Origin of the sequence: Klebsiella sp. 1SOBk5mer, from assembly GCF_046603115.1 — a bacterium.
In the GTDB taxonomy this organism is placed as follows: Bacteria; Pseudomonadota; Gammaproteobacteria; order Enterobacterales; family Enterobacteriaceae; genus Klebsiella; species Klebsiella quasipneumoniae.
On sequence record NZ_JBKIUU010000012.1, the window covers coordinates 56,825 to 114,495 of the forward strand.

Here is a 57,671-nt window from a genome sequence, read left to right on the forward strand (position 1 = left end):
CGATTGCCACTAAGGAGGATCTGTGGCGTCGTTAATGGAAGTCCGCGATATGCTGGCCCTGCAGGGCCGCATGGAGGCGAAACAGCTCAGCGCCCGCCTGCAGACGCCTCAGCCGCTGATTGACGCCATGCTCGAACGCATGGAAGCCATGGGTAAGGTGGTACGGATCAGCGAAACCAGCGAGGGCTGTCTCTCCGGCAGCTGTAAAAGCTGTCCTGAAGGGAAAGCGGCGTGCCAGCAGGAGTGGTGGGCGCTGCGATGAAGGGAGTAAGGCCTGCCAGCGCCACGGGATAAAACGAGTGCGACAGCAGGGAAAAACGGGCCAGCAGGCCCGTTTTTATGACTGGATTATTTATACACGTCAGCGTTAGCGTGAACGGTTTTTTCGTTTTTCTGCCCGGCAATCACCACAAAGTATTTTCCACCCAGCTCATCGGCTTTTTTCGACAGATCGCGTCGGGCGTCCATCGGCGAGGTCGTCCTTGAGGTCGTGATGCTGCCGACCTTGGTCAGATTCATCTTCGCCACGTCCTCTTTTTGGATCTCTTTCGCTGCGAATGCGCCAAAAGACAGACAGCCAATCACCAGAGATGCAACCATTCCTGTAACAAGTTTCATAGCCTCTACTCTCCATTAGGTTGTTATTTTAGATCACGGTGGCGGAATGAAATAATCAACCACCGTAACAACCTAAGTATTGCTGTGAATGGCCCTTTTACCATGGCGCGGCAAAAAAAATTACCCCAGCCGTTTTTTCAACGCCAGCAGCGGCTCGCAGAAGGCCGCGGGATGGGAAACAAACGGCGCATGCGCTGCCTTGTCAAAGAGAATGGACTCACTATCCGGCCATAGCTTATCCAGCAGCGGGACAATCTTACGCGGCACCAGCCCGTCCAGCCGACCGTACAGCCGCAGAAACGGCATCGGCAGTCCGACCAGCGCCTGACGCAGATCGACGGTTCTGAGGATCTCCAGACCGCCGTTCAGCGCCTCAGCGGAAGGCATCGGCAGCGAGAGCACCGCCTGCTTTAACGCCCGCGCATCCTGACGAGCGCTCTCCGTTCCCATGGTTTGCAGGGCGAGGAACCGCTCGACGGTACGCTGGAAATCCTCGCTCAGCTGCTGCTGAAATCCGGCCAGCACCTCCGGCTTGATGCCCGACCAGTCCTCATGGGCCGCGAAACAGGGGGAAGAGGCGACCGTTACCAGCGCCTGCACCCGTTGCGGGCACCTTATCGCTATCTGGCTGGCCACCAGCCCGCCCAGGCTCCAGCCCAGCCACACCGCCTGAGGCGGAGCCTGCTCCAGCACCCGCTGCGCCATCGCCTCCAGCGACATCGCCCCAAACCCGCCGCTACGGCCATAGCCCGGCAGGTCCACCAGGTGAAGGGTAAAATGCGAAGCCAGCTGCGGCGTGATGCAATCCCAGACCTGAGCGTTCAGCCCCCAGCCGTGCAGCAGCACAAGATGACAATCACCTTCGCCGATTGTTTGCCACCAGATGTCGTTCATCCGTTACCGTTCTCTTTTTTACTGGACAGAAGGCCAAATATGCTAACAGCACACAGCTTATGCTGGCTATGCCAAATGCCGCTGGCGGTCGCCCGCTGGGGGATCTGCTCTCGCTGCAGCCGCGCCCTGCTCGCCTGCCCCCCGCTCTGCCCGCAATGCGGCCTGCCGTCGGCAATGTCCCGGCATCCCTGCGGCCGCTGCCTGCAAAAGCCGCCTCCCTGGCATCGGATGGTGGCGGTCAATGACTATCGTCCGCCGCTGAGCGATCTGGTGCGGCAGCTGAAGTTTCACCATCGTCCGGAACTGGGCCCCGCCCTGGCGCGCCTGCTGCTGCTGCGCCTTAAACAGCGTGACGATTTGCCGCCGGTAGACGCGCTGGTCGGCGTGCCGCTGGGGCATCGCCGCCGCTGGCGCCGGGGTTATAATCAGTGCGATGAGCTGTGCCGACCGTTAGCCCGCTGGCGTGGGTGCGTCTGGCGTCGCGACGGCCTGACGCGCCAGCGAGCGGGCGCCGTGCAGCATTCGCTTAATGCCCGCCTGCGCAGGCAGAACCTGAAAAATGCCTTTCAGCTTGAATTTGCCGTGCAGGGACTCCATATCGCTCTGGTGGATGATGTCGTCACGACCGGCAGCACCGTCGCCGAGATATCCCGCCTGCTTTTGCGAAACGGCGCCGCGACGGTTCAGGTATGGTGTGTATGCCGTACCTTGTAGACCCCCGCTGATGGGCGTATTATAACCCAGTAAAATAGTCAACTATTAGGCCAACGCTATGATCCGTATTTCCGATGCTGCACAAGCGCACTTTGCCAAACTGCTGGCAAATCAGGAAGAAGGGACGCAAATTCGCGTATTTGTGATTAATCCCGGCACCCCAAACGCTGAGTGCGGCGTATCCTACTGCCCACCGGATGCGGTGGAAGACACCGACACGGCGCTGAAATTTGAACAGCTGACCGCCTATGTCGATGAGCTCAGCGCGCCCTATCTGGAAGACGCTGAAATTGATTTCGTCACCGACCAGCTTGGCTCGCAGCTGACCCTGAAAGCGCCGAACGCCAAAATGCGCAAAGTCGCTGACGATGCCCCGCTGATGGAGCGCGTCGAGTACCTGCTGCAGTCGCAGATTAACCCGCAGCTGGCCGGGCACGGCGGCCGCGTGTCGCTGATGGAGATCACCGACGACGGTCTGGCTATCCTGCAGTTCGGCGGCGGATGCAACGGCTGCTCGATGGTCGACGTGACCCTGAAAGAAGGTATTGAAAAACAGCTGCTGAACGAGTTTCCGGAGTTGAAAGGGGTTCGCGATCTGACCGAGCACCAGCGCGGCGAGCACTCCTACTACTAAGCCTTCCCTCCGGCGGCAGCCTGTCGCCGGCTCTCCTTTCTCCTTTCTGTGTTACCGCGCAACATCTCCCGCTAAACGACCGGCAAAAACCGGGGAAAGAGTATGACTTAAGTCTCATATTTAACATTTTCCCCCGCCAGGTGATTCTCAACCCTCACATGTTACCCGTATCATCCCCTTCAGGCGCCACCGGCAAAAAAATAGCCAGCTATCCTTTCTCTGGGTAAGGATAATGCAAGCGTTTACGGTGCCAGACTATTTTGCTCCCTGACGGAGCGAATGTTGTAAAGGTTGAAACTTTGACGTTACCCATAACAAATTAAGGCCAGGTAAATCATGCCATTAATCATCGTTGCTATCGGGGTTGCCCTGTTATTGCTGTTAATGATCCGTTTCAAAATGAACGGCTTCATTGCGCTGGTTCTGGTGGCGCTCGCCGTCGGATTAATGCAGGGTATGCCGCTGGATAAAGTGATCGTCTCCATCAAGAACGGCGTCGGCGGTACCCTTGGCAGCCTCGCGCTGATCATGGGCTTCGGCGCTATGCTCGGTAAGCTGCTGGCAGACTGCGGCGGCGCTCAGCGTATCGCCACCACGCTTATCAATAAATTCGGTAAGAAGCATATTCAATGGGCCGTGGTCCTGACCGGCTTCACCGTCGGTTTCGCCCTGTTCTATGAGGTGGGCTTCGTGCTGATGCTGCCGCTGGTGTTTACCATCGCCGCCTCGGCCCGTATTCCGCTGCTGTACGTCGGCGTACCGATGGCCGCCGCGCTCTCCGTCACCCATGGCTTCCTGCCGCCGCACCCGGGTCCGACCGCGATCGCCACCATCTTCCACGCCGATATGGGTAAAACGCTGCTCTACGGCACCATTCTGGCTATCCCGACGGTTATTCTCGCCGGCCCGGTTTTCGCCCGTTTCCTGAAAGGCATTGATAAGCCGATCCCGGAAGGCCTGCATAACCCGAAAGTGTTCACTGAAGAAGAGATGCCTGGCTTTGGCGTCAGCGTCTGGACCTCGCTGGTTCCGGTGATCCTGATGGCGATGCGCGCCGTTGCCGAGATGATCCTGCCGAAGGGCCACGCCTTCCTGCCGATTGCCGAGTTCTTCGGCGACCCGGTCATGGCCACCCTGATTGCGGTACTGATCGCCCTGTTCACCTTCGGTTTGAACCGCGGCCGCTCCATGGAGCAGATCAACGATACCCTGACCTCTTCGATTAAAATCATCGCCATGATGCTGTTGATCATCGGCGGCGGCGGCGCCTTCAAACAGGTGCTGGTGGATAGCGGCATGGATAAATATATCGCTTCTATCATGCATGAATCGAATATGTCTCCGCTGTTTATGGCCTGGTCCATCGCCGCGGTGCTGCGTATCGCGCTGGGTTCGGCGACCGTTGCCGCCATCACCGCGGGCGGGATCGCCGCGCCGCTGATCGCCACCACCGGCGTCAGCCCGGAGCTGATGGTTATCGCGGTCGGCTCCGGCAGCGTTATCTTCTCCCACGTGAACGATCCGGGCTTCTGGCTGTTCAAAGAGTACTTTAACTTGACCATCGGCGAGACCATCAGGTCCTGGTCGGTGCTGGAAACCATTATCTCGGTCTGCGGCCTGGTAGGCTGTCTGCTGCTGGGGATGGTGGTGTAAGGTTACTCCCGCCATAGAAAAAGGCCGGTCCGCATCATGCGGACCGGCCTTTTTTATCGGACATACTCTTCGCCGCGCTGAGGTGCGCGCGGCGGGGAGTCATCAGGAGGCGGCTTTTTTGCTCGCCGCTTTGCGCCGTTTATCCAGATCCTTAATCAGCTTATTGACCTGTTCATCGGCAAACATCTGCTCAAGGGTGACGGACAGCTTCCGGCGCCAGTTCGGGTACTCAGTGCTGGTGCCCGGAATATTGACCGGCGACGCCATCTCCAGCCAGTCTTCCGGCTGCAGGCCCAGCAGGGCGCTGTTGCTGTCGGCAATATAACGTTGCATCCCCCGGTTGAGGATCCCCGTCATGCTCATCAGGGAGGCCTTATGGCCGGCACGCTTGGGCAGACAGCCGTACTTATGCAGCGCATCCAGCAGCCCTTGCTTCGCCAGCTCACGGTCCTGGTACAGCCCGCGCAGCACCACCTCATCAGGATAGAGACCCAGCGCTTTGCCTAACGTCAGATCGCCGCTTTCCCAGTAGCCGCGGAGGGTGGGCAGGTCGTGCGTCGTCGCCACAGCCATTGATTGCTCCGGGTACAGCGCCGGCGCGCGGAACGTTTTCTCTGCATCACTCTCAAAATAGAGCACCTTATAGGAATAGACGCCGCTGTTGCGTAACTTGCTGACGATCTCCACCGGTACCGTGCCCAGATCTTCGCCGATCACCATGCAGCGATGGCGCTGGCTTTCCAGCGCCAGAAGCGACAGCAGATCGTCGACGGGATACTGAACGTAAGCGCCATGATCGGCGGTTTCACCATAGGGGATCCACCACAGACGCAGCACCGACATCACGTGATCGATACGCAGCGCGCCGCAGTTCTGCATATTGGCGCGCAGCAGGTCGATAAACGGCTCATAGGCGCGAGCGGCAATAATATGCGGATCCATCGGCGGCAGGCCCCAGTTCTGGCCCAGCGGACCCAGAATATCCGGCGGCGCGCCCACGGACGCTTTCAGACAGTACAGCTCACGGTCGCACCAGGTCTCCGACCCGCCTTCAGCGACGCCCACCGCCAGATCGCGGTAGAGGCCGATCGGCATCCCGTCGCGCTGGCTGGTTTCCCAGCAGGCGGCAAACTGGCTCCAGGCCAGCCACTGCAGCCAGAGATAGAAACTGACGTCGTCCTCATGCTCGACGCAGAAGGCTTTCACCTCCGGGCTGTCGATATCCTGAAAGGCCTTCGGCCAGGCCGGCCAGCCCCAGCGCAGCGGGTCCTGTTGAACCTGCCAGGCGTGCAGCGCATCGAAAGCGGCCTGCCAGTAGAGGCTTTCCCCTTCGCGCAGAACAAACTCGCGGAACGCCGTCATCTGTTCATCTTCACGACGGGAGAATCGTTTCCACGCCATACGCAGCGCGGTCATTTTCAGCGTGGTGACAGCGGTGTAATCCACATCATCCGTTTGCCGCGCCGCCTGCAAGGCCTGCTGGGTCGCAGCGGACTGCCACCACGCCTGCGCCTCTTCGCTACGCTGGAAATCTTCAACCGCGTTGACGTCGATGTAGATGACGTTCAGCCAGCGCCGTGAAGACGGGCTATACGGACTGGCGCTCTCCGGGTTCGCCGGATAGAGGGCATGGATCGGGTTGAGGCCAATAAACGACCCGCCGCGGCGGGCGATTTCCGGGAGCATGGCGCGCAGATCGCCAAAATCGCCGATCCCCCAGTTTTTCTCCGAACGCAGGGTATACAGCTGCACGCAGGTGCCCCACAGCTTTTTCCCCTCTTTCAGCGGCTGCGGCTCATAGCAGCGGGCCGGGGCGACGATGGTCCGGCAGTGCCAGCGCTCCCCCTCCTGGGTGAGCGTCAGGGAGTGATACCCCTCCGGCAGTCTGGCCGGCAGCGGCAGCGTCTCGCCGCCGCGGGTTTTACCCTGATACTGCTTACCGTCCTCAGTGGTCAGGATCCACTGATACTCACCGCGTCCTGCCACCGGCAGCGACATTTTTTTGCCGTGGGTGAAGATCTTCACGTTCGGCAGCGGGTTAACCGCCACTTTCGTGGCGGCGGTTGAGCGATGCATCGCATCCAGCAGACGCTGTTTGGTGACAGCCGCGATAGACTGCGGCTTGCCGTGCGCGTTGATATAGCTGGGGCTGATGCCCGCCGCCAGCGCGGCATTATCGAGGCGTTTACTCTCCATAGGCCTTCCTTTAGCGTTTCGCCTGCCAGATACGTTGCTGATAATCGCGGATCGAGCGGTCGGAGCTGAACATGCCGCAGCGCGCGGTGTTGAGGATTGTCGCGCGGGTCCAGGCCTCCTGGTCGCGATACAGCTCATCTACCCGTTTTTGCGCCGCCACGTAGGCTTCGAAATCGGCCAGCACCAGATACGGGTCGCCGCCCTGCAGCAGACTATGCAGCATCTGGTCGAAGGCATGCTTATCGCCGTTGCTATAGGTGCCGTTCTCCAGCTCCTTAAGCACTGCATCGAGCAGTTTGTCTTTTTTACGCCATTTCAGCGGATCGTAGCCTTTCGCTTTCAGGGCTTTCACTTCTTCTACCGTGTGGCCGAAGATAAAGATGTTCTCTTCACCGACCTGCTCGGCGATTTCCACGTTGGCGCCATCCAGCGTCCCGACGGTCAGCGCGCCGTTCAGCGCCAGCTTCATGTTGCCGGTGCCAGAGGCTTCTTTGCCCGCGGTGGAGATCTGCTCGGAGATATCCGCCGCCGGGATCAGTTTTTCCGCAGCCGATACACAATAGTCCGGCAGGAAGACCACTTTCAGCTTATCGCCGACTTTCGGGTCGTTGTTAATCGCTTCCGCTACCTTGTTGATGGCAAAAATAATGTTTTTCGCCAGATAGTACCCCGGCGCCGCTTTCGCGCCGAACAGGAAGACGCGCGGAACGCGGTCGGCCTGCGGGTTTTCGCGGATCTCTTTGTACAGCGCAAGGATATGCAGCAGGTTGAGGTGCTGACGCTTGTACTCGTGCAGACGTTTGATCTGAATGTCGAAAATCGCCTGCGGGTTGATCTCAATCCCGGTACGTTGCTTCACAAACTCAGCCAGATGAACTTTGTTGGCCTGCTTGATATCGCGATAAGTCTGACGGAATGCCGCATCGTCAGCGTATTTTTCCAGATTGATCAGCTGGTCGAGGTCATTGGCCCACTCTTTTTTCAGCGTCTCATCCAGCAGCGTGGCCAGCGCCGGGTTGCACTGCTTGATCCAGCGGCGCGGCGTGATGCCGTTGGTCACGTTATGGAATTTGTTCGGCCACAGCTGGTTATATTCCGGGAACAGATCTTTCACCACCAGGTCCGAGTGCAGCGCCGCCACGCCGTTGACGGCAAAACCGCCCACCACGCACATGTTGGCCATCCGTACCTGCTTGTCATGCACCACCGCCAGTTTCGCCCAGACCTGCTTATCGCCCGGCCAGGTTTTGTCCACCAGCAGTTTAAATTTGTCGTTAATCGCGTTGATGATCTGCATATGGCGCGGCAGCAGCGCTTTCACCAGCTTCTCATCCCAGCACTCCAGCGCTTCCGGCATCAGGGTATGGTTGGTGTAAGCAAAGGTTTTGCTGGTGATCGCCCAGGCGTCGTCCCAGCTCAGCTGGTGTTCGTCGATCAGCACGCGCAGCAGTTCCGGGATGGCGATGGTCGGGTGCGTATCGTTCAGCTGGATCACTTCGTAATCCGCCAGCTCGGCCAGCTTGCGGCCTGCCAGATGATGACGACGCAGGATATCGGCCACTGAGCAGGCGCACTGGAAGTACTGCTGCATCAGGCGCAGTTTTTTACCGGCCTGATGGTTGTCGTTCGGGTACAGCACCTTAGTCAGTTTTTCCGCGTCGATACCCTGCTGCTCGGCGCGCAGGAAATCGCCGTCGTTGAATTTGGTCAGGTTAAACGGATGGGCGTGTTTGGCCTGCCACAGACGCAGCGGCTGGGCGACGTTGTTGCGATAGCCGAGCACCGGCAGATCCCAGGCTTCGCCGGTAATGACGAACGCCGGCTGCCATTCGCCGTTTTTGCTGGCCTTGCCGCCGATGCCGACCTGAACATCCAGCGCCTCGTTATGGCGGAACCACGGGTAGCTGCTGCGACCCCAGTCGTCCGGGGCTTCCTTCTGCTGGCCATCGTCAAAGGATTGGCGGAACAGACCATACTGGTAATTGAGGCCGTAGCCGGTCGCCGACTGCCCCACGGTCGCCATGGAGTCGAGGAAGCAGGCTGCCAGACGGCCCAGGCCGCCGTTACCCAGCGCCGGGTCGGTCTCTTCTTCCAGCAGATCGGTGAGGTTGACGTCATAGCCTTTCAGCGCGTCGCTCACGCCCTCGTACCAGCCCAGGTTGAGCAGGTTGTTGCCGGTCAGGCGACCAATCAGAAACTCCATCGAGATGTAGTTAACGTGACGTTGTCCTTGCGCTGGTTTTGCCACCGGCTGCGCCGACAGAAGTTCCGCCAGCGCTCCGCTGACGGCGCGCCACCATTGACGCTGCGTCATCTCGGAAGCGGACTGTAAACCAAAACGCTGCCACTGACGCGTCAGTGCAGCCTGAAACTGAGCTTTGTTAAATGAAGTCTGTGACATAATGAGATCCGGGTCCTTTACTAAAACGATGGCGCTAGTGTGCCGACCTCCCGATTCATCGTCCTCATCCCGACGGGGATTAGACAGGGAGGAGTACCGGGGATGAGCGAAAAGTGTGATCCTGGCCACTATAGTGTGGGTGAGAAGGCCAAAATATGCTGTAAAAATCACCGCTGTATGACAGTCGAGATGTCACCTGTGCAGGGTAAAAATTTGTTACAGGCCACTACGCGGCAAAAACGCTTCCCGCCTTTCGCCTGGTTATTAAAAAAATAAATTGCGACCTCCGGGAAAATAAGCACATTTCATCACATTACTCCGCAAAAAAGATTACTTCTAAGAAATCACTGACAATAATTTAATAAAAACAAACAACTACTCCCGATATAAAATAAATCTCTCCCCGCTCCGCCAGCTGCCGGCTAAAAACCGCTGAGGACGAGTTCTGCCTGCGATTTTCCCCCATTCGCAACCAATGTCGAAATTTGTGACATAGAGCAAATTCAAGAGCATAAACTTCGGACATAACTTGCAATAAATTTCATAATCACCGACCTTATTAGATATTAATTACGAAGCGCAAAAAAAATCGCAACCTCTCTCTTGCACAGCGAAATGTAGAACTATGTTGATTCCGTCCAAATTAAGTCGTCCGGTCCGCCTTGAACACACCGTGGTTCGTGAGCGTTTACTGGCGAAACTTTCCGGCGCGAACAATTATCGTCTCGTGCTGATCACCAGTCCTGCCGGGTACGGTAAAACAACGCTCATTTCTCAGTGGGCCGCAGGTAAAAACGATCTTGGGTGGTTTTCGCTGGACGAAGGCGACAACCAGCAGGAGCGTTTTGCCAGCTATCTGATCGCGGCGATCCAGCAGGCCACCGGCAACCACTGCGCGGCCAGTGAAGCGATGGTGCAAAAGCGCCAGTACGCCAGCCTCTCCTCTCTTTTTGCGCAGCTGTTTATTGAACTCGCCGACTGGCAGCGCCCGCTGTACCTCGTCATTGATGATTATCACCTGATCAATAATCCGGTGATCCATGACGCGATGCGCTTTTTCCTGCGCCATCAGCCGGAGAATATGACCCTCGTGGTCCTGTCGCGGAACCTGCCGCAGCTGGGCATTGCCAACCTGCGCGTCCGCGATCAGCTGCTGGAGATTGGCAGCCAGCAGCTGGCCTTTACCCACCAGGAAGCGAAACAATTTTTCGACTGTCGTCTGACGTCGCCTATCGAAGCCGACGACAGCAGTCGGCTGTGCGACGACGTCGCCGGGTGGGCCACCGCGCTGCAGCTCATCGCCCTCTCCGCCCGCCAGAATAACTCCTCCGCCCAACACTCCGCCCGTCGCCTCGCCGGGATTAACGCCAGCCATCTGTCGGATTATCTGGTGGATGAAGTGCTGGATAACGTCGACGCCCGCACGCGTAACTTTTTGCTGAAGAGCTCTCTGCTGCGCTCAATGAACGACGCGTTAATCGTGCGCGTCACCGGCGAAGAGAATGGCCAGATGCAGCTGGAGGAGATCGAACGTCAGGGGCTGTTCCTGCAGCGGATGGATGATTCCGGCGAATGGTTCCGCTATCACCCGCTGTTTGGCAGTTTCCTGCGCCAGCGCTGTCAGTGGGAGCTGGCGGTTGAACTGCCGGAGATCCACCGCGCCGCGGCGGAGAGCTGGATGGCGCAAGGCTTCCCCAGCGAGGCCATCCACCATGCGCTGGCGGCCGGCGATGCCAAAATGCTGCGCGATATCTTGCTCAATCACGCCTGGGGCATGTTCAACCATAGCGAACTGGGTCTGCTGGAGCAGTCGCTGTCGGCGCTGCCCTGGTCAAATCTGCTGGAAAATCCGCGCCTGATCCTGCTGCAGGCCTGGCTGATGCAGAGCCAGCATCGCTACAGCGAAGTCAACACCCTGCTGGCGCGCGCCGAGCAGGAGATGAGCGTCGAAATGGATACCGCGATGCATGGCGACTTCAACGCCCTGCGCGCGCAGGTGGCGATTAACGACGGCGACCAGGACGAAGCGGAACGTCTGTCGATGGTGGCGCTGGAAGAGCTGCCGCTGGCCAACTATTACAGCCGCATCGTCGCCACCTCGGTACATGGCGAAGTCCTCCACTGTAAGGGGAAACTGACCAAATCTCTCGCCGTGATGCAGCAGACCGAACAGATGGCCCGCCGTCACGACGTCTGGCATTACGCCCTGTGGAGCATCATTCAGCAAAGCGAAATTCTGTTCGCCCAGGGCTTCCTGCAGGCCGCCTGGGAGAGCCAGGAGAAAGCCTTCCATCTGGTACGCGAACAGCATCTTGAGCAGCTGCCAATGCATGAGTTCCTGCTGCGCATCCGCTCTCAGCTGCTGTGGGCATGGGCGCGCCTCGACGAGGCTGAAGCCTGCGCCCGCCAGGGGATGGCGGTTCTCTCAACTTATCAACCGCAGCAGCAGCTGCAGTGCCTGGCGCTGATGGTGCAATGCTCGCTGGCGCGCGGCGATCTGGATAATGCCCGTAGCCACCTGAACCGGCTGGAAAACCTGCTCGGTAACGGTCACTACCACAGCGACTGGGTCTCCAACGCCGACAAGGTGCGGGTGATCTACTGGCAGATGACCGGCGATAAAACCGCGGCGGCCAACTGGCTGCGCCAGACGCCGAAGCCGGAATTCGCCAATAACCACTTCCTGCAGAGCCAGTGGCGCAATATTGCCCGCGCGCAGATCCTGCTGGGCGATTTCGAACCGGCGGAAATGGTGCTGGAAGAGCTGAACGAAAATGCGCGCTCACTGCGTTTGATGAGCGATCTCAACCGCAACCTGCTGCTGCTCAACCAGCTGTACTGGCAGGCAGGACGCAAGAGCGAAGCGCAGAAAGCCCTGCTGGAAGCCCTGACGCTCGCCAACCGCACCGGCTTTATCAACCACTTTGTGATTGAAGGCGAGGCGATGGCCCAGCAGCTGCGCCAGCTGATCCAGCTGAACACCCTGCCGGAGCTGGAGCAGCATCGCGCCCAGCGTATTCTGCGCGACATCAACCAGCATCATCGCCACAAATTCGCCCACTTTGACGAAGGGTTCGTCGAGCGGCTGCTGAATCACCCCGAGGTGCCGGAGCTTATCCGCACCAGCCCGCTGACCCAGCGCGAATGGCAGGTGCTTGGCTTAATCTATTCCGGCTACAGCAACGAGCAGATTGCCGGCGAGCTTGACGTGGCGGCCACCACCATCAAGACCCATATTCGCAACCTGTATCAGAAACTGGGCGTCGCCCACCGTCAGGACGCGGTGCAGCATGCCCAGCAGTTGCTTAAGATGATGGGATACGGCGTCTGACGACGCCGTTGTCGCTTAGCACAGCTCGAGCTGGAGGTTGTTATCGGTGATGACCTTGAGCACGCCCGCCGGGGGCAGCACATCGGTATAGACCGCATCGACCATGCTGATGCTGCCCATGTTGACCATCGCGTTACGGCCAAACTTGGTATGATCCACCACCAGCATCACGTGGCGTGAATTCTCAATAATCGCGCGCTTGGTGCGCACTTCATGATAATCAAACTCCAGCAGCGAGCCATCGCTGTCGACGCCGCTGATGCCGAGAATGCCGAAGTCGAGACGGAACTGCGAGATAAAGTCGAGGGTGGCTTCCCCGATGATCCCGCCGTCGCGGCTGCGCAGTTCGCCGCCGGCGAGAATAATGCGGAAGTCCTCTTTCACCATCAGCGTGTTGGCGACGTTCAGGTTATTGGTCACAATCCGCAAATCGTTGTGATCGAGCAGGGCGTGCGCCACCGCTTCCGGCGTGGTGCCGATATCGATAAACAGCGTCGCCCCGTCCGGGATCTCGCTGGCCACCCGCCGGGCGATACGCTCTTTCTCCGCCGTCTGGGTCGCTTTGCGATCGTGCCAGGAGGTGTTCACCGAGCTGGAGGGCAGCGCCGCGCCGCCGTGATGACGGAGGATCATTTTCTGTTCGGCTAAATCGTTCAGGTCGCGGCGGATGGTCTGCGGGCTGACCGCGAACTGCTCAACCAGCTCTTCCGTGCTGACGTAACCCTGTTTTTTTACCAGCTCGATAATGGCGTCATGACGTTGTGTTTGTTTCATGAAATATCCCTGGAAAAATGTCGCCTACCCGACCCCTGTCGGTAAGTCTTTATGCGCGTTTTCGCCCATGCAAGGTATCGACAAACGCCATCGCCAGGCCGGTCGCCAGACCAGCCACGTGCGCGCCGTTAGCGATCGCCATGCCGAAAACGTCAAACCAGCCAGCAATTAACCACACTAAAGAGAAGAGTATCAACCCGCGCTGCAGATAAATACCGCTCTGCGGATCGCGCTCGCCCCGCAGCCAGACATAGCCCATCAGCGCGTAAACCACGCCCGACAGCCCGCCAAACCACGGGCCGCTAAACTGGTGCTGCACAAAGCCGCTCAGCAGGGCGCTGATGACGGTGATCACCACCAGCTTGCCGCTGCCGATGCGCTTTTCCACCGCGCCGCCGAGATACCACCACCATAGCAGGTTGAAGAGAATATGCATCAGCGAGAAATGCATGAAAGCATGGCTGAAATAGCGCCAGGCTTCGAACTGCAGCGAAGGATCGTAGGGCCAGGCCAGCCAAATCATCACCGGCTGATCGCCCAGCAGATTTTGCAGGATGAACACCGCGATGCAGATCAGCAGAATCGCCCAGGTGAACGGGCCGGCGTTATGCCGCAGCGTGGCAAAGAAAGGAAAGCGCTGATAGCGCAACCCGCTGTTGGTCTGTCCGGACTGCCAGCTCGCCGCCAGATAGCGCGGGTCCGCCGGATTTTCGAGAAAACGCGCCAGCTCAGCCCTGACGCGCCCGGCCTGACTCTCATCAGCCAGCCAGACGTCGCTCTGGGTGTGCTGCTGGATAGTCAGGATAATCCCCTGCGTCGCCATATAATCGACAAACGCCTGGGCCACGCGCGGGTTGGCAAAAGAGGTAATCATTAACATGCAGCGAATCGCTTATTCCACACAAAGGGAGATAGTATACCTGCCAGTCGTTAAAACGTCCCGTGCGCCACTTCCGCCGGGAAATGGCGATGCCAGGCGTCGAACCCGCCGTCAACGCTGTAGACCTTATCAAACCCCTGCTGCAGCAGATACTGCGCGGCGCCCTTGCTGCTGTTGCCGTGATAGCACATCACCATCACCGCCGTGTCAAAGTCGTTGTCACGCATAAACGCGCCCAGGGTATCGTTGGTCAGATGAAACGCGCCCGGCGTATGGCCCATCGCATAGCTTTGCGGATCGCGGATATCGACCAAAACCGCCGTCTGCTGATGCAGTTTCTGGTGCGCTTCTTCAACGTTGATACATTCAAACTGTTCCATGGTTCTCTTCTCTTTCTCGTCATGACGGGCAGTGGCCGGCCCAATTTTACCCTGTAGTGTACCGTCAGGCGGTAAAGAAACGCCAATATGTTACACCCATCACTCCAAAATGTTTTTTTGATGTTACCAAAAGCGCGTTTGTTTGCTATAGTGAGCGATATCGAGCATTTGTGAGCTTAAACGAAAGTGTGAGAGGGTAAGAACGTGGAAACCAAAGATCTGATTGTGATAGGCGGAGGCATCAACGGTGCCGGTATCGCGGCAGATGCCGCCGGGCGTGGTTTATCCGTACTGATGCTGGAAGCGCGCGATCTCGCCTGCGCCACCTCCAGCGCCAGTTCCAAACTGATCCACGGCGGGCTACGCTACCTCGAACACTATGAGTTCCGCCTGGTCAGCGAAGCGCTGGCCGAACGCGAAGTGCTGTTAAAAATGGCCCCGCATATCGCCTTCCCGATGCGCTTTCGTCTCCCGCATCGCCCGCATCTGCGTCCGGCATGGATGATCCGCATCGGCTTGTTTATGTACGATCATCTGGGCAAACGCACCAGTCTGCCGGGATCCACCGGCTTGCGTTTTGGCGCAGAATCGGTACTTAAGCCGGAAATTGTGCGCGGTTTCGAATATTCCGACTGCTGGGTCGACGATGCCCGCCTGGTGCTGGCCAACGCGCAGATGGTCGTCCGCAAAGGCGGCGAGGTGCGGACCCGCACTCGCGCCATCTCGGCAAAACGGGAGAACGGCCTGTGGGTGGTGGAAGCGGAAGATATCGATAGCGGCGAGAAGTTTACCTGGAAGGCGCGCGGTCTGGTCAATGCCACCGGTCCATGGGTCAAACAGTTCTTCGACGAAGGGATGCATCTCCGCTCGCCTTACGGTATCCGCCTGATCAAGGGCAGCCACATCGTGGTGCCGCGGGTGCATACCCAGAAGCAGGCCTACATTCTGCAAAACGAAGATAAACGTATTGTGTTTGTTATCCCGTGGATGGATGAGTTCTCCATCATCGGCACGACGGACGTCGAGTATAAGGGCGATCCGAAAGCGGTGGCCATTGATGATAAAGAGATTAATTACCTGCTGAACGTCTATAACGCGCACTTTAAAAAGACCCTCAGCCGGGACGATATCGTCTGGACCTACTCCGGCGTCCGTCCGCTGTGCGACGACGAGTCGGATTCACCGCAGGCGATCACCCGCGACTACACGCTGGATATTCACGATGAGAACGGCCAGGCGCCGCTGCTCTCCGTCTTCGGCGGCAAGCTGACCACCTATCGCAAACTGGCCGAGCATGCGCTGGAAAAACTGACCCCCTATTACAAAGGGATCGGCCCGGCATGGACCAAAACCGCAGTGCTCCCCGGCGGCGATATCGGCGGCGACCGCGACGACTACGCGGCAAAACTGCGCCGTCGCTTCCCGTTCATCAGTGAATCACTGGCCCGCCATTATGCCCGCACCTACGGGAGCAACAGCGAGTGGATCCTCAAAGAAGCCAGCGCCCTGAGCGATCTGGGGGAAGATTTCGGCCATGAGTTTTATGAAGCCGAGCTGAAGTATCTGGTTGAGCATGAATGGGTGCGCAGCCTGGATGACGCCATCTGGCGTCGAACCAAACAGGGCATGTGGCTGAATGGCGAGCAGCAGGCGCGCATCAGCGAATGGCTGGCGCAGCATGCGGGAAAGTCTGAGCTGTCGTTAGCGTCTTAACGCGCCCGGTTGCGCGGGCCTGGGGAAACGCCTGAGGCCGGATCCAACCGCAATAATGAAACAACGGGGCCAAATGGCCCCGTTGTGTTGCGTTGACTGGCTTACAGCCTTACCGGGTCGATATGCCAGATATATTTCGCGTACTCCTGGATCGTCCGGTCGGAAGAGAAGTAGCCCATATTGGCAATATTCAGCATCGCCTTGTAGGCCCACTCTTCCGGATGTTGATACAGCTCGTCGACGCGATCCTGGCAGTCCACATAGCTACGATAGTCCGCCAGCACCTGGTAGTGGTCGCCAAAGTTAATCAGCGAATCCAGCAGGTCACGGTAGCGCCCCGGTTCCGCCGGGCTGAAAACGCCGGTACCGATCTGCGTCAGCGCCTGGTGAAGCTCTTCATCCTGCTCGTAATATTCGCGCGGTTTATAGCCGCTGCGACGCAGCTCCTCCACCTCTTCCGCGGTGTTGCCGAAGATAAAGATATTCTCTTCGCCCACGTGCTCCTGCATCTCCACGTTCGCCCCGTCGAGGGTGCCGATCGTCAGCGCGCCGTTAAGGGCAAACTTCATATTACTGGTGCCGGAGGCTTCCGTGCCTGCGAGCGAGATCTGTTCCGACAGGTCTGCCGCCGGAATGATTAGCTGCGCCAGGCTGACGCTGTAGTTGGGGATAAAAACGACCTTCAGCTTGTCGCCAATCTGCGGATCGTTATTGATCACCGCCGCCACATCGTTGATCAGGTGAATAATATGCTTGGCCATGTAGTAGGCTGAAGCCGCCTTACCGGCGAAAATGTTCACCCGCGGCACCCACTCCGCCTGCGGATCGGCTTTGATCCGGTTATAGCGGGTAATGACGTGCAGCACATTCATCAGCTGGCGTTTGTACTCGTGAATGCGTTTGATCTGCACATCAAACAGCGCCTTCGGATTCACCACCACATTAAGCTGCTGCGCAATATAGCTGGCCAGCCGCTGTTTGTTTTCCAGTTTAGCCTGACGCACTGCCTGATTGACCGTCGGATAGTCGATATGCTGCTTCAGCTCGTCAAGCTGGCTCAGATCGGTCCGCCAGGTGCGGCCGATATGCTCATCCAGCACTTTCGACAGCGGCGGGTTGGCCAGCGCCAGCCAGCGGCGCGGCGTGACGCCGTTGGTCACGTTGATAAAGCGCATCGGGAAAATTTTGGCGAATTCGGCAAACAGCGACTCCACCATCAATCGGGAATGTAGCTCCGACACCCCATTGACCTTGTGGCTGACCACCACCGCCAGCCAGGCCATCCGCACGCGACGGCCGTTTGACTCGTCGATAATCGAGGTCCGGCTGAGCAGCGCGGTATCGTTGGGATACTGCTCCTGCAGGGTCTTGAGGAAGTAGTCGTTAATCTCAAAGATAATCTGCAGATGGCGCGGGAGAATTTTGCCCAGCATATCCACCGGCCAGGTCTCGAGCGCTTCGCTCATCAGGGTATGGTTGGTATAGGAGAAGACCTGACAGGTCACCTCGAACGCCTCGTCCCAGCTGAATTTATGCTCGTCGATAAGCAGGCGCATCAGCTCCGGTATCGACAGCACCGGGTGGGTGTCATTCAGGTGGATGGCTATCTTGTCCGCCAGGTTGTCATAGGTCTTATGCAACAGATAGTGGCGGTTCAGAATATCCTGCACCGTGGCCGAGACGAGGAAATACTCCTGGCGCAGGCGCAGCTCGCGGCCGGAGTAGGTCGAGTCGTCCGGATAGAGGACGCGGGAGACGTTTTCGGAGTGGTTCTTATCCTCTACCGCGGCGAAGTAGTCGCCCTGGTTAAACTTACCGAGGTTAATTTCGCTACTGGCCTGCGCGCTCCACAGACGCAGCGTGTTGGTGGCGTCGGTGTCAAAGCCGGGGATAATCTGATCGTAGGCTTCGGCAATGATCTCTTCCGTCTCTATCCAGCGGGTTTTCTTCCCCTCCTGCTGAATGCGGCCGCCGAAGCGCACTTTATAGCGGGTGTTGTGGCGCTCAAACTCCCACGGGTTACCGTACTCCAGCCAGTAGTCAGGGGACTCTTTTTGCCGGCCATCGACGATATTCTGTTTAAACATCCCGTAGTCGTAGCGGATCCCGTAGCCACGTCCCGGCAGCCCCAGCGCCGCCAGGGAGTCAAGGAAGCAGGCCGCCAGGCGGCCCAGACCGCCGTTGCCAAGCCCGGGGTCGTTCTCTTCATCGATCAGCTCTTCGAGATCGAGCCCCATCTCCGCCAGCGCGCTGCTCACATCGTCATAGATGCCGAGCGACAACAGGGCATTCGAGAGGGTACGGCCGATCAGGAACTCCATCGACAGATAGTATACCTGGCGCACTTCCTGCGAGAGCTGCGCGCGGTTGGAGCGCAGCCAGCGCTCCACCATGCGATCGCGAACGGCAAACAGCGTGGCGTTAAGCCATTCATGCTTGTTAGCGATGGCCGGATCTTTACCGATGATAAACATCAGCTTATAGGCAATAGAATGTTTTAACGCCTCAACGCTCAGCGTCGGTGATGCATAGCTAAAGGGTACATTCATAACAATGACTCCAGTGATTACATCAAGCGTTGATAAAGTTCGCGATAGGAGTTCGCGGCAACCTGCCAGCTAAAATCCATATTCATCGCCTGACGCTGCACATAGCGCCAGAGCGATGGGCGCGACCAGAGGACAAAGGCGCGACGTATAGCGCGCAGCAATGACAGCGCATTGCTGTCCTCAAAGACAAAACCTGTCGCCAGACCATCGGCAAGGTTCTCCAGCGAACTGTCAGAGACCGTGTCCGCCAGCCCGCCGGTGCGGCGCACCAGCGGCAGCGTACCGTACTTCAGACCGTACAGCTGGGTCAGGCCGCAGGGTTCAAAGCGGCTCGGGACCAGAATGACGTCGGCGCCCCCCATAATGCGGTGGGAGAAGGCCTCATGATAGCCAATCTGCACCCCCACCTTGCCCGGGTGTTCGGCAGCGGCGGCGAGGAACCCTTCCTGCAGCACCGGATCACCGGCGCCCAGCAGCGCCAGCTGGCCGCCCTGCTCGAGCAGGCCCGGCAGCGCTTCAAGCACCAGATCGAGCCCTTTCTGGCTGGTGAGACGGCTGACGACGGCAAACAGCGGCGCTTTATCATCGACCTTCAGGCCCATGGCGATCTGCAGCTGACGCTTGTTTTCCGCCTTCTCCTCCAGCGTGTCGCGATCGTAGCGCATCGGCAGCAGGAGGTCGTTTTGCGGGCTCCAGATACCGTCGTCAACGCCGTTGAGAATTCCCGACAGCCGCCCTTCATGATGGCGCTGACGCAGCAGCCCCTCCATGCCGTAGGCGTACTGCGGCTCGGTGATCTCGCGCGCGTAGGTCGGGCTCACCGCCGTAATATGGTCGGCGTAGTAAAGGCCGGCCTTCAGAAACGAGATCTGGCCGTTAAACTCGAGGCCATGCATGTTGTAAAACGACCACGGCAGCTCGATATCATTCATATGCCAGGAGTAAAACATCCCCTGGTACGCCAGGTTGTGCACGGTAAAGACCGATTTAGCCGGACGCCCGCGCGCCGCCAGGTAGGCCGGCGTCAGGCCGGCGTGCCAGTCGTGGGCATGGACCACATCCGGGCGCCAGAACGGATCCAGTCCGCTGGCCATTTCGCTTCCCACCCAGCCCAGCAGCGCAAAGCGCAGAACGTTGTCGGTATAAGCGTGCTGGTTGGTATCGTGGTAAGGGCTCCCCGGCCGGTCATAGAGATGCGGGGCGTCTATCAGATAGATCCCCACGCCGTTAAAGTGGCCGTACAGCAGCGTGATCCGCCCGGCGAACGTATCCCGGCGGGTCACCACCTGGGCATCCACCACGCCGCGGCGGATATCGGGAAACGCCGGCAACAGCACGCGCGTATCGATACCCTCCGCGATTTGCGCCGCCGGCAGCGCGCCGATGACGTCCGCCAGACCGCCCGTCTTTAACAGCGGGAACATCTCAGAACATACATGTAAGACCTGCATTAGCGCTCCTGTTTGTGCCCCAATTTCCGCAGCATGTCGCGGGTCACCAGCACGATACCTTCCTCTGAGCGATAGAAGCGGCGTGCATCCTCTTCCGCGTTCTCACCAATCACCATACCTTCCGGGATGACGCAGGCGCGGTCAATCACGCAGCGACGCAGGCGGCATGAGCGCCCCACCCAGACATCTGGCAACAAGACTGCCGAATCAATGTTACAGAATGAGTTCACCCGCACGCGCGGGAACAGCACCGACTGCACCACCACCGACCCGGAGATAATGCAGCCCCCGGAGACCAGCGAGTTCAGGGTCATGCCGTGGCTTCCGGAACGGTCCTGCACGAACTTCGCCGGCGGCAGCGATTCCATATGGGTACGGATCGGCCAGTTCTGGTCGTACATATCCAGCTCCGGCGTGACTGACGCCAGATCGAGGTTGGCCTTCCAGTAGGCCTCCAGCGTCCCCACGTCGCGCCAGTACGGCTCGGCGTTCGGGTCGGACTGCACGCAGGAGAGCGGGAAAGGATGTGCATAAGCCATGCCAGCTTCGGTGATCTTCGGAATGATGTCTTTGCCGAAATCATGGCTGGAGTTCTCGTTGCGATCGTCTTCCTCCAGCAGCTCATAAAGATAGGCGGCGTCGAAGACATAAATGCCCATGCTGGCCAGCGATTTGGTCGGGTCGGTCGGCATCGCCGGCGGGTTGGCGGGTTTCTCGACAAACTCAATGATTTTTTCGTTTTCGTCGACCGCCATGACGCCGAAGGCGGATGCCTCTTCAATGGGCACCGGCATGCAGGCCACGGTGCAACGCGCCCCTTTTTCGACATGGTCGATCAGCATGCGCGAGTAGTCCTGCTTATAAATATGGTCGCCCGCGAGGATCACCACGTACTCGGCCTTGTAGCGGCTGATGATGTCCAGGTTCTGCGTCACCGCGTCCGCCGTGCCGCGATACCAGTTTTCGCCGTGTACGCGCTGTTGGGCCGGCAGCAGATCGACAAACTCGTTCATCTCTTCGCTGAAGAACGACCAGCCGCGCTGAATGTGCTGCACCAGCGTATGCGACTGATACTGGGTAATAACGCCGATGCGGCGGATCCCTGAGTTAATGCAGTTAGATAATGCGAAATCGATAATACGGAACTTGCCGCCGAAGTGAACGGCAGGTTTCGCACGCTTAATGGTGAGATCCTTAAGCCGGGTGCCACGGCCGCCCGCGAGGATCAACGCCACGGATTTGATAGGTAATTGACGCGCCAGCATCAGCGGATCGTTTTTTTCAAGCCTAACCATGATTAACTCCTTTTTACACCCCCGCTTTCCTGCTCATCCCGCCGCGCCGCCGCCACGGGTTCAACCGGAAGCTTCAGGGCTTACGACCTTTGAAATACGCACACTCCGTGCGCGGGCCCATGCCAGACAGCCATGATGACCGGATTATCCTCTCCGGCGAATGGAGGAACGGCGCGCCATTCCCCCTCGGGTAAAACCATATCGACCACCTCTGCGGTGGCGTTCAGCGTGAGCAGCCAGCGATCCGACAACTGGATCTGCATACACGCTGCCCCCTGCTGCCACTCCCCGGCAGTCAGCGGCTGGGCATGGCGATTAAGCCAGCGGACGCTGCCATCCCCCTCCTGCCACCAGCGGTTGCGGGTGAGCGCCGGAATGCGCCGGCGCAGGTGGATCAGCGCCGCGGTAAAGGCGGTTAATCCCGGGTTCGCCTGGCGCCAGTCGAGCCAGGTCAGGGCGTTGTCCTGACAGTAGGCATTATTGTTGCCGTGCTGGCTGTGGCCCTGCTCATCGCCCGCCAGCAGCATCGGCGTCCCCTGAGCCAGCAGCAGCGTCGTCAGCAGCGCATGCACGCTGGCGCGTCGCCGTTCAATCACCGCAAAATTAGCTTCTAATCCTTCTATACCATGATTGTTGCTGTAGTTATTGTTAGTCCCATCGCGATTCTCCTCCCCGTTCGCCTCATTGTGTTTCTGATTGAAACAAACGCAGTCGCGCAGCGTGAAGCCATCGTGGGCCGTCACCAGATTGACCGTCGCCGATGGCGGCTTGCCATCACGGGCAAAGAGATCGCTGGAGGCCGCGAAGCGTTGCGCGAAATCCCCCAGGGAGACGTTTTGCTGCAGCCAGAAGCGGCGGGCGCTATCGCGAAAATGGTCGTTCCACTCGGCGAACTGCGGGGGAAAATTGCCCACCTGGTAGCCCCCCGGGCCGATATCCCAGGGTTCGGCGATCAGTTTCACCTGCGACAGCACGCTGTCGTGGCGGATAGCCTCGAACAGCGGCGCATCCTGGCGGAATTCCGGCGTCCGCCCCATCACTGAGGCGAGATCGAAGCGAAAACCGTCGACATGGCACTCATCCACCCAGAAGCGCAAACACTGGCGCGCCAGTTCCACTACCCCCGGGTGGCTGAGATTGAGCGTATTCCCGCACCCGGTCCAGTTGTGATAATCGCCATCTTCCCTTACCCAATAATAGCTACGGTTGTCGATTCCGCGCAGGGAGACGGTGGGACCTTCAAGATCGATTTCCGCGCTATGGTTGAGCACGATATCCAGAATCACCTCGATACCGGCGGCGTGCAGCGCCTTAACCGCATCGCGAAACTCATCCAGGGCGCGCGTCGGGTCGCTGGCATAGCGCGGATCCAGCGCGAACCAGGCCAGCGGGTTGTAGCCCCAGTAGTTGCTCAACCCCATCCGCTGCAGTCGCGGCTCGCTGGCGAACTGCGCCACTGGCAACAGTTCAAGGGCGCTGATGCCCAGCGATTTGAAGTAAGCGATCATCACCGGGTGGCCCAGCGCCTTATACGTTCCGCGAATGGCTTCCGGCAGCTGCGGATTAAGCAGGGTGAGCCCTTTCACGTGCGCTTCATAAAGCACCGTTTCCCCCCATGGGGTACGCGGCGATTTATCGCCCAGCCAGTCGTAACGCAGATCCACTACCTGCGATTTTGGCGCTATCGCGGCGCTATCGCGATGATCCGGCTGCCACATTCCGCCGTGCAGGCGCTCGTCGTCCGGCAGATCGCCCTCAACCCGGTGAGCGCAGGGATCGAGCAGCAGCTTGGCCGGGTTAAAGCGGTGTCCCTGCGCCGGATCCCAGGGGCCATGCACCCGGTAGCCGTAGCGCAGGCCCGGCCCGACGGCAGCCAGCCAGCCGTGCCAGATGTCGCCGCTGCGCGCCGGGAGATCGAAGCGTTGCTCGTTGCCCTGCTCGTCGAACACGCACAGCTCCACCCGCTCCGCGTGGGCGGAGAAGAGGGCGAAGTTCACCCCCTTGCCGTCATAGCTGGCGCCCAACGGCGCAGGCTTGCCTGCCGCGAGGTTGGTCATTGCGCCTCCCGGACCAGCCAGATCGTCGCCAGCGGCGGCAGGGTCAGGGACAGCGAATGTTCGCGACCGTGGCTGGGGATGGCATCGCTTTCCACCACCCCGCCGTTGCCCTGGTTGCTGCCGTGATAGTGCATTGAGTCGGTATTCAACGCCTCGCGCCAGCGGCCCGGCTGGTTGATGCCGAAGCGGTAGTCGTGGCGCGGCACCGGCGTGAAGTTGCTGGCGACGATAATCTCGTTCCCCGCCCGGTCGCGGCGCACAAAGACAAACACTGAGCGCTCGTGGTCGTCCACCACCAGCCATTCGAAGCCGTACGGGTCAAAGTCCAGCTCGTGCAGCGCCTTATGGTGGCGATAGGTATGGTTCAGGTCGCGCACCAGCCGCTGGACGCCGTGGTGCCAGTTGTCGCCGCCCTCCAGCAGATGCCAGTCGAGGCTGCCGTCGTGGTTCCACTCGCGGCCCTGGGCGAACTCATTGCCCATAAACAGCAGCTTTTTCCCCGGGAAGGCGAACAGCCAGCCGTAGTAGGCGCGCAGGTTGGCGAACTTCTGCCAGGCGTCCCCCGGCATGCGGTCGAGAATCGATTTTTTGCCGTGCACCACTTCATCGTGGGAGAGCGGCAGCACAAAGTTCTCGGTGTAGTTGTAGAGCATGCCGAAGGTCATTTTGTCGTGATGGAAGCGGCGGTGCACCGGATCGAGTTTCATGTAATCCAGGGTGTCGTGCATCCAGCCGAGGTTCCATTTGAACCAGAAACCGAGGCCGCCGCCGGCTGGCGGACGGGTTACCCCGGCGAAATCGGTGGACTCTTCCGCCATGGTGACCGCGCCCGGCGTCTGTTCGCCAAGGATGCGGTTGGTGTTGCGCAGAAACTCAATGGCTTCCAGATTTTCCCGGCCACCGTACTCGTTGGGGATCCACTCCCCCGCCTTGCGGCTATAGTCGCGATAGATCATCGAGGCCACCGCGTCGACGCGCAGAGCATCGATGCCGAAGCGTTCGATCCAGTACAGCGCATTTCCCACCAGGAAGTTGCTGACTTCGCGGCGTCCGTAGTTGTAGATCAGGGTATTCCAGTCCTGGTGATACCCCTCGCGCGGATCGCTGTGCTCATACAGGGCGGTGCCATCGAAAGAGGCAAGGGCAAAATCATCCGCCGGGAAGTGGCCAGGCACCCAGTCCAGAATGACGTTTAGCCCGGCGGCGTGCGCGGCGTTGATAAAGTAACGGAAATCATCGCGGGTGCCGAACCGGCGGGTCGGCGCATAGAGGCCGGTGGGTTGATAGCCCCAGCTGCCGTCGAACGGGTGCTCGTTAACCGGCAGCAGCTCGAGATGGGTGAAGCCCATCCATTTCGCGTAGGGCACCAGCTGGTCGGCCAGCTCGCGGTAGCTCAGCCAGAAATTATTGTCGGTATGGCGACGCCATGAGCCAAGATGCACTTCATAGATAGAGACAGGGGCATCGAACTGGTTCGCCGCTTTGCGGTCCGCCGGCTGTTCGACTTTAGGCGGCAGGTCACAGATAAGCGAGGCGCTTTCCGGACGCATTTGCGATTCAAAGGCGTAAGGGTCAGCTTTGACCCGCAGATGGCCGTGGGCGTCAATCAGCTCGAATTTATACAGCTGGCCATTGTGCGCGCCCGGGACGAACAGTTCCCAGATGCCGGACTCTTTGCGGAATCGCATCGGGTGGCGCCGGCCGTCCCAGTAGTTAAACTGCCCCACCACTGAGACGCGACGGGCGTTCGGCGCCCATACCGAGAAACGGGTGCCGGTGACGCCGTCCATGGTGGCGGCGTGCGCGCCCAGCGTTTCGTAAGGGCGCAGGTGGGTCCCTTCCGACAGCAGCCAGACGTCAAGATCCTGCAGCAGCGGACCAAAGCGATAAGGGTCATCAATCAGATTCTGCTGCCCGTGCCAGGTGACGGCCAGCTGATAGCGAAAGGCGTTTTTACGCCGCGGCAGAACGCCGCTGAAGAAACCACGCGAGTCGAGGCATTCGAGCTTGCCGACTTTGCGTCCGGTTTTCGGTTCAATAACCCACACATCGGTGGCATCGGGTAATAATGCGCGCACTTCCAGCCCGGCGTCGGTACGGTGCATGCCGAGCACGGAAAAAGGGTCCGCGAAATGACCGGCGATTAGCGCATTAATCACGTCTCTATCGATATGATTAGACATGCTTTCATCCTGTTGTAAGTGTCGCTCATTCCTGTAACTGGCGACTTTTTTTGACCTGAACGGCGCAGCGCTTTCTGCATCCTTCTGCTCCGTCCCACCTTCAGGTAAGGAATTCCTTACTTAAAGCATAGCCAAGGCTGAGTTACCTCCGTGGGGAAAAATCTAACATCCGCGTTTACTCCTTGTATTACGCAAAAAAAAAGGGGGCTCGAAGACCCCCTTTCTGTTCATCCTGCGCTTACGCCAGCTGGCGAAGCATCCGGCGCAGCGGCTCCGCGGCGCCCCACAGCAGCTGGTCGCCAACGGTAAAGGCCGACAGATACTCCGGCCCCATATTCAGTTTACGCAGGCGACCTACCGGGGTGGTCAGGGTGCCAGTCACCGCGGCTGGGGTCAGCTCGCGCATGGTAATGTCGCGATCGTTCGGTACCACTTTGGCCCACGGGTTGTGCGCGGCCAGCAGCTCCTCAACGGTCGGGATAGAGATATCTTTTTTCAGCTTGATGGTGAACGCCTGGCTGTGGCAGCGCAGCGCGCCGACGCGGACGCACAGGCCGTCTACCGGGATAACGGACGAGGTGGCGAGGATCTTGTTGGTCTCCGCCTGGCCTTTCCACTCTTCGCGGCTCTGGCCGTTATCCAGCTGTTTGTCGATCCACGGGATCAGGCTGCCCGCCAGCGGTACGCCGAAGTTATCCACCGGCAGCTCGCCGCTGCGGGTCAGCGACGTCACTTTGCGCTCGATATCCAGAATGGCGGAAGCCGGGTCCGCCAGCTCTGCCGCGACGTGGTTGTGCAGCTGGCCCATCTGGCTCAGCAGTTCGCGCATATGACGCGCGCCGCCGCCGGAAGCCGCCTGGTATGTCGCCACGCTGACCCACTCCACCAAATCCTGGGCAAACAGGCCGCCGAGGGACATCAGCATCAGGCTGACGGTACAGTTGCCGCCGACAAAGGTTTTTACGCCATTGTTCAGGCCGGCGGTGATCACGTCCTGGTTAACCGGGTCGAGGATAATGATCGCATCGTCCTTCATGCGCAGCGAAGAGGCGGCGTCAATCCAGTAACCCTGCCAGCCGCTTTCGCGCAGCTTCGGGTAAATCTCGTTGGTGTAATCGCCGCCCTGGCACGTGACAATAATGTCCAGTGCCTTCAGCGCGTCCAGATCGAACGCATCCTGAAGCGTGCCACCGGTGCTACCGCCGAAAGACGGCGCTGGCTGTCCCAGCTGGGAGGTAGAGAAGAACACCGGGCGAATGGCGTCGAAATCGCGCTCTTCAACCATGCGTTGCATGAGAACAGAGCCGACCATTCCGCGCCAGCCGATAAAACCAACATTTTTCATAACGTATTCCTGCGAGGTGTGTGCTGTTTGTGCCTGACCAGTTTCCAACTGGATTATCCCTCACCTTACAAAATGCAGCTAAAGTCGCAAGTGAAATTAATCAATGATTGCTGAACAATCAGAAAAGCAACTTATCTTGCACATTGTCCACCGTCGCTGGTCGTCGTCAAAGCGCAATGATTATCGGGGAAATCACCCAGGGAATGGAACATTTTCCGTCGCGATTTTATTGATCCTGATTATGGATTAAGCGCGAAATCCGCTGATTTTCCCCTTGCCAAAAAGAGGCAACAAACCCAGGTGCAGCAAGGCTTGCCGAAGGATACGAGCATCGTCGTAGCGCTAATAAGGGCGAGGAGCGGGAAGAGAAAAGAGGGAAAAAGCGCGGCTTATCGCCGGGAAGCCAGGGTAAACGGCGTTACCCTGGCTTTTGGCCACCCGCGAGCGGGTGGCGAACAGACTTAGCTCAGCAGCTGGAAGGCAATCATGCCGACAATCGCCCCGGTGGTGCCGAGGATGGTTTCCATCATCGTCCAGGTTTTCAGCGTCTGGGCTTCGGTGGCGCCGGTAAATTTACCGAACAGCCAGAAGCCGGCGTCGTTCACATGGCTCACGACAATCGAGCCGCCGGCGATACAGATAGACAATGCCGCCATCTGCGCGCCGCTGTAGTTCAGCTGCTCAATCACCGGCATCACCAGGCCGACCGCCGTCAGGCACGCCACGGTGGCGGAGCCCTGGATGATACGCACCGCCGCCGCCAGCACGAAGCAGGTAATGGCGATCGGCAGCCCCATACCGGTCAGAGCTTCACCCAGCGCCGGGCCGACGCCGGAGTCAACCAGCACCTGCTTGAAGACGCCGCCTGCCCCGATCACCAGCAGGATAATGCCCGCCGGCTGCAGCGCATGACCGCAGATCTCCATCACCCGGTCTTTCGCCATCCCCTGACGTACCGCCAGGCCGTAGATCGCCACCAGGCAGGCCACCAGGATCGCGGTGAATGGGTGACCGATAAATTCAAACCATTCGTAAGCGGTCGACCCCACCGGCACAAAGCGCGCGGCGATGGTTTTCAGGCCTACCAGCACCAGCGGCAGCAGGATCAGCGACAGGCTGAAGCCGAAGGAGGGCATTTTGCCTTCGCCGAGATGCGGCTCCGTCACGTCGTCAGGAATATGCAGCTCAACGTAGCGGCTGATGAAGTTGCCCCACAGCGGCCCGGCGATAATCATTCCCGGAATGGCCGCGCACAGGCCAATCAGGATCATCCAGCCAAAGTCGGCGTGCATTTGCGACGCCAGCAGCATCGGCGCCGGTCCCGGCAGCAGGAACGCGGCGGCGGCGGCCACCCCGGCAAACAGCGGGATCACCAGCTTCACGAGGTTAGTGCCGGTATGGCGCGCCATCGAGAAGGCGACGCTGATCAGCAGCACGATCGCCACTTCGAAAAACAACGGCAGCGCGCAGATGAGGCCGGCGAGACCAATCGCATAGTGCGCGCGATTGTGGCCGAAGGATTTGAGCATCTTGACGGCAATCTGATCGACCGCCCCCGTTTCATGCAGGATCTTCCCGAACATCGCGCCCAGCGCGACGACGATCGCCAGGAAGCCCAGCGTACCGCCCATCCCCTTCTCCATCGTCGCCGCGATTTTATCCAGCGGCATGCCGGAGAAGAGACCTGCGCCAATAGAAACCACCATCAAAGCCACGAAGGCGTGCATCCGCGCCTTCATGACTAAAAACAGCAGCAGCAATACCGAGCCGACTGCTGTTAAAACAAGCGTTAAAGTACTCACTAGTGACTGCCTTTGTTGATCACCTCAATGGTGCTGGCCACCACGCCTTCCAGCGGCTGGTCGATATCGACGATAAGCACATCGCTCTCGTCGGCGCCTGGTTCCTGCAGCGTTTCAAACTGCGTCACCAACATTTGGGTTTTGAAGAAGTGCCCTTTACGCGCCTTCAGACGGTTTTCGATCACCTCGAAGTCGCCTTTCAGGTAGATGAAGGAGAGGTTCGGGTTGCCCTTGCGCAGAATGTCGCGATAGCTCTTCTTCAGCGCCGAACAGACGATCAGCGACACCTTATTGGTACGCTGCATGGCAAACGCGGCGTCATTTAGCGCCTGCAGCCACGGGGTACGGTCGTCATCGTTGAGCGGCTCACCGGAGGCCATCTTGGTGATATTGCTGCGCGGATGCAGAAAGTCGCCGTCGAGAAACGCGGCATGCAGCTGATGCGCCACTTCGCTGGCGACAGCGGATTTCCCGCTGCCGGAAACGCCCATCAGAACGTAGACATGGTGATCATGATTAGTCGTGCTCAAAGCATCCTCCCACCGGACAGGTACGCCGCGCCGGGGCTGACTCATTGAGCGCGAAGGCGGCGTATCGGTTAATTGTTACGGGTAACTGTTATCGGTAACATTGTCATGCCGGACCTGTGGAGAAGCAATATCCATTCGTGCCAGATGTGAATATGTGTGATCTACTTCAAACTTGTCAGTTTAAATTGATCCGCCCGGTGACAATGTGAAACCTAAATCTAACATCTTAGGGGTAATCGCTTCGCCACGAATGCGCGCCAGCAGACGTTCGGCGCCAATGCGCCCCATCCGCTCGCGCGGGGTCAGGACGCTGGCCAGCCGCGGCTCCATCACCTGGCCGATATCGTGGCCGTGGAAACCGGCTATCGCCATGTCGTCCGGGATCTTCAGCCCCAGGCGCTGGCACTCAAAGGCCGCGCCGACCGCGAGGTCATCGTTGGTGCAAAAGATGCCGTCAAGCTGCGGGTATTCGCGGCGCGCCTGGCGCATCAGCTCAATCCCGGATGAATAGGACGAGGACTGCTCCACCATCACGCTGTAGGGCGTCATGCCCGCATCGAGCATCGCCTGCTCGTACCCCTTCTGTTTGATGATAGTACGTTCATCAAGACGCGCGCCGAGATAAGCAACGTGGCGGTGGCCGCGGGCGATAATCGCCGCCGTCATCTGCCGCGCCGCTTCGAAGTTATCGAAACCGACCGCGATATCGAGGCACGGCGACTGGCTGTCCATTAGCTCCACCACCGGAATGCCAGCGACTTCAATCATCTTCAGGGTGCGGGGCGTATGGGTGCGTTCGGTGAGGATCAGGCCGTCAATGTTCCAGGAGAGCATCGATTCGAGGCGTTTCTCTTCCATTTCCGGCTTGTAGCCGTAGTGCGCCAGCATGGTTTGATAGCCGAAGGCGTCAGTGACGCTTTCAATCCCGCGCAGCACTTCCGAGAACACCTGGTTGGTTAACGATGGCAGCAGCACGCCAATGGCGCGGCTGGTGGCGTTGGAGAGAATGTCAGGGGCGCGATTGGGAATATAACCCAGTTCATCGAGGGCAACGGCAATCTTGCCACGCAGCGCTTCGGAGACCTGCTCCGGGTTGCGTAAATAGCGACTGACCGTCATTTTGGTCACGCCGACAAGATCGGCTACATCCTGAAGTACGGGTCTTTTCTTTTTCATCGTCCTGACTGTGATCAACGGGGAACATTTTCTCAGTTTATCACGGACAAAGCGCAACCTTCCCTAACATGAGGGAAGGCTACGCAATTTATTTATACCTATCATACTTCGAGTTGCATGCGCGTTGGCTTTCCTCGCTCACCCCCAGTCACTTACTTAAGTAAGCTCCTGGGGATTCTCTGCGTCGCCGCCTTTCTGCAACTCAAATTATTTTGGGTATAGACGACCTCAGATAACGATCAAACCGGCGGCAGATCGAACAGCAGGATTTCGCTATCGCTGTCGGCATGAACCGAAATCGCCTGCTCGTCCCAGATAGCCAAACCATCGCTGGTAGTGGCTTTGGTACCGTTGATGGTCACTTCGCCTTTGACGACCTGGATCCAGACGCGACGTTCCGCGGCAATCTGGTGAACCGACTGCTCATCTTTCAGCAGCGCCCAGCGATACAGCTCCATATCCTGATAGACCTTCAGCGAGCCATCCCGTGCATCCGGCGACAGCACCAGCTGTTTGCCCTGGGCGGCGTCGAAGCGGCGCTGCTCGTAGCGCGGGATAATGCCGGTTTCTTCCGGAATAATCCAGATCTGGTACAGACGCAGACGATCGGTTTTGCTCGGGTTGTACTCAGAGTGACGCACCCCGGTACCCGCGCTCATGATCTGGAACTCGCCCGCCGGCACCTGCTCTTTGTTGCCCATGCTGTCCTGGTGCTCCACCGCCCCTTCCAGCACATAGGTCAGAATCTCCATATCTTTATGCGGGTGGGTACCGAAGCCCTGACCGGCGTCGATGACGTCGTCGTTAATCACCCGCAGGGCGGAGAAGCCCATAAAATTCGGGTCGTAGTAGTTGGCGAAAGAGAAAGTATGCCAGGAATCCAGCCAGCCATGGTTAGCGTGGCCACGTTCGTTCGCTTTGCGTAAGTAGATCATGTTGCACCCCCATATGTTTTCGATGGAGTCAGTGTGGACCCATTTCGCCGACGATCATAGAGGGTGAAAATTGACTCCTCTGTTCAAAAAATATGAACAAGCGCCGAGGAGCCGACTCGGCTTATTTCACCAGAGTAATGGTGGCCGGTGAGGGCTGCTCAAAGCCGCGCTGCAGGATCTCCATATTGGTAAGAACGTCAGATTCCTTGATGTAATTTGGCTGGCCGTTGACGAGGGTGTCGTACAGCGCGTCGTAGACCCGACCATAGTCGCCGCTCTCCAGCGGGACCGCTTCGCGCACCGTCTCCCCTGCCTCGTTGACATACACCAGCTCGCCGACGCTGTCGTCCGCGCCAAAGCCCGGCTCGCCCGGCATGATATTGGCTTTCAGGCTGGTCTCCTGCTGGTCGATACCATATTTCACAAACGAGCCTTTATGGCCGTGGACGATGAATTTCGGGTAGTCGATCTGCACCAGGTGGCTGGTCTTAACGATGGCCTTCAGATCGCCGTAGAACAGCTGGGCCTCAAAGGTATCATCCGGGTTAGCTTTGTTGCGCAGCGAGCGCAGATCGTAAGCGACATGGTCCGGGCGGCCGAACAGGGAAATAATCTGGTCCAGGGTATGCACGCCAAGGCCATAGAACTCGCCGTTTTGCGGGCCGCCGGGGTTGGTCTCCGCCAGCGGGCGGTAGTTGTCAAAATGGCTTTCGATCTCCACCAGTTCGCCAAGTTTGCCGCTCTCAATCACCTTTTTAGTGGTCAGGAAGCAGGAGTCGAAGCGGCGGTTCTGGTAGGGCGTCACCGTCAGGCCTTTGCTGTTCGCCAGCGCAAACAGGGTCTTGGCTTCCTCCAGCGTCGGGGTGAACGGCTTTTCCACCAGCACGTTTTTCCCCGCCTCCAGCGCCTTTTTCGCATAGTCAAAATGGCTGTCGGCATGGGTGCAGACCACCACCAGCCTGACCTGCGGGTCGTTTAATACTTCATCGAGATCGCTGGTGAAATGGATGTGGGAATACTGCGGCGCCTGCTCCTCGGGCTTCGCCCGACGGCGATAGATGTGCGCCACCTGCCAGCGGTCCTGGCGGTGTAACACGTAAGGAAGATGGTAGCGGGTGGTGCTTTTGCCGAAGCCAATAAATGCGCAGTGCAGAGTCATAACGCTGTCCTTAGTTAATAAGCTACCTTCAACCATAGCGCAAGCCGGGACATGACTTCATCCTCTCAGTCCGTTTTCCGTGAAGATTCGTCAAAAAAATAGGTCGCGTACCATCCATACGTAATAATTAACAACTCATTGATTAACAACAGATTAAATCGACATTTTTCGGTTAAATCTCTTGATCTCAATGGCGAAACTGCGGATAAGTGGAGGGCAAACCAGGACGTTGCTGATGACTAACGGAGTAGCCAGCCGCTACGAATGGACAAACAGTATCTCGCCTTAAACGGCGCCCTTTTTTTCTGGCTTCTCGCGCTGATCGCCTGGTCTGTCGATGCGATCGTGCCGGCGCGCCTGGCGGCCGCCTGCGCACTGGTCGCCTTTCTCCTCCATAGCCAACGGAACAAAATTAACGCGATGTTTATTAAGAAAAATAAAACGGAACCTCAGACGTCAGAAGTGGCCACGCCTCCGGCAAACAACCCAGAATCCCAGGCGGTCGCCAGCAAAAAACAAGAGACTACAGTCATCGCCAGCGGGGTGCATTTCGTCGGCAATATTGTCGCCAGCGGCCATGTCTATATTCACGGCCAGCTTACCGGCAACATTGAGGCGAAAGAACATCTGATTAAGGTGATGCGTGAAGGTCAGGTCGAGGGCAACATCAGCTGCCGTGAGCTGATTATTGATGGCAAGGTTCAGGGCCAGTGCCGCGGCGACAGCATCACCATTGAGGAACACGGCAATCTGGATGGCACTCTCGCCTATCGCTCGCTGGCGATTAAAAAGGGCGGCCAGTTCACCGGCAGCGCCGAGGTGCTGGCCGCGGCGGAAAGCAAAAGTCATCTCATCGGCCTGGTTGCGGAAGACGGCGTGATGTCCGCCAGGCCGCAAAGCGCCTGAGGTAGCAGCAAAAAAAAAGCCAGCACCCGGCTGGCTAAAGTAATACTGGAAGCAATGTGAGCAATGTCGTGCTTTCAGGCTTTCCGCAAGGGTCTTCCTGAATGCAGGACAATAATAATCATTCTCATTCGCACTTGTCTATCTTTTTTTTGCGAAAAACGGCATTGACTCCCCGGCTGCCGTCAGAGATGGTGAAGGAGAATCAACCACCAAAAAGAGGACAAGGGAATGAGTGACATAGTGATACGCCATGCCGAACCGCGCGATGCTGAACCTTTACGTATGCTGATGGCGCACCCGGAGGTCTATCATGACACGCTACAGATCCCTTACCCCGCCATGGAAGCCTGGCAGGAGAAGCTACAGCCCAAACCCCATACCTTCCATCTGGTGGCGACGCTGGACGATCGGGTTACCGGGCATCTGTCGCTCCATGTCGAACCGCGCCCTCGTCGCAGCCACGTGGCGACCTTTGGCATGGCGGTTGCCGCCGGCCATCAGGGGCGCGGTATCGGCAGCGCGCTGATGCGCGAGATGATCGATCTGTGCGATAACTGGCTGCGCGTTGACCGCATTGAGCTGACGGTGTTCGCTGATAACAAGCCGGCGATTGCGGTGTACAAAAAACACGGATTTGAGATCGAAGGCACCGGCAAGCGTTACGCGCTGCGCAACGGTGAATATGTGGATGCATATTATATGGCGAGAATGAAGTAGCATGTTGCCGGGTGGCGGCTTCGCCTTACCCGACCTGCGTTCGTGCAGTGGTTGGCCCGGTAAGCGCAGCAGCGCCACCGGGCAACATATCAATACCCCGCCGTTAAATCATCCGGCGAACGCGGGTCGGAGGCGCCATACAGCATCCCGTCCGGCCCCACCATAATGCTCTGAGTGCTGCCCATCGCCTCTTTCAGCGCCACTTTCTGCCCTTTCGCCTCCAGCAGCTTCAGGGTATCCGGGCTAAAGCCTTTCTCCACCCGCAGCTCATCCGGCAGCCATTGATGATGGAAGCGCGGGGCGTTGGTGGCTTCTGCGACGTTCATCCCGAAATCGATGGTATTGACCACCATCTGCAGCACCGTGGTGATGATCCGGCTGCCGCCCGGGCTGCCGGTCACCAGCCAGGTTTTGCCGTCTTTCACCACAATGGTCGGCGACATCGACGACAGCGGGCGTTTTTTCGGCTCCACCGCATTGGCGTCGCCGCCCACCAGGCCATAGACGTTAGGTACGCCGGGCTTCGCCGAGAAATCATCCATCTGGTTATTCAGCAGAATGCCGGAGTCCCCCGCCACAATGCCGGTGCCGAAGGTGGTATTCAACGTATAGGTCACCGCCACCGCATTGCCGTCTTTATCGACCACCGAGAAGTGGGTGGTCTGGTTGCTTTCATAGGGCGCCAGCTTGCCCGGGCGGATCTGGCTGGAAGGCTTCGCCTTATTGACGTCGATCTCGGCGGCAATCGCTTTGGCGTAGGCTTTGCTGGTCAGCGCCTGCCACGGCACTTTGACGAAATCAGGGTCGCCGAGATATTCAGAGCGGTCGGCATAGGCGTGTTTCTCCGCCTCCGCCATCACCTGCATAGCGTCGGCGCTGCCAAAGCCATATTTCTGCAGATCGAAGTTTTCGAGGATATTGAGGATCTGCACGATGTGGATCCCGCCGGAGGAGGGCGGCGGCATAGAGTAGATCTCATACCCGCGATATTCGCCGCTAATCGGCGTGCGCTCCACGGCCTTATAGTTAGCGAGGTCGGCTTTGGTGATAAGCCCGCCGTGCTTTTTCATCTCGTCCGCGATCTGGTCGGCAATAGCGCCTTTATAGAAGGCATCCGGACCGTGCTCGGCAATCAGCTCGAGGCTTTTCCCCAGGTTCTTCTGTACCAGCCGGTCGCCCTTCTTCAGCGGCTCGCCGTTCTTCCAGAAGATCGCTTTACTGTTTTCGTGCTGCGGGATCACTTCGCTGCCGTAGGTCTTCAGATCGTCCGCCAGCGCATCGTTAACAATAAAGCCCTCTTCCGCCAGCTTGATTGCCGGGCGGATCACTTTGTTCAGCGGCATGGTGCCGTATTTTTCCAGGGCAAGAGAGAAGCCCGCCACGCTGCCTGGCGTGCCAGAGGCCAGATGCGAGGTGAGCGATTTTTTACTGTCCGGGTTACCCTGGTCGTCGAGGAACATGTCGCGGGTGGCCTGCTCTGGCGCCATTTCGCGGAAATCGATCGCCGTAGTCTTGCCGTCTTTCGTCCGCAGCATCATAAAACCGCCGCCGCCGATATTCCCCGCCTGCGGATGAGTGACCGCCAGCGCGTAGCCAACCGCCACCGCCGCATCGACGGCGTTGCCGCCCTGGCGCAGAATATCCACCCCGACGCGGGTGGCCAGCGCATCCACCGAGGCCACCATGCCCTGCCGGGCGCGCACCGGGTGGAATACATCCTCCTCTACGCCATAAGAGACCGGCGGCGGCGGCGGTGGACTGGCGGCGACGGTAAAACTACCGCCCGCCAGCAACGCAGCGATGACCACCTGACGCCAGATTGTTGTTTTTATCATTGTCTTACTCCTGATAGGTAGGTTTCATTCCCCGCTTAAGCCTGGTTGATAACTCCTAAAAAATCATTGTTATGGCGGATTCGAGGTACACTTAAGTGATCCCACGCACGGGAGGAGAAAACCATGAAAGCGATGTTATTTCTGGCGGCGCTGATGCCGCTCGGCGTTTTAGCCCAGCCAATCAATATTGATAACAACCCCAACCAGCCGGGTTACGTGGTCCCCAGCCAGCAGCGCATGCAAAATGAGATGAAGGTGCAGCAACAGCAGCAACAGAGCATGCTGAAGCAGAATCTGAACAATCAGACTCGCTCCCAGCAGCAGCATTTGCAAAACCAGCTGCAGACCAATCAGCAGCGCGCGGCGCAGGGCGGGAATCTCAATCCGCCGCAGCAGGTGCTGCCGAACAACAACGGAGGGATGCTGCGGCAGACCAACCCGTAAAGGCCAGCCGCCGCGCAGCGGTTATTAAGGCTGGAAATGGGGCCCGATGACGTCAATAGCATCGGTGCAGATGCAGTCTACGCCCCAGCGCAGCAGCTCGGCGGCGCGCTGGGGTTTGTTAACGGTATACACCAGGATATGCAGGCCGGCCTGTTTCAGGCTTGCCACCCGCCCGGCGTCCAGCAGCTTGTGGTTAAGGTGAATGGAGACGCAGCCCAGCCGGGTGGTCAACTCCCGCCAGTCCTCACGCCACTCATCCAGCAGCAGCCCACGCGGTAGCTCGGGGGCGGCTTCCTGCGCCGCTTCCAGGGCATCGATTTCAAACGACGACAGCAGCGGCGCGGCCATTCCCGCCCACAGCTCCCGCGCCGCCAGGGCCACCACGTTGCCGGTCAGCGGCCCAAGGCCGGTGGTCGGTTTAATTTCGATATTCGCCATCATGCCGTGACGGCGGCAGCGCTCCGCCACCTGGGAGAGCAGTGGCAGCGGCTCGCCCTTAAATTCACGGCTGAACCAGCTACCGGCATCCACCTTCAGCAGATCGTCCCATGGCAGCTCCCCCGCCACGCCCCAGCCGTTGCTGGTGCGTTCGAGATTATCGTCATGCAGCAGAAAGATCTGCCCGTCCTTTGACAGCTTGGCGTCAAATTCAATCATCGTGTGCCCGTAGCGAGCGCCGACGTCGATAGCCGCCAGGGTGTTCTCCGGCGCCAGTTTACCGCCGCCGCGATGGGCGACGATACGGGGATAAGGCCAGTTACTCATGCGCGTTGTCCTGTTTCACCATCAAAGAGGTGCAGATGTTCCAAAGGCAGATGCAGCCATAGCGTGCTGCCTGCCGCCGGGCGCTGCTGGTGCGGCAGTCTGACCACCAGCTTCTGTTCGCCCCAGCGCCCGTGGGCAAGGTTATCGGCGCCTAAAATTTCCAGGGAGTCCATCAGCAGCGGAATGCCGCCTTGCGCCTGCGAGCTTAAGATAAAATGCTCCGGGCGGATACCGAGGGTCATTTTACGCCCGGCGTGGCGCCGGTGCTCATGATTCGTCGGCAGCTGGATGCCGCCCGCCAGCTCAAAGCGACCGCCGTCATCGCTGATGCGCCCTTCCAGCAGGTTCATGGCCGGGCTGCCGATAAAGCTCGCCACAAAGCGGCTGGCCGGCTTCTCATACACTTCCACCGGGGTGCCGATCTGCTCGGCAACGCCTTTATTCATCACCATCACCCGCTGGGCGAGGGTCATCGCCTCCACCTGGTCATGGGTAACGTACAGCGAGGTGGTTTTCAGGCGGCGATGCAGCTGTTGCAGCTCAAGACGCATCTGCACGCGCAGCTTGGCGTCGAGGTTTGACAACGGTTCGTCGAAGAGGAATACCGCCGGGTCACGCACGATGGCGCGGCCCATCGCCACGCGCTGGCGCTGGCCGCCGGAGAGCTCGCGCGGACGGCGCTTGAGCAGGCCGTCGAGCTCAAGAATACGCGCCGCCTCCTGCACCCGCTCGGCGATCAATCCCTTACCCATGCCGCGGATCTTCAGCCCCCACGCCATGTTCTCTTCCACGCTCATATGCGGATAAAGGGCATAGTTCTGGAACACCATGGCGATGCCGCGATCCTTCGGCTCCATCTCGGTGACCCGCTTGCGGTCGATCCAGATATCGCCGCTGGTCACCCGCTCCAGTCCGGCGACCATCCGCAGCAGCGTTGATTTCCCGCAGCCCGACGGGCCGACCATGACGATAAATTCCCCGTCCGCCACGTCCAGCGTCAGCGGTTGAATCACCTGGGTTTTGCCATCCCAGCTTTTGCTTACTGCCTGTAGTTTTAAACCAGCCATTTTATTTCTCACTATCGACCAGGCCACGCACAAATGCGCGCTGCATGGCTAAAACGATGACAACCGGCGGGATCAGGGTCAGCAGCATCGCCGCCATCACCTGATTCCACTGGGTAGTACCTTCGCCGGTGGCGATCATGCCTTTGATGCCGGCGACGGCGGTGCCAAGATTCACATCCTGAATAATCAGCAACGGCCACAGATACTGGTTCCAGCCGTAGATAAAAGTGATGACGAACAGCGCCGCGAGGTTGGTTTTCGACAGCGGCAGCACGATGTCGCGAAAGAAGCGCATCGGCGAAGCGCCATCGATACGAGCCGCTTCAATCAGCTCGTCCGGCAGGGTCATAAAGAACTGGCGGAACAGGAAGGTGGCGGTGGCTGAGGCCATTAGCGGCAGCGTAAGCCCGGCGTAGCTGTCGAGCATGTTGAGATTGGCGATCACTTCCACCGTCGGGAAAATACGCACCTCGACCGGCAGCATTAGCGTGATAAAAATCATCCAGAAGAACAGGTTACGCAGCGGAAAGCGGAACCAGACGATGGCGAACGCCGACAGCATCGACACGACGATTTTGCCCACCGTAATGGCGAACGCCATGATGAAACTGTTGAGCATCATCAGCCAGAACGGCGCGCTGTTGACGCCAACGCCGTTCACCCAGATGGTCTTCATGTTCTCCAGCAGATGTCCGCCGGGGATCAGCGTCATCGGCGTTTCGAACACAGATTGGTTATCCAGCGTCGCCGCCACGAAGGCGACGTACAGCGGGAATAAAATGACGGCGATGCCCAGAATCAGCATGGTGTGGCTGAAAATCGTCAGCCCGCGACGGTTCTCAATCATTGGTAACGCACCTTACTTTCAACGTAACGGAACTGCACCACCGTCAGGATAATGACGAGGAACATCAGCACCACCGACTGCGCGGCGGAAGCGGAAAGATCGAGCCCGGCGAAACCTTCGCGATAGATTTTGTAAATCAGGGTGGTAGTCGCCTGCACCGGGCCGCCGGCGGTGGCGGCATCGATCACCGGGAAGGTGTCGAAGAAGGCGTAAACCAGGTTGACCACCAGCAGGAAGAAACTCACCGGCGCAATCAGCGGCAGCGCCAGCCTGAAGAAGCGGCGGATTGGCCCGGCGCCGTCGATAGCGGCAGCCTCAACCAGCGAACGCGGGATCGACTGCAGCGCGGCGAAGAAAAACAGGAAGTTGTAGCTTATCTGCTTCCATACCGAGGCGAAGACCACCAGGAACATCGCCTGGCCGCTGTTCTGCGCGTGGTTCCAGTCGTAGCCCAGCTCGCCGAGGAAATGGGTGATCAGCCCGCGCCCGGGGTTAAAGAGGAAGATCCACAGCACCGCCGCCACCGCGGGAGCCACGGCATACGGCAGCAGCATCAGGGTCTGATAGAAGCGGCTGCCGCGTACCACGTAGTCGACCAGCGCAGCGAAAAAGAGCGAAATAAGCAGGCCGCTGACGGTCACCAGGGCGCTGAATTTGATAGTGGTCCAGAACGAGTCCAGATAGTACGGGTCATGGAACAGCGCCACGAAGTTATCCAGGCCGACAAACTGGCTGGACAGGCCAAACGGATCGACGCTCTGCAGCGAATACCACAGCGCTTCGCCCGCGGGCCAGATAAAGAAAATCAGCGTGATAATCAGCTGCGGCGCGACCAGGACATAGGGCAGCCAGCGCGAGCGGAATACCGGACGGGATGATGACATTGAGATTGGGTTCCTGAACAATGCCGGGTGGCGGCTACGCCCTACCCGGCCTACATAAGGCACATCGTAGGCCCGGTAAGCGCAGCGCCACCGGGCAAGTTACAGATTACGATTTGGTCGCTTGTTCGAAGCGGCGCAGCAGCTGATTCCCACGCTGAACGGCGGAATCCAGCGCCTGTTGCGGGGTTTTCTTGCCGGTCCACACGCTCTCCAGCTCTTCATCGACGATGGTGCGGATTTGCGGCATGTTGCCCAGACGCAGGCCTTTGGTGAACGGCAACGGCGGCTTGTTCAGCATCTGGCGCGTGGCGATATCGGCGCCCGGGTTCTTATCATAGAAGCCCTGCTGGCGGGTCAGATCGTAGGCCGCGGTGGTGATCGGCAGATAGCCGGTTTTCTGGTGCCATTCGGCGGCATTTTCCGGTTTGGTCAGGAAGTCGAGGAACTTCGCCACGCCGGTGTAGGTCTCTTTGTCTTTACCCTGCATCACCCACAGGCTGGCCCCGCCGATGATGGCGTTCTGCGGCGCGCCTTTCACGTCGGCATCGTAGGGCATCATGCCGACGCCGTAGTTAAATTTGGCGTACTGGCGGATATCGGCCAGCGAGCCGGACGAGGCAGTGGTAATGGCGCAGTCGCCGTTATAGAACTTTTCGGTGGACTCGTCTTTACGCCCGAAGTAGCTGAAATCGCCCTTCTTGTTCATCTCTTCGAGCAGCGCGATATGCTTCACCTGCTCCGGCTTGTTGAACTCAAGAACCGCGTCGGTGCCGTCAAAGCCATTGTTTTTCGTCGCCACCGGCAGGCCGTGCCAGGCGCTGAAGTTCTCAATCTGGATCCAGCCCTGCCAGCCGCTGGCGTAGCCGCACTTCATTCCGGCGGCTTTCAGCTTCGCGGTGTAGGCCGCCAGATCCTGCCAGGTCTTCGGCGGCTGCTCTGGATCTAAACCGGCTTTTTTGAAGGCGTCTTTGTTGTAGTACAGCACCGGCGTGGAGCTGTTAAACGGCTGGGAGAGCAGATGGCCGGTTTTCGAATCGGTGTAATACCCGGCGACCGTTGGCACAAACTGCGATTCATCAAACGTGATGCCCGCCTCGCTGAACACCTGGTAGACCGGCTTAATGGCTTTTGACGCCATCATGGTGGCGGTACCCACTTCATACACCTGCAGGATCGCCGGCGCGTTGCCGGTACGGAAGGCGGCGATACCGGCGCTCAGGCTCTGTTCATAGTTGCCCTTGTATACCGGAACGATTTTGTAATCAGGATTGGCCGCGTTAAAGCGTTGCGTCAGAGAATCCACTTCTTTACCCAGTTCGCCTTCCATTGAGTGCCAGAACGGGATGGTGGTAACCGCCAGGGCCTGACCGGCAAAAGCCAGGCTCAGCGCCAGTCCTAAAGCTGTATGTCGTAACGATATCATCGGTTATCTCTCTTGTTGTGCCGGATGCGCGATTTCACGCGTTTTATGCTCGCGGGGTAACATGACATGTTCGAATTACAGAAAAATAACTTTTTTATTACAAAAAAAAGATAGTAACGGGTCAGAGAGATGACAAGCCGATGAAAGGACGGGGGAAGTAAAGTGGGAGCTGAGACACGGATAATAGTTGTGCGATCGGCTCCCGGGGTCGGCGCAAGCGCCTCGCCCGGGCTACAAACCGGCGAAGTGAACGACGCCGGGTTGCGATGAATTAACCGCCGAGATAGGCGCTGCGCACCGCCTCGTTGGCCAGCAGCGCGTCGCCGGTATCCTCCAGCACCACGTGGCCGTTCTCCAGCACGTAGCCGCGATCGGCCAGCTTCAGCGCCTGGTTGGCGTTCTGCTCAACCAGGAAGATAGTCATCCCCTGCTCGCGCAGCTGCTCGATGGTATCGAAGATCTGCTGAATGATGATCGGCGCCAGCCCCAGCGACGGTTCATCCAGCAGCAGCAGACGCGGCTGGCTCATCAGGGCGCGGCCGATGGCCAGCATCTGCTGTTCGCCGCCGGACATGGTGCCGGCGCGCTGGATACGGCGCTCGTGCAGACGCGGAAACAGCTCATACACCCATTTGATGCGGGTCTGGAACTGATCGCGGGCGGCAAAAAAACCGCCCATCGCCAGGTTCTCTTCCACCGTCATTCGCGAAAAGACGCGCCGCCCTTCCGGGACGATCGCCACCGCCTCGCGCATGATCTTCGCCGTCTGCCAGTCGGTAATATCCTTACCGTCAAAGACAATACGCCCGCTGGAGGCGCGCGGATCGCCGCACAGCGTGCCGAGCAGGGTGGTTTTCCCCGCGCCGTTGGCGCCGATAAGCGTGACGATCTCGCCCTGTTTGATATGCAGGCTGACGTTGTGCAGCGCCTGAATCTTGCCGTAGTGGGCGCTGACGTTGTCAAAAGTTAACATCGCGTTTTCCATCTTATGCCTCACCAAGGTATGCGCGGATCACGTCCGGGTTATTACGAATCTCTTCCGGCGTCCCGTTGGCCAGCGGTGTCCCCTGGTTCACGACGTAGATGCGATCGGAAATGCCCATCACCAGCTTCATATCGTGTTCGATAAGCAGGATGGTGGTGTTGTGATGGTTACGCAGCTCGGCGATAAGCTCGTCCAGCTCTTTGGTCTCTTTCGGGTTCAGCCCCGCCGCCGGTTCATCGAGCATTAGAATTTCCGGCTGGGTCACCATGCAGCGGGCAATCTCCAGCCGGCGCTGGTCGCCATAGGCCAGGTTGCTGGCCTGCCGGTTAGCGTGCTCCAGCAGGCCGATACGCTCAAGCCAGGTGGCCGCGCGGTCCAGCGCTTCGCTCTGCGCCCGACGGAAGGCCGGCGTTTTCAGCAGGCCGGAGAAGAGCCCGGTTTTCAGCTGCTGATGTTGCGCCACCAGCAGGTTTTCAATGACCGTCATTTCGCGGAACAGGCGCACGTGCTGGAAGGTCCGCACCACGCCCATCCGGGCAATCTGCTGGCCTGGCAGCCCTTCCAGATGCTGGTCGCGCAGCAGAATGGTGCCGCCGGTGGGCTTGTAAAAACCGGTCAGGCAGTTAAAGACGGTGGTCTTCCCAGCGCCGTTGGGGCCGATCAGCGAGACGATCTCGCGCTCTTTGAGCTCCAGCGACACATTGTTGACGGCCAGCAGACCGCCGAAACGCATCATCAGGCCGCTGACGGATAATAATGGCTGACTCATGCCTGCTCTCCTTTCGCCTGACCGTTTTTCAGCTTCAACTGCACGCGCGTCATTGGCAGAAGCCCCTGCGGACGCCAGATCATCATCAGCACCATCAGACCGCCGAGCATTAACATGCTGTATTCGTTAAAGTCACGCATCAGCTCACGCGACACCACCAGCAGAATAGCCGCCAGGATCACCGCAAACTGCGAGCCCATCCCGCCCAGCACGACGATCGCCAGTACAAAGGCGGACTCGGCGAAGGTAAAGGATTCCGGGCTGACGAAGCCCTGGCGCGCGGCGAACAGCGTCCCGGCGAAGCCGGCAAACGCGGCGCTGATGGTAAAGGCGGTCAGCTTGATGCGCGTCGGGCTCAGGCCCAGCGAACGACAGGCGATCTCATCTTCACGCAGCGCTTCCCACGCCCGCCCCAGCGGCATCCGCAGCAGGCGGTTGATAACGAACAGGCTCAGCACCACCAGCAGCAGCGCCACCAGATAGAGGAAAATGACCCGGTCGGAGGGATCGTATTTGACGCCGAAGAAGTTGCTGAAGGTATCCCAGCCGCCTTCGCGGGCGCTGCGGCTGAATTCGAGGCCAAAGAAGGTCGGTTTCGGGATCTGGCTGATGCCGTTTGGCCCGCCGGTGATTTCGGTATTGTTGAGCAGCAGAATACGCACGATCTCGCCGAAGCCTAAGGTCACGATCGCCAGGTAGTCGCCGCGCAGACGCAGCACCGGGAAGCCAAGCAGGAAGCCAGCCGCCGCGGAGACCAGGCCGGCCAGCGGCAGACAGGTCCAGAAGCCGAGACCGTAATAGTGGTTCAGCAGCGCGAAGGTATACGCGCCGATGGCGTAGAACCCGCCGTAGCCCAGGACCAGCAGGCCGGAAAGGCCGACCACCACGTTCAGCCCAAGGCCGAGAATGATATAGATCATCGTCAGGGTGGCGATATCCACCGTACCGCGCGACACCATAAACGGCCAGGCCACGGCAATCACCAGCAGGGCTATCAGGAACAACTTCTGCTTCACCGTCGAGCCGTCAATCGCCGGCATAATAAACTTCGGCCCGGAGACGTTCTTAACCGCTTTCTGGAACAGCGGCCGCAGCAGCTGGAAGAAAAAGACCACCGCGGTGCCGATGAAGATCCACTGCCAGCGAATATCGGCGGCGGTATCCACCACCAGTTTGGTGCCGTTCAGCTCCAGCTGCACGCCCATAAAGACGCCCGCCAGAATGAAGAACATCGCAGCAGAGAGCAGCGCCATTGCAATTTGCATCGGTTTCATACTTTTTCCACCTCCGGGCGGCCCAGAATGCCGGTCGGCATCACTAACAGCACCAGAATCAGCAGCGCAAAGGAAACCACATCCTTATATTCGGTGCTGAGATAGGCAGAAGAGAGCGCCTCGGCAATACCCAGGATCAGGCCGCCGATCATCGCGCCGGGGATACTGCCGATACCGCCGAGCACGGCGGCGGTGAAGGCCTTCATCCCGGCCATAAAGCCGATGTAGGGGTTAATCACGCCGTAGAACTGACCCAGCAGCACGCCCGCCACCGCCGCCATCGCTGCGCCGATGACAAAGGTCAGGGCAATGACGCGATCGGTGTTAATGCCGAGCAGGCTCGCCATTTTCAGGTCTTCGGCACAGGCGCGGCAGGCGCGCCCCATCCGCGAGTAGCGAATGAACAGCGTCAGGGCCAGCATGGCGATAAAGGTCACCACCCAGATCACCAGCTGCATGGTGGTGATCGTCGCGGAGAAGCTGTCGCTGTGGCCGACGACCCACTGGCCGTTAAACAGGCTCGGCAGCGCCACGTCGCGGGAGCCCTGGGTCAGGCTGACGTAGTTCTGCAGGAAGATAGACATCCCGATAGCGGAGATCAGCGCAATCAGACGCTTGGAATTACGCACCGGCCGATAGGCCACGCGCTCAATGCTCCAGCCGTAGGCGCTGGCAATCACAATGGCGCCCACGAAGCCGGCGGCGACCAGCAGCCAGCTGGTGTCGATACCCATCATCATCAGCGCGGCGATGATCATGAAGGAGACATAGCTGCCAATCATGTAGACCTCGCCATGGGCGAAGTTGATCATGCCTATAATGCCGTACACCATCGTATAGCCGATGGCGATCAGCGCGTAGGTACTGCCCAGCGTGACGCCGTTAAACATCTGCTGCAGAAAATAGAGAAACTGCTCGGACATAAGGTAACCTTTTTCAAACCGCCCGCGGCTCGCGGGCGGAGGGATAACTCATCTTCAGCGCTTATTTCGCCGCGCTCGAAGAGCCGTCGGCGTGCCACTGGAAGACACCAAACTCAAATCCCTTCAGATCGCCTTTTTCATCCCAGGTCAGCGGCCCAATCACGGTTTTCGCCCCGTGCGCTTTCAAATCTTTGATTAAATCCAGCGGCTGCTGGCTGCCGGTTCTGTCCATCGCCTGCGCCAGCGACTGAACCGCGGCGTAAGTGATCCAGACATACGGCCCGCTCGGATCTTTCTTCTCCGCTTTCAGCGCGTTGACGATGGCGCTGTTGGCAGGGTCCTGATCGTAGCGTTTTGGCATCGTCACCAGCATCCCTTCCGCCGCGGCGCCCGCGATATTGGACAGCGAGGCGTTGCCGACCCCTTCCGGCCCCATAAACACGGTTTTCAGCCCCACGGAGCGCGCCTGGCGCAGCATTTGGCCCATTTCCGGGTAGTAACCGCCGTAGTAGACGAAGTCGATGTTCTCTTTCTTCAGGCGCGCCAGCAGCGCGGAGAAATCTTTCTCGCCCGCGGTGATACCGTCAAAGAAGACGATGTTGGCCCCGGCTTTTTTCAGGTTGTCCTGCACCGAACGCGCCAGCCCTTCGCCGTACTGCTGCTTGTCATGAATGATGGCGATACGCTGCGGTTTGACTTTCTCGACGATATATTTCGCCGCGGTCGGCCCCTGCGAGGAGTCGAGGCCGGCGGTACGCATGATGTACTGATAGCCGCGCTGGGTCAGCTCCGGGTTGGTCGCTCCCGGGGAGATCATCAGGATGCCTTCATCCTCATAGATATCGGAAGCCGGCTGGGTGGAAGAGGAGCACAGGTGGCCGATAACGTACTGAATACCGTCGTTGACGATTTTGTTGGCCACCGCGACCGCTTGCTTCGGATCGCAGGCGTCGTCATATTCGACGGCCACCAGCTTGTCGCCCTTAATACCGCCGCTGGCGTTGATGTCTTTAATCGCCTGACGCGCGCCGTTGAACTCCATGTCGCCCCACTGGGCCACCGGACCCGACATCGCGCCGACCACGGCGACCTTAATATCCTTGGCCATCGCCGCGTGCGACATCGCTAATGCGACAATGCCCGCGACGATGGTTTTCGCGTTCCTTTTCATGCTGCAGAACCCCGTTCGTGATGTGGTGTAAATGTTTTGTATTTTTATGGTTAAAAAGCATTCTGTGCTTTTATTAAACAACGCCATTTTTACCATTGAGTTTAATGGTTTAGCGCAGCTTTTCACTAAAAAACAGATTAAAATCTCTATTTTTCAGTCGATTAAGCAAAGATAATATTCTGTATTTTGCTGAAGATAAACAAAAAAAAGTCCATGCGGCAGCATAAAATAACGATACATAAGGCGGAATAAAACGCTGCACATTAGGTTAAAATCCTGCTTATTTTTCGATCCATGACGGATTGCGCTACCCCAACAACGCCAGGAAAACGAATCCCCTGATGTATACGCAAAAAACAGCGCTCCGCCAGACAGCAATTTTGGGTACACTGGCGCCTCTGTTTTGCACTGGACTTGCCGCCCATGAAACTGACTATTATCCGTTTACAGCACTTCAGCGATCAGGATCGCATTGATCTGGGGAAAATCTGGCCGTCGCAGGATCTGTCGACGCTGACCCTGGATGAAAACCATCGTCTCTATGCCGCCCGCTTTAACGAGCGCCTGTTGGGCGCTGTGCGCGTTACCCTGCGCGGCGTCGAAGGTGAGCTCAGCGATCTGTGCGTGCGTGAAGTGACCCGCCGCCGCGGCGTCGGGCAATATTTAGTGGAAGAGACATTGCGTGATAACCCGGCGATCAATAGCTGGCGCATCGCCGACCGCGGGGTGGAAGACCGCGGCGTGATGGCGGCCTTTATGCAGGCACTCGGCTTTAGCGCCCAGCAGACCGGTTGGGAAAAGCATTAAGCCGTAGCCCCAATAAGCGGAGCATGGCCAAGGAAGAACCCGGCGGCGCTTCGCTTAGCCGGGCTACCTGGCAACTATAGCCCTGGTAAGCGCAGCGCGAGCGGGGGCAGACAACGCATTTGCAGCGTGAAAGGCGCCCTACCCATTTAACCCAGCATTTCGCGTTGCAAAAAGGCGTCAAGACCCGAAATCCCCGGGAGCTTACATCAGTAAGTGACCGGGGTTGAGGGGCGCAGACAACGCATTTGCAGCGTGAAAGGCGCCACCACCCATTTAACCCAGCATTTCGCGTTGCAAAAAGGCGTCAAGACCCGACATCCCCGGGAGCTTACATCAGTAAGTGACCGGGGTTGAGGGGCGCAGACAACGCATTTGCAGCGTGAAAGGCGCCGGTTAAATTATTTGGCGTCGGTCGCCGTACCGTTAGCATGCCAGGTAAAGACACCGAACTCGAAGCCTTTCAGGTCGCCTTTCTGATCCCACGACAGCGGGCCCATCACGGTGTCTACCGTCGCGCCTTTCAGGTATTTAGCGATTTCCGCCGGATCGTCAGACTGATTCAGGCCCGCCTGCAGCGACTGCAGCGCCGCGTAGGTGGTCCAGACGAAGGCGCCGCTCGGATCCTGTTTCTTCGCCTTGATCGCATCCACGATCGGTTTGTTCGCCGGCACCTGGTCGTAGTTCTTCGGCTTGGTCACCAGCAGGCCTTCCGCCGACTCGCCGGCGATGTTAGACAGGGAGACGTTCGCTACGCCTTCCGGGCCCATAAACTGGGTTTTCAGACCGGCAGCCCGGGCCTGACGCAGGATCTGGCCCATTTCCGGGTGGTAACCGCCGTAGTAGACGAAGTCGATATTCTCTTTCTTCAGGCGCGCCACCAGAGTGGAGAAATCTTTCTCACCAGCGGTGATCCCGTCGAAGAAGACCACGTTCGCCCCGCCTTTTTTCAAGCCATCCTGCACCGCACGGGCCAAACCTTCGCCGTACTGCTGTTTGTCATGCACGACTGCGATACGCTGCGGCTTCACTTTGTCGAGAATGTATTTCGCCGCGGTTGGTCCCTGGTCGGAGTCCAGACCGGTGGTGCGCAGGATCAGCTTATAGCCGCGCGCGGTCAGCTCCGGCGCGGTCGCAGCGGGGGTGATCATCAGAATGCCTTCGTCTTCATAGATGTCAGACGCCGGCTGAGTGGAAGAGGAGCACAGGTGGCCGATAACGTATTTGATTCCGTCGTTGACCACTTTGTTGGCGACCGCTACCGCCTGTTTCGGGTCGCAAGCGTCATCATATTTTACGATCTGCAGCTTATTGCCCTTAATGCCGCCCTTCGCGTTGATATCCGCTACCGCCTGCTCGGCGCCGGTAAACTCCTGATCGCCGTACTGGGCCACCGGGCCGGACATCGCCCCGACTACCGCGATTTTGATATCTTCCGCCAGCGCCGCGCTGCTCATAACTAAGGCAATACATCCTGCCAGTAACGCTTTACCCTTCATATTCATCCTGAGGCTCCCCATTATTATGGTTTTTGCATTTGTTGTGATGTTGTTTGTTAGCGCATTATTTTGTTTATATCGATAGGAAAAGCATATGATAGCTAACCAACCGGGGGCTGCTCGCGCTTTTGCAGCACACTATGCTAAACATACCGTCATTCTGAGGAATTTGAAACGACTAAATTGCGGGCTATGTAACAGATAAGTGACAAATAAAAAAACCGCGCCAGCATGAACCGGACGCGGTGCAAAACAGGCCCTGATTACCAGCCAGCGGGCAGGTAGCCTACCGCGGACGCTACCGCGTAGACGGCGCTGCAAAGATACAACAACACAATGAAGCATTGGATAAGCGGATGGGTCATCCAGGCCGGACAGGTCCAGCCCGGCGTCAGGTCGCCACGTTGGCGGGCGCCCTTGAGCATCAGGATCGGCATAATCGATAAAATAACGCCGCTGAACACCCCGGCAAAATAGAGCGCGTTGACGAAAGAGACCATACCGCTGTAGGCCAGCACGAACGGCGGGATCGCCACCACCAGCAGCACCATCAAGCGGCGGGCAGGCTGTTCATCATTCCCCAGGCGGAACTGATCGAAGATATTGGTCAGGAAGCTGCCGCCCAGTCCCCAGTAGGAGGTCAACATCGCGCACAGCGCAAACAGGTTGGCGGAGAAGAAGGCCCATTCGCCAAGCGCCCTGCCCCAGGAGATGGTGGCCACATCCGAAATATTGTCCAGGCCATTAAGCGAGATCACCGACAGCGGCACCAGCGCCAGCAGGGTAAAGGTCAGCGCCATACCGACCATAATGGCTTTAGGCAATTTTTCCGGTTTGTCGGCGAAGCCTCGCGCCATTTCCGGGACGATATACTGTGCCGAGAAGCAGAACGCCACGACGTTGAAGACCGGAACCATATACAGCCAGTTGCCGTCGAGCAGATAGCCCACGCGGGTGGTCTCTTTCAGCAGCGTGGCAATCACCAGCACCGAGATCATCACCACCATACCGATGCTGATAAATTTCTCGCCGCGGCCGATCGCCTTCAGCCCCAGATAAAGCACCCCTGCCGCCGGGACGAAAAACAGCACGCTGCCCAGCGCCGGCGAAATGCCAAACAGGGAGTAGAGCAGCTTGCCGCTGCCGGTCATATAAGCCGTCAATGCGCCGACGCTGTTGACGCAGACGGAGAGGAACATCATCAGCGCGCCAAAGCCGCCGACGTAGCGCTTTGATAATCCGCTGAGCTGCAGATGTTTACGCGTGCGGAGCGTAGATTCCGCGACATAGAGCATGGTCACCGTGGTCAGGCTGCCCACCAGCACCAGCCAGAACAGCAGCGGTAAGAAGCCTGCTTTGCTTGACGCATAGGCGATGGAGAGGACACCCGCGCCGATATTGGTACCGACAATCATCGATACCCCTTCGACGAAGCTCAGAGATTTTGCAGGGACAGCCGTACGTTCCCGGCCGGTGAGGGCGGGAGAAAAGGTGGAGTTTTCAGACATAATACTTTCCGTTTTACTCCGGCGGTTTTCTCCGCCGGAAAAAAGGTGATATCAGGGTGATAAACCACTCACGCTGAGCATGAACAGCCGGCTGCGGCTTCCTGTTTCTGTTCGGCTTCCCTGCCGCCGCAGCCCACCGGGGAGACGTTAGCTCTTCAGTACGCGCGCCAGAATATCCAGCGCTTTCGAGAACTGGGCGTCCGGAATCGTCAACGGATAGAGGAAGCGGATCACGTTGCCGTAGACGCCGCAGCTCAGCAGCAGCAGGCCGTTCTCCTGCGCTTTCTGTTGCACCTGGCGGGTAAACTCCGGCGACGGCTCGCCAGTTTGCGGATCGTTAAACTCCACCGCCACCATCGACCCCCGACCGCGGACATCGACAATCGCCGGACAGGTGGCGCGCGCCTGGTTGAGCACTTCCTGCAGATGGCTACCCAGCTGTTCAGCACGCTGGCACAGCTGCTCTTCAGCAATCACATCCAGCACCGCGTGCGCCGCGGCTACCGCCAGCGGGTTACCGGCATAGGTTCCGCCCAGGCCGCCTGGCGCTGGGGCATCCATCACCTCGGCGCGACCAACGACGCCCGACAGCGGGAAACCGCCGGCGAGGCTTTTCGCCATCGTCATCAGATCCGGTTTCACATCATAGTGCTGCATGGCGAACAGCTTGCCGGTACGGGCGAAACCGGTCTGCACTTCATCGGCGATCAGCAGAATGCCGTGGGTATCGCACAGATCGCGCAACGCCTGCATGAAATCGGCTGGCGCGACGTTAAAGCCGCCTTCTCCCTGGATCGGCTCGAGGATGATGGCCGCGACCTGATCCGGCGCAATATCCGCTTTGAAAATGCGCTCCAGGCTTTTCAGCGCATCCGCGGTGGAGACGCCGTGCGCCGCATTCGGGTAGACACCGTGATACACCGAGCCCGGGAAGGGGCCGAAGCCGATTTTGTAGGGCGCGACCTTACCGGTGAGCGCCATGGTCATAAAGGTACGGCCGTGGAAGCCGCCGCCGAAAGTAATCAGCCCCGGACGGCCGGTGTAAGCGCGGGCAATTTTCACCGCGTTCTCGACCGCTTCCGCGCCGGTGGTGAAGAAGGCCGTTTTTGCCGGCCCGTCAATCGGCGCCAGATCGTTGATACGTTCCGCCAGCGTGACATAGCTTTCGTACGGCACAATCTGATAGGCGGTGTGGGTGAACGCCTGCAGCTGGTCAGCGACCGCGGCAACCACCTTCGGATGACGGTGACCGGTATTTAACACGGCGATACCGGCGGCGAAATCGATCACCTCATTGCCTTCGATATCCCACAGCGTGGCGTTCTCCGCCTTCTCGACAAAGTAGTTACACATTACGCCTACGCCGCGCGGCGTCGCCTGCTGGCGACGTTGATTCAGTTCTGAGCTTTTCACCTGCGAATCTCCTGTCGTGTATGTCACGTTATCGCAACAAATTAGAAACGATGTCGTTTATTTACACAGGAGTTGGCCCTATAATCGAGTACCAATTTTGAATATATGAGGGATCCAATTGCGTTCGCTGGTGGGTGACCTGGTGCTGGTCCGTCTGCAGGAAGAGCGCGACCCTCTTCTGCACAAACGCTTATACAACGCGCTTCGCCGCGCGATCCTTGACGGTTCGCTGGCGCCGCAAAGCCGCCTGCCGCCGTCGCGGGACCTGGCGGGAGAACTCGGCGTATCAAGAAACACCATATTAACAACTTATGAACAATTACTGGCGGAAGGATATGTGGTTTCCCGTCGGGGAAGCGGAACATTCGTTGCCCAAACCGCGCCTGAAAGTTCATTGACCGCTAAGGGGAAGCGGGAAAACAGCAGTATCGCGACTTCGACGGCGCACCTTTCACGCCGCGGCCAGCACCTGCTCGGCCAGGTCAGCGCCAGCCCACGCCAGTGGGGAGCGTTTATTCCCGGCGTACCGGACGTTAACGCCTTTCCCCATCCGCTGTTCAGCAAGATCCAGGCCCGCATCAGCCGTCGGCCAAAGCCGGAGCGGCTCAGCTACAGCTGCAACGGCGGTACCCCGGAGCTACAGCAGGCGCTGGTGGATTATCTGCGGGTATCGCGCGGCGTCCACTGTCAGGCAGATCAAATTCTTATCACCGAGGGGATCCACCAGGCGATTGACCTGGTCACTCGCATGCTGTGCGACAACGGCGATCTGGCGTGGGTGGAGGAGCCTTCCTACTGGGGCATTCGCCATGTGCTGGCGATGAACGACGTCCGGGCGGCCCCCATCACCGTCGATGCCAATGGGCTGTGCCCGCCAGAAACGGTTGACGATGCGCCGCGGCTCATCTTCGTCACCCCCTCTCACCAGTATCCGCTGGGTGCGGTGATGAGCCTTGAACGCCGTCAGCGGCTGCTGGCGCTCGCCCGCCAGCAGGGCAGCTGGATCGTCGAAGATGATTATGACAGCGAGTTTCGCTTTTCCGGGCAGCCCATCCCCGCCCTGCAGGGGCTGGTGGCCGATGCGCCGGTGGTCTATATCGGCACCTTCAGCAAGACGCTCTATCCCGGCCTGCGCCTGGGCTATGTGGTGATCCCCCGCCCGCTGGTCAGCGATCTGAAGCACGCCCACGCCGAGCTTTATCGCGGCGGCCATTCGCTGATCCAGATGGCGCTGGCGGAGTTTATTACCGCTGGTCACTACTCGGCGCATATCCGCCGCATGCGGCTGCTCTACAGCCGTCGTCGCGCCTTTTTAACCGAGCTGATTCAGCGGCACTGTATGCACGACGCCCTGTCGGACTTCAGCGATAATGCCGGACTGCATTTGATCCTAAATTTACCGGAGGAGGCGGACGATGTGGCGATCGCCCGCGAGGCCAATGCGCGCCACATTCTGGTGCGGCCGCTCTCGCGCTACTACCTGACGGCGGCGCGTAAGAAAGGATTATTGATGGGATTTGCCAGCCAGCCCGAGGAGCAGATGGCGCCGGCGTTCAGCGTGCTGATAGGGTGCCTGCGGACGCACTGTCCAGAGGTGCTGCTGCCCATGGATGGCGTAGAAAAACAAAACGCCCCAACCTGAGGCGGGGCGTTATCGGGGTGCCTGGCGTCAGGCAGGGGTGGCGTATCAGGCTTCGATCGCGGCACGCAGTTTTTTCATGGCGTTCTTTTCCAGCTGACGCACGCGCTCTGCGGAGACGCCGTAGCGGTCAGCCAGCTCCTGCAGCGTGGACTTGTTGTCTTCGTCCAGCCAGCGGGCGCGGATGATATCCTGGCTACGCTCGTCCAGGCCCTGCATCGCGTCAGTCAGCTTATTCGCCGCCTGCTCTTCCCAGTTGTCGTCTTCGATGCCGTCGGCAAAGTTTGACGTTTTGTCCTGCAGATAAAGAACCGGCGCCATCGGCTGGCTGTCGGATTCATCGTCCGACGACATGTCGAACGTCATGTCCTGGGCCGCCATACGGGATTCCATCTCGCGGACGTCTTTGCTCGACACGCCCAGCTCACGGGCCACCATTTCCACTTCATCCTGGTTGAACCAACCCAGACGCTGTTTGGTTTTACGCAGGTTAAAGAACAGCTTACGCTGTGCTTTGGTGGTAGCGACCTTCACGATACGCCAGTTGCGCAGCACGTATTCGTGAATTTCGGCTTTAATCCAGTGCACGGCGAAGGAGACCAGGCGCACACCCACTTCCGGGTTGAAGCGACGCACGGCTTTCATCAGGCCGATATTGCCTTCCTGGATCAGATCCGCCTGCGGCAGGCCATAGCCCGAGTAGTTACGAGCAATGTGAACAACAAAGCGCAGGTGAGACAGAATCAGCTTTTTCGCTGCTTCCAGATCGCCCTGGTAATGCAGCTTTTCAGCAAGCTCCCGCTCTTCATCAGCCGACAGCATCGGCCAAGTGTTAGCGGCCCGGATGTACGATTCCAGGTTACCAACGGGGGCTAAAGCTAAAGTTTGCATTTCTTTGGTCATTCAAATCCTCTCAATTGATATCTTCTGACGTGGTCTTGTCCCCATCAGGCAACAAGCATGCCAGCATTCATGAGCAACGAGAATATCACTCACATTAGTATCAGACAGTGATTTTATCCACAAGTTCCCTGCAACGGTGTGAATAAATTACGCACAAAATGTGACACCACGATGAAAAAGTGAGGGCAGGAAAAGGAGAACAAGCTTGCGGTATCTTTCCCTGCGAACAGGAACTCATTGCAGCAGGGAAAGATTATATCACGCTTTTTTTAATCGGGAGTAAAGTGACGTAAATGTTGCACTGTCGCCAGCCAGGCGGCCACCCACCCGATCATCGAGCAGACGATCAGCATCAGCAGACACTCGTCAAAGCCTAAGCCGCTCAGCTCAAACTGGGTGCCGAACACCTTCGCCACCTCGGTCACTGCCGACGAGAGGCGCATCACCAGAATCTCCGACAGGATCAGCGATAAAAACGCGCCGGAGAAGCCCAGCATCGCCCCGCCGTAGAGGAACGGACGCAGGATAAAGCCGTCGGTGGCGCCGATCAGTTTCTGCACGTTAATGGTATCGCGGCGGGCGAAGATGCTCAGGCGCACGCTGTTGCCGATCACCAGGAACACCGCCGCCACCATCAGCACGCCGATCATCGCCGACACGCGGCCCACCAGCCCGGTGAGCGAGGAGAGGCGGGCAAACCAGCTGTCGTCCATCCGTACTTCATCGACCCCCTGGATCCGCGATACCCGCTCGCGCAGGGTGTTCAGCGCTTCCGTGCTCTGGAAATCCAGCTTCGGCACCACGATGGCGACCGCCGGCAGCGGGTTCTCTTCCAGCATATCCAGGGCGCCGCCAAAGCCGGACCAGTTACGGAATTCACCCAATGCCTCGTCACGTGACAAATAGTTCACCTTGTCGACGCCCTGCTCCGCCTGCAGCTGGCCGACCACCCGCGCCGCGGCATCGTCATCCAGCGTTTTTTCCAGATACACGGTGATCTGCGGCGAGGGATAGTACTGTGACGCCGCGCTGCTGACGTTTTTGTAGACCATGTAGCAGACGCTTGGCAGGGTCAACGAGATGGCGATAACCATCACCGTCAGGAAGGTCGCCAGCGGCGTGCTTTTTAAATCCTGGAGCGCGCCGTGCCAGGCGTAGCGCACCTGCTCGTTGAACACGTTGCTCTTACGCGAGGCCGGGTTAGGCGCCGCTTTCGGCCGTTTTGGCGCATTGCGCCCGCCGCCGCCGCCGCCCGCCGCGTTGCGCAGGCGATCGAACTTGCTGCCGAACTGGCGGATTTGGTTCATTGCGTCGCGCTTATTCACCCCGAATGCCTCCATGCAGATGGCCGTCGCTGAGCGTCAGCACGCGGTACGGACGGCTGGAGATAAGCCCCAGATCGTGCGTGGCCATCAGTACCGTCACCCCGACGCGGTTAAACTCTTCAAACAGACGTAAAATCCCCTCCGAGAGCGCCTCGTCGAGGTTACCGGTCGGTTCATCCGCCAGCAGCACCGCCGGCTTGTTGACCACCGCGCGAGCGATCCCCACGCGCTGCTGCTCGCCGCCGGAGAGCTGAATCGGAAAGTTCTTCGCTTTGTCCAGCAGCCCGACCTTATCCAGCGCCGCCGAGACCCGGCGACGAATGTCATCGCCGCTGGCGCCGGCGATAATCAGCGGGATCGCCACGTTGTCATACACGGTACGATCCATCAGCAAATGGTGGTCCTGGAAAATCATGCCGATCTGGCGGCGCAGGAACGGCACCTCACGGCTCTTCAGGCGGCTGATTTCATGACCGCTGAAGAAGATTTTCCCGGCGCTGGGCCGTTCGATACCACAGATAAGCTTCAGCAGGGTACTTTTCCCTGCGCCGGAGTGGCCGGTCAGAAACGCCATCTCGCCCGGCTGCAGGTGGAAGTTCACCCCCTGCAGCGCTTGTCTCCCACCGAGATAGGCTTTGCTGACTTGTTCAAAGCGAATCATTCTTAATCCTCTCGGGCAAAAAGTGCCTCAATAAAGTCGCCCGCATTAAACGGACGCAGATCCTCAATACGCTCGCCGACGCCAATATAGCGAATCGGAATGCCGAACTGGTCGGCCACCGAGAAGATCACGCCGCCTTTGGCGGTGCCATCCAGCTTGGTCAGGGTGATCCCGGTCAAACCTACCGCTTCATGGAACAGTTTGGCCTGGCTAATGGCATTCTGCCCGGTGCTGGCGTCGATGGTTAACATCACCTCATGCGGCGCGTCGACGTCCAGCTTTTTCATCACCCGGACGATCTTCTTCAGCTCTTCCATCAGGTGCGATTTATTCTGCAGACGCCCGGCGGTATCGGCAATCAGCACATCAACATGGCGCGCCTTCGCCGCCTGAATGGCGTCGAAAATCACCGAGGCGGAATCGGCGCCGGTGTGCTGGGCGATCACCGGGATATTGTTACGCTGGCCCCAGACTTGCAGCTGTTCCACCGCCGCCGCACGGAAGGTATCCCCCGCCGCCAGCATCACCGATTTGCCCTGCTGCTCAAACTGACGCGCCAGCTTACCGATGGTGGTGGTTTTCCCCACCCCGTTCACGCCGACCATCAGAATAACAAATGGCGTTTTGCCTTCAACATTCAGCGGCTCATCCACTTTGGCGAGGATATCGCCCATCTCTTCTTTCAGCAGGCCGTACAGCGCTTCCGCATCGCGCAGCTGCTTACGGCTGGCGCCCTCGGTGAGATGAGTAATGATCTTGCGGGTGGTTTCCACCCCGACGTCGGCGATCAGCAGCTGCTCTTCCAGCTCTTCAAACAGATCGTCGTCAATCTTCTTACCGCGGAACAGGCTGATAAATCCGGAACCGAGATTTTGTTTGGTTTTCAGCAGGCTACGCTTAAGGCGGGCGAAAAAGCCTTCTTTCGTCGGTTTTTCCTGCTCCTGGACCAGCGCTTCCACCGGCGCCTCTTCCTCTGGCGCCGGCACCACCACTGCCGCCTCTTCCGCCGCCTCGGCCGCCAGCGCCTGCGCTTCCAGCTCTTCATCGCTTAACGGCGCGTCCTCTTCCGGCGCTTCCGTCTCCTGAGGTTGGGCGACGACATCCTCTACAGGCTGCTCAGCCACGGCCTCCGCCGCCACCGGTTCGGCGATAACGTCCTCCACCAGCGACTCAACCACTGCCGGCTGTTCCTCCGCCTTCAGCGGTTCGCTGACCGCAGGCTCCGGCGCGACGACCGGC

The 57,671-nt window shown here is 58.8% G+C and carries 48 protein-coding genes and 1 pseudogene (2 of these 49 running past the window's edge); 13 read left to right on the forward strand and 36 right to left on the reverse strand.

Annotated elements, in window-relative coordinates; genetic code table 11:
- Both feoB and feoC read left to right on the forward strand, forming a co-directional pair.
- Positions 1-13, forward strand: partial view of a Fe(2+) transporter permease subunit FeoB gene (feoB, locus tag ACLH1U_RS21395; RefSeq protein ID WP_032454235.1) — the 3' portion only. The gene continues 2,306 nt to the left of window position 1, outside the view; the window shows 13 of its 2,319 coding nt (coding positions 2,307-2,319); its start codon lies beyond the left edge, outside the window; its stop codon occupies positions 11-13.
- Between the two features lie 9 nt (positions 14-22).
- Positions 23-262, forward strand: coding sequence for a [Fe-S]-dependent transcriptional repressor FeoC (gene feoC / locus ACLH1U_RS21400; protein WP_023319254.1), 240 nt, complete (start codon positions 23-25; stop codon positions 260-262).
- 86 nt (positions 263-348) lie between these two features.
- On the opposite strand, the gene ACLH1U_RS21405 is transcribed toward feoC, so the two are convergent.
- On the reverse strand, positions 349-618 hold the full coding sequence (locus tag ACLH1U_RS21405) for a YdgH/BhsA/McbA-like domain containing protein (protein ID WP_004202149.1): 270 nt from the start codon (positions 616-618) through the stop codon (positions 349-351).
- Between the two features lie 120 nt (positions 619-738).
- Positions 739-1,512, reverse strand: coding sequence for a pimeloyl-ACP methyl ester esterase BioH (gene bioH, locus ACLH1U_RS21410; protein WP_411299452.1), 774 nt, complete (start codon positions 1,510-1,512; stop codon positions 739-741).
- Positions 1,513-1,551: 39 nt separating this feature from the next.
- On the opposite strand from bioH, the gene gntX reads away from it, so the two are divergent.
- From gntX to gntT, 3 genes are all read left to right on the forward strand, one after another.
- Complete coding sequence (gntX, locus tag ACLH1U_RS21415) at positions 1,552-2,226, forward strand: DNA utilization protein GntX (RefSeq protein ID WP_023291207.1); 675 nt, start codon at positions 1,552-1,554, stop codon at positions 2,224-2,226.
- 58 nt (positions 2,227-2,284) lie between these two features.
- Complete coding sequence (nfuA, locus tag ACLH1U_RS21420) at positions 2,285-2,860, forward strand: Fe-S biogenesis protein NfuA (RefSeq protein ID WP_004202143.1); 576 nt, start codon at positions 2,285-2,287, stop codon at positions 2,858-2,860.
- Between the two features lie 336 nt (positions 2,861-3,196).
- Entirely contained in the window at positions 3,197-4,513 is a 1,317-nt protein-coding gene (gene gntT / locus ACLH1U_RS21425; RefSeq protein ID WP_008806999.1) for a gluconate transporter, read from the forward strand.
- 102 nt (positions 4,514-4,615) lie between these two features.
- On the opposite strand, the gene malQ is transcribed toward gntT, so the two are convergent.
- On the reverse strand, positions 4,616-6,709 hold the full coding sequence (malQ, locus tag ACLH1U_RS21430) for a 4-alpha-glucanotransferase (RefSeq protein WP_023291208.1): 2,094 nt from the start codon (positions 6,707-6,709) through the stop codon (positions 4,616-4,618).
- A gap of 10 nt (positions 6,710-6,719) precedes the next feature.
- Positions 6,720-9,110, reverse strand: coding sequence for a maltodextrin phosphorylase (gene malP / locus ACLH1U_RS21435; RefSeq protein ID WP_032454237.1), 2,391 nt, complete (start codon positions 9,108-9,110; stop codon positions 6,720-6,722).
- 625 nt (positions 9,111-9,735) lie between these two features.
- Here malP and malT point away from each other — a divergent pair.
- A complete protein-coding gene (malT, locus tag ACLH1U_RS21440) occupies positions 9,736-12,441 on the forward strand; it encodes an HTH-type transcriptional regulator MalT (RefSeq protein ID WP_023291210.1) in 2,706 nt (901 codons plus the stop codon).
- Between the two features lie 15 nt (positions 12,442-12,456).
- On the opposite strand, the gene ACLH1U_RS21445 is transcribed toward malT, so the two are convergent.
- From ACLH1U_RS21445 to glpE, 3 genes are read right to left on the reverse strand one after another with little or no spacing between them, the layout of a single operon-like run.
- The gene (locus ACLH1U_RS21445) at positions 12,457-13,215 is read right to left on the reverse strand and encodes a DeoR/GlpR family transcriptional regulator (protein WP_002920548.1); all 759 of its coding nucleotides are present in this window, start codon (positions 13,213-13,215) and stop codon (positions 12,457-12,459) included.
- A gap of 49 nt (positions 13,216-13,264) precedes the next feature.
- The gene (gene glpG / locus ACLH1U_RS21450) at positions 13,265-14,095 is read right to left on the reverse strand and encodes a rhomboid family intramembrane serine protease GlpG (protein ID WP_004151408.1); all 831 of its coding nucleotides are present in this window, start codon (positions 14,093-14,095) and stop codon (positions 13,265-13,267) included.
- Between the two features lie 50 nt (positions 14,096-14,145).
- Complete coding sequence (glpE, locus tag ACLH1U_RS21455; protein ID WP_023291211.1) at positions 14,146-14,475, reverse strand: thiosulfate sulfurtransferase GlpE; 330 nt, start codon at positions 14,473-14,475, stop codon at positions 14,146-14,148.
- 204 nt (positions 14,476-14,679) lie between these two features.
- Between glpE and glpD the strand changes: the two genes are divergently transcribed.
- Positions 14,680-16,188: a glycerol-3-phosphate dehydrogenase gene (gene glpD / locus ACLH1U_RS21460; RefSeq protein WP_004202136.1), complete on the forward strand. Its 1,509-nt coding sequence runs from the start codon at positions 14,680-14,682 to the stop codon at positions 16,186-16,188.
- Positions 16,189-16,289: 101 nt separating this feature from the next.
- Here the strand turns inward: glpD and glgP are convergent, their stop codons facing one another.
- From glgP to asd, 6 genes are all read right to left on the reverse strand, one after another.
- The gene (gene glgP / locus ACLH1U_RS21465) at positions 16,290-18,737 is read right to left on the reverse strand and encodes a glycogen phosphorylase (protein ID WP_023291212.1); all 2,448 of its coding nucleotides are present in this window, start codon (positions 18,735-18,737) and stop codon (positions 16,290-16,292) included.
- A 17-nt stretch (positions 18,738-18,754) separates the two neighbouring features.
- Positions 18,755-20,188 (reverse strand): glycogen synthase GlgA, encoded by a 1,434-nt coding sequence (glgA, locus tag ACLH1U_RS21470; protein WP_004202133.1) that lies wholly within the window; start codon positions 20,186-20,188, stop codon positions 18,755-18,757.
- Positions 20,188-21,483: a glucose-1-phosphate adenylyltransferase gene (glgC, locus tag ACLH1U_RS21475; protein ID WP_002920566.1), complete on the reverse strand. Its 1,296-nt coding sequence runs from the start codon at positions 21,481-21,483 to the stop codon at positions 20,188-20,190. Before glgC ends, glgA begins: the two co-directional genes overlap by 1 nt.
- Positions 21,484-21,563: 80 nt before the next feature.
- A complete protein-coding gene (glgX, locus tag ACLH1U_RS21480) occupies positions 21,564-23,540 on the reverse strand; it encodes a glycogen debranching protein GlgX (protein WP_411299453.1) in 1,977 nt (658 codons plus the stop codon).
- Positions 23,537-25,723: a 1,4-alpha-glucan branching enzyme gene (glgB, locus tag ACLH1U_RS21485; RefSeq protein ID WP_023291214.1), complete on the reverse strand. Its 2,187-nt coding sequence runs from the start codon at positions 25,721-25,723 to the stop codon at positions 23,537-23,539. The genes glgX and glgB overlap by 4 nt, the downstream gene beginning before the upstream one ends.
- A 238-nt stretch (positions 25,724-25,961) precedes the next feature.
- Complete coding sequence (asd, locus tag ACLH1U_RS21490) at positions 25,962-27,068, reverse strand: aspartate-semialdehyde dehydrogenase (RefSeq protein WP_032454240.1); 1,107 nt, start codon at positions 27,066-27,068, stop codon at positions 25,962-25,964.
- 103 nt (positions 27,069-27,171) lie between these two features.
- Here asd and ACLH1U_RS21495 point away from each other — a divergent pair.
- Positions 27,172-27,533, forward strand: a pseudogene (locus ACLH1U_RS21495) (hypothetical protein).
- Here ACLH1U_RS21495 and gntU read toward each other — a convergent pair.
- From gntU to ACLH1U_RS21520, 5 genes are all read right to left on the reverse strand, one after another.
- The gene (gene gntU, locus ACLH1U_RS21500; RefSeq protein WP_004202127.1) at positions 27,530-28,870 is read right to left on the reverse strand and encodes a gluconate transporter; all 1,341 of its coding nucleotides are present in this window, start codon (positions 28,868-28,870) and stop codon (positions 27,530-27,532) included. The pseudogene ACLH1U_RS21495 and the gene gntU sit on opposite strands and share 4 nt — an antisense overlap.
- A complete protein-coding gene (gene gntK, locus ACLH1U_RS21505) occupies positions 28,870-29,400 on the reverse strand; it encodes a gluconokinase (RefSeq protein ID WP_004202126.1) in 531 nt (176 codons plus the stop codon). Before gntK ends, gntU begins: the two co-directional genes overlap by 1 nt.
- Before the next feature lie 180 nt (positions 29,401-29,580).
- Positions 29,581-30,576 (reverse strand): gluconate operon transcriptional repressor GntR, encoded by a 996-nt coding sequence (gene gntR / locus ACLH1U_RS21510; RefSeq protein WP_023291217.1) that lies wholly within the window; start codon positions 30,574-30,576, stop codon positions 29,581-29,583.
- Positions 30,577-30,815: 239 nt separating this feature from the next.
- Positions 30,816-31,511 (reverse strand): pirin family protein, encoded by a 696-nt coding sequence (locus ACLH1U_RS21515; RefSeq protein ID WP_411299454.1) that lies wholly within the window; start codon positions 31,509-31,511, stop codon positions 30,816-30,818.
- Positions 31,512-31,632: 121 nt separating this feature from the next.
- A complete protein-coding gene (locus tag ACLH1U_RS21520) occupies positions 31,633-32,670 on the reverse strand; it encodes an oxidoreductase (protein ID WP_065805855.1) in 1,038 nt (345 codons plus the stop codon).
- A gap of 264 nt (positions 32,671-32,934) precedes the next feature.
- On the opposite strand from ACLH1U_RS21520, the gene ACLH1U_RS21525 reads away from it, so the two are divergent.
- Together ACLH1U_RS21525 and yhhY are read left to right on the forward strand one after the other, a co-directional pair.
- Positions 32,935-33,576 (forward strand): polymer-forming cytoskeletal protein, encoded by a 642-nt coding sequence (locus ACLH1U_RS21525; protein WP_023291219.1) that lies wholly within the window; start codon positions 32,935-32,937, stop codon positions 33,574-33,576.
- Positions 33,577-33,816: 240 nt separating this feature from the next.
- A complete protein-coding gene (yhhY, locus tag ACLH1U_RS21530) occupies positions 33,817-34,293 on the forward strand; it encodes an N-acetyltransferase (RefSeq protein WP_072096665.1) in 477 nt (158 codons plus the stop codon).
- Positions 34,294-34,382: 89 nt separating this feature from the next.
- Here the strand turns inward: yhhY and ggt are convergent, their stop codons facing one another.
- Positions 34,383-36,128 carry a gamma-glutamyltransferase gene (gene ggt / locus ACLH1U_RS21535; protein ID WP_023291221.1) on the reverse strand — a complete coding sequence of 582 codons (1,746 nt, stop codon included), beginning with the start codon at positions 36,126-36,128 and terminating at the stop codon, positions 34,383-34,385.
- Positions 36,129-36,251: 123 nt separating this feature from the next.
- Here ggt and ACLH1U_RS21540 point away from each other — a divergent pair, with 123 nt between their 5' ends.
- Entirely contained in the window at positions 36,252-36,572 is a 321-nt protein-coding gene (locus ACLH1U_RS21540; protein ID WP_023291222.1) for a DUF2756 family protein, read from the forward strand.
- A 24-nt stretch (positions 36,573-36,596) separates the two neighbouring features.
- On the opposite strand, the gene ugpQ is transcribed toward ACLH1U_RS21540, so the two are convergent.
- From ugpQ to livK, 10 genes are all read right to left on the reverse strand, one after another.
- The gene (gene ugpQ / locus ACLH1U_RS21545) at positions 36,597-37,337 is read right to left on the reverse strand and encodes a glycerophosphodiester phosphodiesterase (RefSeq protein WP_032454245.1); all 741 of its coding nucleotides are present in this window, start codon (positions 37,335-37,337) and stop codon (positions 36,597-36,599) included.
- Positions 37,334-38,404 carry a sn-glycerol-3-phosphate import ATP-binding protein UgpC gene (locus tag ACLH1U_RS21550; RefSeq protein ID WP_023291224.1) on the reverse strand — a complete coding sequence of 357 codons (1,071 nt, stop codon included), beginning with the start codon at positions 38,402-38,404 and terminating at the stop codon, positions 37,334-37,336. Before ACLH1U_RS21550 ends, ugpQ begins: the two co-directional genes overlap by 4 nt.
- A 1-nt stretch (position 38,405) precedes the next feature.
- Positions 38,406-39,251 (reverse strand): sn-glycerol-3-phosphate ABC transporter permease UgpE, encoded by an 846-nt coding sequence (gene ugpE, locus ACLH1U_RS21555; RefSeq protein WP_008806976.1) that lies wholly within the window; start codon positions 39,249-39,251, stop codon positions 38,406-38,408.
- Positions 39,248-40,135, reverse strand: a complete 888-nt coding sequence (gene ugpA, locus ACLH1U_RS21560; protein WP_032454247.1) for a sn-glycerol-3-phosphate ABC transporter permease UgpA — start codon at positions 40,133-40,135, stop codon at positions 39,248-39,250. The genes ugpE and ugpA overlap by 4 nt, the downstream gene beginning before the upstream one ends.
- 106 nt (positions 40,136-40,241) lie before the next feature.
- Positions 40,242-41,558 (reverse strand): sn-glycerol-3-phosphate ABC transporter substrate-binding protein UgpB, encoded by a 1,317-nt coding sequence (ugpB, locus tag ACLH1U_RS21565; RefSeq protein ID WP_411299455.1) that lies wholly within the window; start codon positions 41,556-41,558, stop codon positions 40,242-40,244.
- Between the two features lie 271 nt (positions 41,559-41,829).
- Positions 41,830-42,543 (reverse strand): high-affinity branched-chain amino acid ABC transporter ATP-binding protein LivF, encoded by a 714-nt coding sequence (gene livF / locus ACLH1U_RS21570; RefSeq protein ID WP_074423169.1) that lies wholly within the window; start codon positions 42,541-42,543, stop codon positions 41,830-41,832.
- A 1-nt stretch (position 42,544) separates the two neighbouring features.
- Positions 42,545-43,312: a high-affinity branched-chain amino acid ABC transporter ATP-binding protein LivG gene (gene livG / locus ACLH1U_RS21575; RefSeq protein ID WP_023291227.1), complete on the reverse strand. Its 768-nt coding sequence runs from the start codon at positions 43,310-43,312 to the stop codon at positions 42,545-42,547.
- The gene (gene livM / locus ACLH1U_RS21580) at positions 43,309-44,586 is read right to left on the reverse strand and encodes a branched chain amino acid ABC transporter permease LivM (RefSeq protein ID WP_004202111.1); all 1,278 of its coding nucleotides are present in this window, start codon (positions 44,584-44,586) and stop codon (positions 43,309-43,311) included. The genes livG and livM overlap by 4 nt, the downstream gene beginning before the upstream one ends.
- The gene (gene livH, locus ACLH1U_RS21585; RefSeq protein WP_002920807.1) at positions 44,583-45,509 is read right to left on the reverse strand and encodes a high-affinity branched-chain amino acid ABC transporter permease LivH; all 927 of its coding nucleotides are present in this window, start codon (positions 45,507-45,509) and stop codon (positions 44,583-44,585) included. Before livH ends, livM begins: the two co-directional genes overlap by 4 nt.
- 61 nt (positions 45,510-45,570) lie before the next feature.
- The gene (livK, locus tag ACLH1U_RS21590; protein ID WP_002920808.1) at positions 45,571-46,680 is read right to left on the reverse strand and encodes a high-affinity branched-chain amino acid ABC transporter substrate-binding protein LivK; all 1,110 of its coding nucleotides are present in this window, start codon (positions 46,678-46,680) and stop codon (positions 45,571-45,573) included.
- A gap of 423 nt (positions 46,681-47,103) precedes the next feature.
- Between livK and panM the strand changes: the two genes are divergently transcribed.
- Entirely contained in the window at positions 47,104-47,487 is a 384-nt protein-coding gene (gene panM, locus ACLH1U_RS21595; protein WP_032454249.1) for an aspartate 1-decarboxylase autocleavage activator PanM, read from the forward strand.
- Positions 47,488-47,885: 398 nt separating this feature from the next.
- On the opposite strand, the gene livJ is transcribed toward panM, so the two are convergent.
- From livJ to ACLH1U_RS21610, 3 genes are all read right to left on the reverse strand, one after another.
- The gene (gene livJ, locus ACLH1U_RS21600) at positions 47,886-48,989 is read right to left on the reverse strand and encodes a branched chain amino acid ABC transporter substrate-binding protein LivJ (protein WP_002920812.1); all 1,104 of its coding nucleotides are present in this window, start codon (positions 48,987-48,989) and stop codon (positions 47,886-47,888) included.
- Positions 48,990-49,246: 257 nt separating this feature from the next.
- Positions 49,247-50,491, reverse strand: a complete 1,245-nt coding sequence (locus ACLH1U_RS21605; RefSeq protein WP_060589716.1) for an aromatic amino acid transport family protein — start codon at positions 50,489-50,491, stop codon at positions 49,247-49,249.
- 147 nt (positions 50,492-50,638) lie between these two features.
- Complete coding sequence (locus ACLH1U_RS21610) at positions 50,639-51,904, reverse strand: 4-aminobutyrate--2-oxoglutarate transaminase (RefSeq protein ID WP_023291230.1); 1,266 nt, start codon at positions 51,902-51,904, stop codon at positions 50,639-50,641.
- 118 nt (positions 51,905-52,022) lie between these two features.
- Between ACLH1U_RS21610 and ACLH1U_RS21615 the strand changes: the two genes are divergently transcribed.
- Entirely contained in the window at positions 52,023-53,546 is a 1,524-nt protein-coding gene (locus ACLH1U_RS21615; RefSeq protein ID WP_411299456.1) for a PLP-dependent aminotransferase family protein, read from the forward strand.
- Positions 53,547-53,591: 45 nt separating this feature from the next.
- Here ACLH1U_RS21615 and rpoH read toward each other — a convergent pair whose 3' ends face one another.
- The 4 genes from rpoH to ftsY form a co-directional block, all read right to left on the reverse strand.
- A complete protein-coding gene (rpoH, locus tag ACLH1U_RS21620) occupies positions 53,592-54,446 on the reverse strand; it encodes an RNA polymerase sigma factor RpoH (protein WP_002920815.1) in 855 nt (284 codons plus the stop codon).
- Positions 54,447-54,715: 269 nt separating this feature from the next.
- Positions 54,716-55,771 carry a permease-like cell division protein FtsX gene (ftsX, locus tag ACLH1U_RS21625; protein WP_085551453.1) on the reverse strand — a complete coding sequence of 352 codons (1,056 nt, stop codon included), beginning with the start codon at positions 55,769-55,771 and terminating at the stop codon, positions 54,716-54,718.
- Entirely contained in the window at positions 55,764-56,432 is a 669-nt protein-coding gene (gene ftsE, locus ACLH1U_RS21630) for a cell division ATP-binding protein FtsE (RefSeq protein ID WP_004202097.1), read from the reverse strand. The genes ftsX and ftsE overlap by 8 nt, the downstream gene beginning before the upstream one ends.
- 2 nt (positions 56,433-56,434) lie before the next feature.
- Positions 56,435-57,671: the 3' portion of a signal recognition particle-docking protein FtsY gene (gene ftsY, locus ACLH1U_RS21635; RefSeq protein ID WP_048335485.1), read on the reverse strand. It continues 296 nt past the right edge of the window; 1,237 of the gene's 1,533 nt are visible here — the last part of the coding sequence; its start codon lies beyond the right edge, outside the window; the stop codon is at positions 56,435-56,437.

What these genes read in the sequence shown, in the direction of transcription:
- livF (WP_074423169.1), bottom strand. Translation starts at nt 42,543, where the DNA reads ATGGAAAACGCGATGTTAACTTTTGACAACGTCAGCGCCCACTACGGC.
- ACLH1U_RS21515 (WP_411299454.1), bottom strand. Translation starts at nt 31,511, where the DNA reads ATGATCTACTTACGCAAAGCGAACGAACGTGGCCACGCTAACCATGGC.
- ACLH1U_RS21605 (WP_060589716.1), bottom strand. Translation starts at nt 50,491, where the DNA reads ATGTCTGAAAACTCCACCTTTTCTCCCGCCCTCACCGGCCGGGAACGT.
- malP (WP_032454237.1), bottom strand. Translation starts at nt 9,110, where the DNA reads ATGTCACAGACTTCATTTAACAAAGCTCAGTTTCAGGCTGCACTGACG.
- ACLH1U_RS21540 (WP_023291222.1), top strand. Translation starts at nt 36,252, where the DNA reads ATGAAAGCGATGTTATTTCTGGCGGCGCTGATGCCGCTCGGCGTTTTA.
- ugpQ (WP_032454245.1), bottom strand. Translation starts at nt 37,337, where the DNA reads ATGAGTAACTGGCCTTATCCCCGTATCGTCGCCCATCGCGGCGGCGGT.
- rpoH (WP_002920815.1), bottom strand. Translation starts at nt 54,446, where the DNA reads ATGACCAAAGAAATGCAAACTTTAGCTTTAGCCCCCGTTGGTAACCTG.
- livM (WP_004202111.1), bottom strand. Translation starts at nt 44,586, where the DNA reads ATGAAACCGATGCAAATTGCAATGGCGCTGCTCTCTGCTGCGATGTTC.
- ftsE (WP_004202097.1), bottom strand. Translation starts at nt 56,432, where the DNA reads ATGATTCGCTTTGAACAAGTCAGCAAAGCCTATCTCGGTGGGAGACAA.
- ACLH1U_RS21520 (WP_065805855.1), bottom strand. Translation starts at nt 32,670, where the DNA reads ATGACTCTGCACTGCGCATTTATTGGCTTCGGCAAAAGCACCACCCGC.
- ugpE (WP_008806976.1), bottom strand. Translation starts at nt 39,251, where the DNA reads ATGATTGAGAACCGTCGCGGGCTGACGATTTTCAGCCACACCATGCTG.
- glgX (WP_411299453.1), bottom strand. Translation starts at nt 23,540, where the DNA reads ATGACCAACCTCGCGGCAGGCAAGCCTGCGCCGTTGGGCGCCAGCTAT.
- bioH (WP_411299452.1), bottom strand. Translation starts at nt 1,512, where the DNA reads ATGAACGACATCTGGTGGCAAACAATCGGCGAAGGTGATTGTCATCTT.
- glgC (WP_002920566.1), bottom strand. Translation starts at nt 21,483, where the DNA reads ATGGTTAGGCTTGAAAAAAACGATCCGCTGATGCTGGCGCGTCAATTA.
- ugpB (WP_411299455.1), bottom strand. Translation starts at nt 41,558, where the DNA reads ATGATATCGTTACGACATACAGCTTTAGGACTGGCGCTGAGCCTGGCT.
- livJ (WP_002920812.1), bottom strand. Translation starts at nt 48,989, where the DNA reads ATGAATATGAAGGGTAAAGCGTTACTGGCAGGATGTATTGCCTTAGTT.
- glgB (WP_023291214.1), bottom strand. Translation starts at nt 25,723, where the DNA reads ATGTCTAATCATATCGATAGAGACGTGATTAATGCGCTAATCGCCGGT.
- livK (WP_002920808.1), bottom strand. Translation starts at nt 46,680, where the DNA reads ATGAAAAGGAACGCGAAAACCATCGTCGCGGGCATTGTCGCATTAGCG.
- ACLH1U_RS21525 (WP_023291219.1), top strand. Translation starts at nt 32,935, where the DNA reads ATGGACAAACAGTATCTCGCCTTAAACGGCGCCCTTTTTTTCTGGCTT.
- malQ (WP_023291208.1), bottom strand. Translation starts at nt 6,709, where the DNA reads ATGGAGAGTAAACGCCTCGATAATGCCGCGCTGGCGGCGGGCATCAGC.
- panM (WP_032454249.1), top strand. Translation starts at nt 47,104, where the DNA reads ATGAAACTGACTATTATCCGTTTACAGCACTTCAGCGATCAGGATCGC.
- ggt (WP_023291221.1), bottom strand. Translation starts at nt 36,128, where the DNA reads ATGATAAAAACAACAATCTGGCGTCAGGTGGTCATCGCTGCGTTGCTG.
- gntT (WP_008806999.1), top strand. Translation starts at nt 3,197, where the DNA reads ATGCCATTAATCATCGTTGCTATCGGGGTTGCCCTGTTATTGCTGTTA.
- malT (WP_023291210.1), top strand. Translation starts at nt 9,736, where the DNA reads ATGTTGATTCCGTCCAAATTAAGTCGTCCGGTCCGCCTTGAACACACC.
- glgA (WP_004202133.1), bottom strand. Translation starts at nt 20,188, where the DNA reads ATGCAGGTCTTACATGTATGTTCTGAGATGTTCCCGCTGTTAAAGACG.
- nfuA (WP_004202143.1), top strand. Translation starts at nt 2,285, where the DNA reads ATGATCCGTATTTCCGATGCTGCACAAGCGCACTTTGCCAAACTGCTG.
- livG (WP_023291227.1), bottom strand. Translation starts at nt 43,312, where the DNA reads ATGAGTCAGCCATTATTATCCGTCAGCGGCCTGATGATGCGTTTCGGC.
- gntR (WP_023291217.1), bottom strand. Translation starts at nt 30,576, where the DNA reads ATGAAAAAGAAAAGACCCGTACTTCAGGATGTAGCCGATCTTGTCGGC.
- livH (WP_002920807.1), bottom strand. Translation starts at nt 45,509, where the DNA reads ATGTCCGAGCAGTTTCTCTATTTTCTGCAGCAGATGTTTAACGGCGTC.
- gntX (WP_023291207.1), top strand. Translation starts at nt 1,552, where the DNA reads ATGCTAACAGCACACAGCTTATGCTGGCTATGCCAAATGCCGCTGGCG.
- glpE (WP_023291211.1), bottom strand. Translation starts at nt 14,475, where the DNA reads ATGGAACAGTTTGAATGTATCAACGTTGAAGAAGCGCACCAGAAACTG.
- ACLH1U_RS21405 (WP_004202149.1), bottom strand. Translation starts at nt 618, where the DNA reads ATGAAACTTGTTACAGGAATGGTTGCATCTCTGGTGATTGGCTGTCTG.
- glpG (WP_004151408.1), bottom strand. Translation starts at nt 14,095, where the DNA reads ATGTTAATGATTACCTCTTTTGCCAACCCGCGCGTGGCCCAGGCGTTT.
- ACLH1U_RS21445 (WP_002920548.1), bottom strand. Translation starts at nt 13,215, where the DNA reads ATGAAACAAACACAACGTCATGACGCCATTATCGAGCTGGTAAAAAAA.
- ugpA (WP_032454247.1), bottom strand. Translation starts at nt 40,135, where the DNA reads ATGTCATCATCCCGTCCGGTATTCCGCTCGCGCTGGCTGCCCTATGTC.
- asd (WP_032454240.1), bottom strand. Translation starts at nt 27,068, where the DNA reads ATGAAAAATGTTGGTTTTATCGGCTGGCGCGGAATGGTCGGCTCTGTT.
- glgP (WP_023291212.1), bottom strand. Translation starts at nt 18,737, where the DNA reads ATGAATGTACCCTTTAGCTATGCATCACCGACGCTGAGCGTTGAGGCG.
- ACLH1U_RS21550 (WP_023291224.1), bottom strand. Translation starts at nt 38,404, where the DNA reads ATGGCTGGTTTAAAACTACAGGCAGTAAGCAAAAGCTGGGATGGCAAA.